Source organism: Rhizobium sp. Root708 (assembly GCF_001429725.1).
Lineage (GTDB): Bacteria > Pseudomonadota > Alphaproteobacteria > Rhizobiales > Rhizobiaceae > Rhizobium.
The window spans coordinates 56918-112508 of record NZ_LMHV01000040.1 but is presented as its reverse complement, the minus strand read 5'-3'; the positions used below and the strand labels follow the sequence as shown (position 1 = coordinate 112508).

General features: G+C 61.3%; 54 protein-coding genes and 1 other RNA gene (1 of these 55 only partly in view). 26 read left to right on the top strand and 29 right to left on the bottom strand.

Features of this window, described 5'->3' with window-relative positions; all coding sequences use genetic code 11:
* The 8 genes from ASE04_RS19755 to ASE04_RS19720 all read left to right on the top strand — a co-directional run.
* On the top strand, positions 1–338 hold the 3' portion of the coding sequence (locus ASE04_RS19755; RefSeq protein WP_056820863.1) for a response regulator. The gene continues 31 nt to the left of window position 1, outside the view; the window shows 338 of its 369 coding nt (coding positions 32–369); the start codon falls outside the window, past its left edge; its stop codon occupies positions 336–338.
* A complete protein-coding gene (locus tag ASE04_RS19750; protein WP_056820858.1) occupies positions 335–2371 on the top strand; it encodes a chemotaxis protein CheA in 2037 nt (678 codons plus the stop codon). Before ASE04_RS19755 ends, ASE04_RS19750 begins: the two co-directional genes overlap by 4 nt.
* Positions 2368–2871: a chemotaxis protein CheW gene (locus ASE04_RS19745; RefSeq protein ID WP_056820852.1), complete on the top strand. Its 504-nt coding sequence runs from the start codon at positions 2368–2370 to the stop codon at positions 2869–2871. Before ASE04_RS19750 ends, ASE04_RS19745 begins: the two co-directional genes overlap by 4 nt.
* A gap of 27 nt (positions 2872–2898) precedes the next feature.
* Complete coding sequence (locus ASE04_RS19740; RefSeq protein WP_056820848.1) at positions 2899–4596, top strand: methyl-accepting chemotaxis protein; 1698 nt, start codon at positions 2899–2901, stop codon at positions 4594–4596.
* A gap of 216 nt (positions 4597–4812) precedes the next feature.
* On the top strand, positions 4813–6627 hold the full coding sequence (locus ASE04_RS19735) for a methyl-accepting chemotaxis protein (protein WP_056820845.1): 1815 nt from the start codon (positions 4813–4815) through the stop codon (positions 6625–6627).
* Between the two features lies 1 nt (position 6628).
* Positions 6629–7105, top strand: coding sequence for a chemotaxis protein CheW (locus tag ASE04_RS19730; RefSeq protein ID WP_056820843.1), 477 nt, complete (start codon positions 6629–6631; stop codon positions 7103–7105).
* A 23-nt stretch (positions 7106–7128) separates the two neighbouring features.
* Positions 7129–7980, top strand: a complete 852-nt coding sequence (locus ASE04_RS19725) for a CheR family methyltransferase (protein WP_056820841.1) — start codon at positions 7129–7131, stop codon at positions 7978–7980.
* A gap of 12 nt (positions 7981–7992) precedes the next feature.
* Positions 7993–9087: a protein-glutamate methylesterase/protein-glutamine glutaminase gene (locus tag ASE04_RS19720; RefSeq protein ID WP_056820838.1), complete on the top strand. Its 1095-nt coding sequence runs from the start codon at positions 7993–7995 to the stop codon at positions 9085–9087.
* Positions 9088–9124: 37 nt separating this feature from the next.
* On the opposite strand, the gene ASE04_RS19715 is transcribed toward ASE04_RS19720, so the two are convergent.
* Both ASE04_RS19715 and ASE04_RS19710 read right to left on the bottom strand, forming a co-directional pair.
* The gene (locus ASE04_RS19715; protein ID WP_056820832.1) at positions 9125–9865 is read right to left on the bottom strand and encodes a 3-oxoacyl-ACP reductase family protein; all 741 of its coding nucleotides are present in this window, start codon (positions 9863–9865) and stop codon (positions 9125–9127) included.
* A 72-nt stretch (positions 9866–9937) separates the two neighbouring features.
* Positions 9938–10516, bottom strand: a complete 579-nt coding sequence (locus ASE04_RS19710; protein WP_056820826.1) for a TetR/AcrR family transcriptional regulator — start codon at positions 10514–10516, stop codon at positions 9938–9940.
* 208 nt (positions 10517–10724) lie between these two features.
* Between ASE04_RS19710 and ASE04_RS19705 the strand changes: the two genes are divergently transcribed.
* From ASE04_RS19705 to ASE04_RS19695, 3 genes are all read left to right on the top strand, one after another.
* Entirely contained in the window at positions 10725–11525 is an 801-nt protein-coding gene (locus ASE04_RS19705) for an inositol monophosphatase family protein (protein ID WP_056820821.1), read from the top strand.
* Positions 11526–11626: 101 nt separating this feature from the next.
* Entirely contained in the window at positions 11627–12733 is a 1107-nt protein-coding gene (locus ASE04_RS19700; protein WP_056820815.1) for a MotA/TolQ/ExbB proton channel family protein, read from the top strand.
* Positions 12734–12736: 3 nt separating this feature from the next.
* Positions 12737–13768, top strand: coding sequence for a peptidoglycan -binding protein (locus ASE04_RS19695; RefSeq protein ID WP_056820810.1), 1032 nt, complete (start codon positions 12737–12739; stop codon positions 13766–13768).
* An 85-nt stretch (positions 13769–13853) separates the two neighbouring features.
* Here ASE04_RS19695 and ASE04_RS19690 read toward each other — a convergent pair whose 3' ends face one another.
* From ASE04_RS19690 to ASE04_RS19680, 3 genes are all read right to left on the bottom strand, one after another.
* A complete protein-coding gene (locus tag ASE04_RS19690) occupies positions 13854–14042 on the bottom strand; it encodes a YegP family protein (protein ID WP_056820804.1) in 189 nt (62 codons plus the stop codon).
* A 126-nt stretch (positions 14043–14168) separates the two neighbouring features.
* Positions 14169–14612, bottom strand: a complete 444-nt coding sequence (locus tag ASE04_RS19685) for a hypothetical protein (RefSeq protein ID WP_056820799.1) — start codon at positions 14610–14612, stop codon at positions 14169–14171.
* A gap of 144 nt (positions 14613–14756) precedes the next feature.
* A complete protein-coding gene (locus ASE04_RS19680; protein WP_056820795.1) occupies positions 14757–16559 on the bottom strand; it encodes an ABC transporter transmembrane domain-containing protein in 1803 nt (600 codons plus the stop codon).
* Positions 16560–16749: 190 nt separating this feature from the next.
* On the opposite strand from ASE04_RS19680, the gene rpmE reads away from it, so the two are divergent.
* Positions 16750–16971, top strand: a complete 222-nt coding sequence (gene rpmE, locus ASE04_RS19675; RefSeq protein ID WP_056820788.1) for a 50S ribosomal protein L31 — start codon at positions 16750–16752, stop codon at positions 16969–16971.
* 173 nt (positions 16972–17144) lie between these two features.
* Complete coding sequence (locus ASE04_RS19670) at positions 17145–17615, top strand: nucleoside deaminase (RefSeq protein WP_056820782.1); 471 nt, start codon at positions 17145–17147, stop codon at positions 17613–17615.
* An 86-nt stretch (positions 17616–17701) separates the two neighbouring features.
* Here the strand turns inward: ASE04_RS19670 and rcdA are convergent, their stop codons facing one another.
* From rcdA to ASE04_RS19655, 3 genes are all read right to left on the bottom strand, one after another.
* Positions 17702–18217 (bottom strand): protease adaptor protein RcdA, encoded by a 516-nt coding sequence (rcdA, locus tag ASE04_RS19665; RefSeq protein WP_056820776.1) that lies wholly within the window; start codon positions 18215–18217, stop codon positions 17702–17704.
* A gap of 377 nt (positions 18218–18594) precedes the next feature.
* Complete coding sequence (locus ASE04_RS19660) at positions 18595–18786, bottom strand: DUF1192 domain-containing protein (RefSeq protein WP_056820771.1); 192 nt, start codon at positions 18784–18786, stop codon at positions 18595–18597.
* Between the two features lie 21 nt (positions 18787–18807).
* Positions 18808–20088, bottom strand: coding sequence for an MFS transporter (locus ASE04_RS19655; protein WP_056820769.1), 1281 nt, complete (start codon positions 20086–20088; stop codon positions 18808–18810).
* A gap of 173 nt (positions 20089–20261) precedes the next feature.
* Between ASE04_RS19655 and ASE04_RS31250 the strand changes: the two genes are divergently transcribed.
* On the top strand, positions 20262–20426 hold the full coding sequence (locus ASE04_RS31250; protein WP_200960747.1) for a hypothetical protein: 165 nt from the start codon (positions 20262–20264) through the stop codon (positions 20424–20426).
* On the opposite strand, the gene ASE04_RS19650 is transcribed toward ASE04_RS31250, so the two are convergent.
* The 7 genes from ASE04_RS19650 to tkt form a co-directional block, all read right to left on the bottom strand.
* A complete protein-coding gene (locus tag ASE04_RS19650) occupies positions 20423–21340 on the bottom strand; it encodes a PhzF family phenazine biosynthesis protein (protein WP_056820762.1) in 918 nt (305 codons plus the stop codon). The genes ASE04_RS31250 and ASE04_RS19650 overlap by 4 nt on opposite strands.
* 237 nt (positions 21341–21577) lie before the next feature.
* On the bottom strand, positions 21578–22474 hold the full coding sequence (locus tag ASE04_RS19645; RefSeq protein WP_056820757.1) for a fructose bisphosphate aldolase: 897 nt from the start codon (positions 22472–22474) through the stop codon (positions 21578–21580).
* Between the two features lie 345 nt (positions 22475–22819).
* Positions 22820–24022 carry a phosphoglycerate kinase gene (locus ASE04_RS19640; RefSeq protein WP_056820752.1) on the bottom strand — a complete coding sequence of 401 codons (1203 nt, stop codon included), beginning with the start codon at positions 24020–24022 and terminating at the stop codon, positions 22820–22822.
* 70 nt (positions 24023–24092) lie between these two features.
* Positions 24093–25943, bottom strand: coding sequence for a potassium/proton antiporter (locus ASE04_RS19635; protein ID WP_056820747.1), 1851 nt, complete (start codon positions 25941–25943; stop codon positions 24093–24095).
* Positions 25944–26249: 306 nt separating this feature from the next.
* The gene (locus ASE04_RS19630; RefSeq protein WP_056821456.1) at positions 26250–26561 is read right to left on the bottom strand and encodes a hypothetical protein; all 312 of its coding nucleotides are present in this window, start codon (positions 26559–26561) and stop codon (positions 26250–26252) included.
* 137 nt (positions 26562–26698) lie between these two features.
* A complete protein-coding gene (gene gap / locus ASE04_RS19625) occupies positions 26699–27709 on the bottom strand; it encodes a type I glyceraldehyde-3-phosphate dehydrogenase (RefSeq protein WP_056820740.1) in 1011 nt (336 codons plus the stop codon).
* Between the two features lie 120 nt (positions 27710–27829).
* Positions 27830–29809 carry a transketolase gene (gene tkt / locus ASE04_RS19620; RefSeq protein WP_056820736.1) on the bottom strand — a complete coding sequence of 660 codons (1980 nt, stop codon included), beginning with the start codon at positions 29807–29809 and terminating at the stop codon, positions 27830–27832.
* 335 nt (positions 29810–30144) lie between these two features.
* On the opposite strand from tkt, the gene ASE04_RS19610 reads away from it, so the two are divergent.
* From ASE04_RS19610 to ASE04_RS19580, 9 genes are all read left to right on the top strand, one after another.
* Positions 30145–30420: a DUF4164 domain-containing protein gene (locus tag ASE04_RS19610; protein ID WP_056820733.1), complete on the top strand. Its 276-nt coding sequence runs from the start codon at positions 30145–30147 to the stop codon at positions 30418–30420.
* Between the two features lie 13 nt (positions 30421–30433).
* Positions 30434–30811, top strand: coding sequence for a cell division protein ZapA (locus ASE04_RS19605; protein WP_056820730.1), 378 nt, complete (start codon positions 30434–30436; stop codon positions 30809–30811).
* Between the two features lie 66 nt (positions 30812–30877).
* Positions 30878–31036, top strand: a non-coding RNA gene (gene ssrS / locus ASE04_RS30255) — 6S RNA.
* Positions 31037–31449: 413 nt separating this feature from the next.
* A complete protein-coding gene (locus tag ASE04_RS30250) occupies positions 31450–31596 on the top strand; it encodes a DUF1127 domain-containing protein (RefSeq protein WP_082597409.1) in 147 nt (48 codons plus the stop codon).
* Positions 31597–31715: 119 nt separating this feature from the next.
* Complete coding sequence (locus ASE04_RS19600) at positions 31716–32303, top strand: IMPACT family protein (RefSeq protein WP_056821453.1); 588 nt, start codon at positions 31716–31718, stop codon at positions 32301–32303.
* A gap of 115 nt (positions 32304–32418) precedes the next feature.
* Positions 32419–33438 (top strand): phosphogluconate dehydrogenase (NAD(+)-dependent, decarboxylating), encoded by a 1020-nt coding sequence (gene gnd, locus ASE04_RS19595; RefSeq protein ID WP_056820729.1) that lies wholly within the window; start codon positions 32419–32421, stop codon positions 33436–33438.
* A gap of 104 nt (positions 33439–33542) precedes the next feature.
* Positions 33543–35651 carry a mechanosensitive ion channel family protein gene (locus ASE04_RS19590; RefSeq protein ID WP_056820727.1) on the top strand — a complete coding sequence of 703 codons (2109 nt, stop codon included), beginning with the start codon at positions 33543–33545 and terminating at the stop codon, positions 35649–35651.
* A gap of 197 nt (positions 35652–35848) precedes the next feature.
* Positions 35849–38473 (top strand): bifunctional lysylphosphatidylglycerol flippase/synthetase MprF, encoded by a 2625-nt coding sequence (mprF, locus tag ASE04_RS19585; RefSeq protein WP_056820724.1) that lies wholly within the window; start codon positions 35849–35851, stop codon positions 38471–38473.
* On the top strand, positions 38470–39855 hold the full coding sequence (locus tag ASE04_RS19580) for an AcvB/VirJ family lysyl-phosphatidylglycerol hydrolase (protein WP_056820718.1): 1386 nt from the start codon (positions 38470–38472) through the stop codon (positions 39853–39855). Before mprF ends, ASE04_RS19580 begins: the two co-directional genes overlap by 4 nt.
* Here ASE04_RS19580 and ASE04_RS19575 read toward each other — a convergent pair.
* The 4 genes from ASE04_RS19575 to ruvC form a co-directional block, all read right to left on the bottom strand.
* A complete protein-coding gene (locus ASE04_RS19575; RefSeq protein ID WP_056820712.1) occupies positions 39852–40415 on the bottom strand; it encodes a DinB family protein in 564 nt (187 codons plus the stop codon). The genes ASE04_RS19580 and ASE04_RS19575 overlap by 4 nt on opposite strands.
* A 38-nt stretch (positions 40416–40453) precedes the next feature.
* Positions 40454–41494, bottom strand: coding sequence for a Holliday junction branch migration DNA helicase RuvB (gene ruvB, locus ASE04_RS19570; RefSeq protein ID WP_056820710.1), 1041 nt, complete (start codon positions 41492–41494; stop codon positions 40454–40456).
* 79 nt (positions 41495–41573) lie between these two features.
* Positions 41574–42191 (bottom strand): Holliday junction branch migration protein RuvA, encoded by a 618-nt coding sequence (gene ruvA / locus ASE04_RS19565; RefSeq protein WP_056820707.1) that lies wholly within the window; start codon positions 42189–42191, stop codon positions 41574–41576.
* A 57-nt stretch (positions 42192–42248) separates the two neighbouring features.
* On the bottom strand, positions 42249–42761 hold the full coding sequence (gene ruvC, locus ASE04_RS19560) for a crossover junction endodeoxyribonuclease RuvC (protein WP_056820701.1): 513 nt from the start codon (positions 42759–42761) through the stop codon (positions 42249–42251).
* A gap of 240 nt (positions 42762–43001) precedes the next feature.
* On the opposite strand from ruvC, the gene ASE04_RS19555 reads away from it, so the two are divergent.
* Positions 43002–45317 (top strand): methyl-accepting chemotaxis protein, encoded by a 2316-nt coding sequence (locus ASE04_RS19555; protein ID WP_056820699.1) that lies wholly within the window; start codon positions 43002–43004, stop codon positions 45315–45317.
* A gap of 121 nt (positions 45318–45438) precedes the next feature.
* Positions 45439–46440, top strand: coding sequence for an LLM class flavin-dependent oxidoreductase (locus ASE04_RS19550; protein ID WP_056820697.1), 1002 nt, complete (start codon positions 45439–45441; stop codon positions 46438–46440).
* Positions 46441–46500: 60 nt separating this feature from the next.
* Here the strand turns inward: ASE04_RS19550 and ASE04_RS19545 are convergent, their stop codons facing one another.
* From ASE04_RS19545 to ASE04_RS19535, 3 genes are all read right to left on the bottom strand, one after another.
* Entirely contained in the window at positions 46501–47097 is a 597-nt protein-coding gene (locus tag ASE04_RS19545; RefSeq protein ID WP_056820695.1) for an SH3 domain-containing protein, read from the bottom strand.
* On the bottom strand, positions 47088–47585 hold the full coding sequence (locus ASE04_RS19540) for an invasion associated locus B family protein (protein WP_056820693.1): 498 nt from the start codon (positions 47583–47585) through the stop codon (positions 47088–47090). The genes ASE04_RS19545 and ASE04_RS19540 overlap by 10 nt, the downstream gene beginning before the upstream one ends.
* Before the next feature lie 230 nt (positions 47586–47815).
* Entirely contained in the window at positions 47816–48562 is a 747-nt protein-coding gene (locus tag ASE04_RS19535; RefSeq protein WP_056820691.1) for a YebC/PmpR family DNA-binding transcriptional regulator, read from the bottom strand.
* Between the two features lie 174 nt (positions 48563–48736).
* Here ASE04_RS19535 and ASE04_RS19530 point away from each other — a divergent pair, with 174 nt between their 5' ends.
* Positions 48737–49240 (top strand): pyridoxamine 5'-phosphate oxidase family protein, encoded by a 504-nt coding sequence (locus ASE04_RS19530; RefSeq protein ID WP_056820689.1) that lies wholly within the window; start codon positions 48737–48739, stop codon positions 49238–49240.
* A gap of 30 nt (positions 49241–49270) precedes the next feature.
* Here the strand turns inward: ASE04_RS19530 and ASE04_RS19525 are convergent, their stop codons facing one another.
* From ASE04_RS19525 to ASE04_RS19495, 7 genes are all read right to left on the bottom strand, one after another.
* The gene (locus ASE04_RS19525) at positions 49271–50107 is read right to left on the bottom strand and encodes an MBL fold metallo-hydrolase (protein ID WP_056820687.1); all 837 of its coding nucleotides are present in this window, start codon (positions 50105–50107) and stop codon (positions 49271–49273) included.
* 117 nt (positions 50108–50224) lie between these two features.
* Complete coding sequence (locus ASE04_RS19520; RefSeq protein ID WP_056820685.1) at positions 50225–51049, bottom strand: TIGR00282 family metallophosphoesterase; 825 nt, start codon at positions 51047–51049, stop codon at positions 50225–50227.
* 2 nt (positions 51050–51051) lie between these two features.
* A complete protein-coding gene (locus ASE04_RS19515) occupies positions 51052–51639 on the bottom strand; it encodes a 5-formyltetrahydrofolate cyclo-ligase (RefSeq protein ID WP_056821451.1) in 588 nt (195 codons plus the stop codon).
* Positions 51640–51737: 98 nt separating this feature from the next.
* Complete coding sequence (locus ASE04_RS19510; RefSeq protein WP_056820683.1) at positions 51738–52475, bottom strand: hypothetical protein; 738 nt, start codon at positions 52473–52475, stop codon at positions 51738–51740.
* A 66-nt stretch (positions 52476–52541) separates the two neighbouring features.
* Positions 52542–53435 carry an NAD-dependent epimerase/dehydratase family protein gene (locus tag ASE04_RS19505; RefSeq protein ID WP_056820681.1) on the bottom strand — a complete coding sequence of 298 codons (894 nt, stop codon included), beginning with the start codon at positions 53433–53435 and terminating at the stop codon, positions 52542–52544.
* Positions 53432–54262: a glycosyltransferase gene (locus ASE04_RS19500; RefSeq protein WP_056820679.1), complete on the bottom strand. Its 831-nt coding sequence runs from the start codon at positions 54260–54262 to the stop codon at positions 53432–53434. Before ASE04_RS19500 ends, ASE04_RS19505 begins: the two co-directional genes overlap by 4 nt.
* On the bottom strand, positions 54259–55479 hold the full coding sequence (locus tag ASE04_RS19495) for an NAD-dependent epimerase/dehydratase family protein (RefSeq protein ID WP_056820676.1): 1221 nt from the start codon (positions 55477–55479) through the stop codon (positions 54259–54261). Before ASE04_RS19495 ends, ASE04_RS19500 begins: the two co-directional genes overlap by 4 nt.
* Between the last annotated feature and the right edge of the window lie 112 nt (positions 55480–55591).

Here is a 55591-nt window from a genome sequence, read left to right as displayed (position 1 = left end):
CGGCAAGCATCCGTCTGACCACAAAGGTCACGTTGAGCAACGCCGGCTATACGGTAACGGAGGCGGTCAACGGCGCCGAAGGTCTCGCGACGGCGAAGTCCGCGCATTTCGACCTGATCGTTACCGACCTCAACATGCCTGTCATGGACGGTCTGACGATGATCGAGGAGCTGCGCAAGCTTCCGACCCATACGGGCGTGCCGATCATCTTCCTGACGACGGAGTCGGATGCCGACCTCAAGGCGCGCGCGAAGGCTGCCGGCGCAACCGGCTGGCTGACGAAGCCCTTCGATCCCGAAAATCTGGTCAAGATCGTCAAGAAGGTTCTCGGCAGATGAGTTCTCTCGACCCGGTAGCCGTGTTTCGCACCGAGGCTGCGGAATGCCTCGAAACGATCGAGGCAGGTCTCCTCGACCTGACGCATCAGCTCGACGACAAGGACCTGGTCGACGCGGTTTTTCGCGGCCTCCATACGCTGAAGGGCTCGGGCTCGATGTTCGGGTTTGATGCGCTCGCCGCATTTACCCATCATTGCGAAACTGCATTTGATCGCGTCCGCAAGGGCGAAGTGCCGGCAACGGCGGAACTGGTCGCGGCCGTACTTGCCGCGCAGGACCATATGCGTGCGCTGGTCGACCAGCCGGACGCGGATCACGGCGATACCGGGCACAAGCTCCTGGCTCAGCTGCAGGCGGCCGTCGGCGAGAACGCGCAAGCACCGGCAGTTGCGGCACCGGCCGCAGCCGCCGCATCGGCAAAGAAGACGACGACGTGGCGGATCCGCTTCAGCCTGCCGTCGAACGCGATGGCGAACGGAACCAACCCATTGGGTCTGCTCGACGAACTGCGCGATCTCGGCGAATGCAGCATCCGCGCGAATACGGCGGCCATTCCTCCGCTCGACGAGCTTGTCCCGACTGAGCTCTATGTCTCCTGGGACGTTCTGCTGACCAGCGAACAGGATCGTTCGGCGATCGATGATGTCTTCATCTTCGTGATGGACGACATGGAACTCGACGTCCAGCAGATCGCGGCACCGTCGGCGCAGGCCGTCGAACCGGCTGCGGCGGTTGTTGCCGCTCCCGCTGCGGCTCTGCCCGTTGCGCCACCGGTTTCGAATCCCGCGTTCAAGCCGGTCGAAGCCGTTCCGGCCAAGAAGGAAGCCGCCGCGGTTGCCGATCATCGCCAGGCGAAGGCGACCGAGAACGTCCGCGTTCCGGCTGAACGCCTCGACGAGCTGATGGACCGCGTCGGGGAACTCGTCATTGCGCAGTCACGCCTGAGCCAGCTGGCGAGCGCCAGCACCGATATTGCCCTTCGCTCTGTTTCGGAAGAAATCGAACGTCTCTCGGGCGAATTGCGCGACACGATGATGGTGCTCCGCATGGTGCCGGTCGCGACACTGTTCTCGCGCTTCCGCCGCCTCGTGCACGATCTCGCCCGCGAGACAGGCAAGGTGATCGAACTGGTGACCGAGGGCGAAAGCACCGAGGTCGACAAGACTGTCATCGAACGGCTCGCCGATCCGCTGGTGCATCTGGTGCGCAACTCCATCGACCATGGGCTTGAGACGCCCGAGGATCGCTTGGCTGCAGGCAAGCTCGAAGCCGGGACCGTGACGCTTTCGGCCCGGCAGGCCGGCGGCGAGGTCATCATCTCGATCAAGGACGACGGCCGCGGCATCAACCGCGAGCGGGTGCGCGCCAAGGCAGAATCCTCCGGCCTCATTTCGCCCGGTCAGCCGCTGTCCGACAGCGAACTGCTGCAGCTGATCTTCGCGCCGGGGTTCTCGACAGCCGCCGCCATCACCAACCTGTCCGGCCGCGGTGTCGGCATGGACGTGGTCAAGAAGACGGTCGAGGCCCTTCGCGGCTCGATCGACATCGAGAGCCTGCCGGGACAGGGGTCCGAGGTCTCGCTGCGCATCCCGCTGACGCTGGCCATCATCGACGGTCTGCTGGTGCGGGTCGGTTCCGGTCGCTACGTGATCCCGCTTTCGGCGGTCGAAGAGTGCCTTGAACTGTCGCTTGAAGAGGATCTGCGTTCGCGCGGTCGCAGCTTCATTTCGCTGCGAGACAGCCTCGTTCCCTTCTTGCGCCTGCGTGATCTCTTCCGCACCGGCACCAAGCCTGATGTGCACCAGAAAGTGGTGGTCATCTCCACCGGTACGGAGCGCGTCGGCCTCGTGGTCGACCAGATCATCGGCGACCACCAGACGGTCATCAAGTCGATGTCCAAGCTGCACAACGACGTCGCGACTTTCTCCGGCGCCACCATTCTTGGTGATGGCAGCGTTGCCCTCATTCTCGACGTCGGCCACCTCGTGGCCGCCGGTCAGCAACAGGAAGCACAGATGCGGGTGGCAGGATGAGCGCGGCAGTCGAAAAGATCGATCATCATTGGAATTATGCCGATGAAGTGGAGGTCCTGACCTTCGACATGAACGGCGAGACCTTCGCGCTCGAGGCCGTCATGGTTCAGGAAATCCTGGACCTGCTGCCGGAGACGGCGGTGCCGGGTGCACAGCCCTTCGTCGCCAGCGTCATCAACTTTCGCGGCAAGGTCATTCCACTTGCTGACCTGCGACTGGCCTTCGGCATGGAAGGCACGGAAGCGACCATCGACAGCCGGATCATCGTCATCGAGATCGATATCGAAGGCGAGACAACGCTCGTCGGACTTCGCACCGACAAGGTCAACGAGGTGACGACGCTTGCGAGGACCGCAAGCGAGCCGCCACCAAGCGTCGGGATGCGCTGGCGTCCCGATTACATCAACTGCCTGGTCAAGCGGGGAGGCGAATTCATCATTCTCCCGAACCTGCAGGCAATCTTTTCAGCACGGCACGATGCTTCGGGATCCGCCGCCTGAAGCGTCATCGAGTAAAGGGGTTTTATTATGCGATTGACGATCAAGACAAAGCTGGTGAGCGCGTTCACCTTTATTATTCTCATGCTTGTGGGCACTGCTGCCTACGGCATTTTTAGCCTGGGCAAGATCAACGATACCCTGGGCGAGCTGCTGGCCGGGCCGGCGGCACGGCTGGAATTGACGCAGGCCATAAACATTGCCGAGCTGGAAATCATTCGCCAGCAGAAGAACCTCGTCGCTGCTCGCGACGACAAGGAAACCAAAGGTGCGATGGAAAGCGGGGATACCGCCCGCAGCGAGCTGACCACTGCACTGACCTCGGTCATCGCGCTGGTGGAATCGGAAGAGCGTGCCCGTTGGCTCGAGATCGAGGGGATCTCCAAGAAATTCATCGCAGCCGATGATGAGATCAGGCAGCTGCTCCAGGCTGGCAACCACGATGGCGCAACGGCCGTTTCCGTTGGCGATGCCCGCCAGCTCGCGCATCAGCTGGACGGTGCTCTGGACGGCATGCTGGCCATTGAAAAGCAGAAGATGAAGGAAGCCGACGACAGTGCCGACCAGCAGTATGCATCGACGCGTCTGACGCTTATCATTGCCGCTGCAGTGGCCACGCTGATCGCCGCCATCACCGCCTTCTGGATCGCAAACACCATCAGCAAGGGTCTCGTTCGTGCCAACACGGCTGTTCGTGAAGTTGCCGAAGGCGACCTGACGAAGACGGCCGAGGTTACCAATCACGACGAAATCGGTGAACTCCTCGGCAACGTCAACCTGATGATCGAGCGCCTGCGCGGGGTCGTCGCCGATGCGCTTTCGGCCTCGGAAAACGTCTCGGCCGGAAGCCAGGAGCTCTCCGCAAGCTCCGAGCAGGTCTCCCAGGGCGCGACCGAACAGGCAGCTTCCGCCGAAGAGGCTTCCGCCTCGATGGAGCAGATGGCTGCCAACATCAAGCAGAACGCCGACAACGCGGCCCAGACCGAGAAGATCGCCCGCCAGTCCGCCAAGGACGCGGAGGAGAGCGGAGCGGCCGTTTCGCGTGCCGTCGATGCGATGCGCACGATTGCCGAGAAGATCAGCATCGTTCAGGAAATCGCGCGCCAGACCGACCTTCTCGCCCTCAACGCCGCTGTGGAAGCAGCGCGTGCCGGCGAGCACGGCAAGGGGTTTGCAGTGGTTGCCTCCGAGGTTCGCAAGCTGGCTGAACGCAGCCAGTCGGCAGCCGCCGAGATCAGCGCGATGTCTGGCGATACCGTCAAGGCAGCAAGCAATGCCGGCGATATGCTCGGCCGCCTGGTGCCCGATATCCGCAAGACGGCGGAACTGGTTTCCGAAATCAGCGCCGCTTGCCGCGAGCAGGATATCGGTGCCTCGCAGATCAACGAAGCGATCCAGCAGCTCGACAAGGTGACACAGCAGAACGCCGGCGCTTCGGAAGAGATGTCCGCGACGTCGGAAGAGCTGGCGGCCCAGGCCGAAGAGCTGCAGGCGTCGATCGCCTTCTTCAAGGTCGACACCGCCGGTGCAAAGGTCAGTGCCCGCAAGCCTGCGAAGTCCACGGCGAAGCCGGCTGCAACGGTCGTCCGCCGGGCACCGGTTGCCTCGGCCAGCAACAACGGCCGCGGCAGCGTCGCTGCTCAGCAGGCCCGCGCCAAGGGTTTTGCACTCGACATGTCGATGGGTGGCCCCGATGCGGGCGACGACGACTTCCGCGAGAGCGCCTAATAACGAACAGGGTCGTGGCCAGGCGACTGGCCGCGACCCATGGATGCCAACGTATGTCAACGTTGGAAGCGTGGCTGGCACCGCCACCCGCTCACGCAAGAGTAGATGTAAGGCTCTTTTTTCCTCCCGATTCCACGTTCGGCCGGTGCTTCGCATTCGGACGTTCATCCTACCAGGCAATTCTGCCGAAGCATTCCCAGTTTCTGGAGTCTACTCATGCGCCTAACAATCAAGCTAAAGCTTGCGTTGGTTTTTGCCGCCGTCATCCTGCTCAGTGGAACGATGGCGGGCCTCGCAATCTACAATCTCTCCTCGCTGAACTCGGCGATCACCCGGATGGTCGAGGAGCCAGTCAACGACCTCAAGACCGTCGTCGCCCTGAGCGACGTCTTCAATGGCACGGTGCGGGCCGAAAAGAACGCCATCCTGAACAGCGAGCCGAGCGAAATTGCCGATTTCGTCAAGTCGCTGCTTGGCCGTCAGGCCGATATCGAGGGGCTGACCGCAAAGCTCGCTGCCTCGACCGATCTGGATGTTCGCAATCAGGCAGCGCAGTTCAAGGTCCTCTACGACGAGTACGCGCCGATCCAGAAGCAGATCGCCGATCTGGCGACCCAGAATACGACGGAATCGAACGCCCGTGCGACGTCGCTGACGATGCACGAGGGACGCGACGTGATGAACAAGGCGTTGAAGGTCATGGAAGACATGACTGAGACGATCTCCGGCAACGTCCAGGAGACCGACCAGGCGACGGACCTTCAGTACGCCAACTCGCGCTTCATCCTCGTTTCCATGACCATCGTGCTGATCGCCTTCTCGCTCGGCTGCGCGACCTGGATTTCGCTCAACATTTCCCGTGGCCTGAAGCGCGCCGTCAATCTTGCTGATGCCGTTGCCATCGGTGACCTCGATCAGAATATCGACCACAAGAGCAACGACGAAATCCGCGATCTCGTCAACTCGATGTCCACGATGACCGGCAATCTGCGCGTCACCGCCGGTATTGCCAATCAGATCGCCAACGGTGACCTGACGGTTTCGCCGAAGCCGCTTTCCGACAAGGATACGCTTGGCATCGCGCTGGAGCAGATGGTCGAGCGACTTCGTGGCGTCGTTGCCGATGCACTTTCCGCCGCCGAGAACGTCTCTGCCGGCAGCCAGGAACTCTCCGCAAGCTCGGAGCAGGTCTCCCAGGGCGCGACCGAACAGGCCGCTTCGGCTGAAGAAGCTTCCGCCGCGATGGAGGAAATGGCTTCCAACATCAAGCAGAACGCCGACAACGCGGCTCAGACCGAGAAGATCGCCCGCCAGTCCGCCAAGGACGCAGAGGCAAGCGGCGAAGCGGTTTCCCGCGCCGTCGACGCCATGCGCACGATTGCCGAGAAGATTAGCATCGTTCAGGAAATCGCTCGTCAGACCGATCTTCTCGCCCTCAACGCCGCCGTCGAAGCAGCGCGTGCCGGTGAGCACGGCAAGGGCTTCGCGGTCGTTGCCTCGGAAGTTCGCAAGCTGGCTGAACGCAGCCAGTCGGCAGCCGCCGAGATCAGCGCGATGTCAGGCGATACCGTCAAGGCAGCAAGCGATGCCGGCGACATGCTCGGCCGCCTGGTTCCCGATATCCGCAAGACCGCCGAACTGGTTTCCGAAATCAGTGCTGCTTGCCGCGAGCAGGATATCGGTGCCTCGCAGATCAACGAAGCAATCCAGCAGCTCGACAAGGTGACCCAGCAGAATGCCGGCGCCTCGGAAGAGATGTCCGCGACGTCGGAAGAACTGGCAAGCCAGGCCGAAGAGCTGCAGACCTCGATCGCCTTCTTCAAGGTGGACATGGCAGGCAGCCGTACAAGCCGTGGTCCTGCTGCGCGCGTCAGCGTTCGCAGTGCTGCCCCCGCCGCGCGCAAGCCGGCCAGCAAGGCACCCGCTGCCAACACGGTTTCGGTCCAGCAGGCCCGGGCAAAGGGCTTCGCACTTGATCTGGCCATGGGCGGTCCTGACGACAGCGACGCCGATTTCAAGGAAAGCGCATAAGATGGCAACGGCACCCCTGGAAGCGCAGTTCGTCACCTTCAGCCTCGGCGATGAGACCTTCGCCGTACCGGTAGAGGTGGTTCGGGAAATTCTCGACTATGCGGAAGCATTCAAGATTCCGAATGGTCCTGACTACCTCCTTGGCCTCCGCGACGTGCGCGGCCAGGGCGTGCCGACCATCGACCTTCGGCTGAAACTCGGCATGTCGAAGACGGTACCCACGTCCCACACGCGTGTTCTCGTCCTCGACGTACCGATGGAAAGCAGGGTTCTTACGCTCGGCCTCGTTGCCGACCGTGTCTTCGAGGTCACGCCGTTTCGGCGTGACCAGATCGAGGCGGCGCCCGATATCGGCGTGCGCTGGCGCTCCGACTACATCGCTGGCGTCGTTCGCCGGGAAGGCGGATTCGTCGTCATCGTCGATCTTGCACGGTTGCTGTCGCGTGAAGACGCGTCGCTCCTGCAATCGGCAGCGTGATCGGTCGTTCGGAGCATCAATCCATGAGTATGGCTGCAGCAGAAACCCAGATCGGGGATCGGATCAGCAAGCGGAATTTCGATAAGCTTGCCCGATTCATCTACGACTACAGCGGCATCAAGATGCCGCCGACCAAACTGACGATGCTCGAAGGCCGCCTGCGGCGTCGCCTTCGGGCGACCAACCACGCGACCTTCGACGACTATTGCGACTTCCTGTTTCACGACGACGGGCTTGAGCACGAGACGGTCTATCTGATCGATGCCGTGACCACGAACAAGACGGACTTCTTTCGGGAGGCCCGCCACTTCGACTACATGCAGCAGACGGCATTGCCGACGCTGGCCGGGAACGGCGTCCGCATCATCAGGACGTGGAGCTCCGCATGCTCCACGGGTGCCGAGCCTTATACGATGGCGATGGTGCTCGAGGAGTTCGCCGGCGCGCGCAACGACGTCGACTACACGATCCTGGCGACCGACCTCAGCACCGATGTGCTGAACGCCGCGCGCCTCGGCATCTACAACGAAGACATGATCCAGCCGGTGCCGCGCGACATGCAGCGCAAATACGTCATGGTTCCCAAGAGCCCGACGCGCCGCGAGGTCCGGATTTCGCCGTTCCTGCGCAGCAAGGTCGGCTTTGCACGGATGAACCTGATGGACGAGAGCTATCCGGTCGGCGAGGCGATGCACATCATTTTCTGCCGCAATGTGCTGATCTACTTCGACAAGCCGACGCAAGCGGGCGTGCTCAAGCGATTGTGCGATCGTCTCACAGTCGGCGGCTACATGTTCATTGGTCACTCCGAATCCATCGCTGGAATCGACCTGCCGCTTAAGCAGGTTTCCAACACCGTGTTCCAGCGCACTTAAGTAAGGCTGCCCATGGGCAAGAAGATACGCGTTCTGATCATCGATGACTCCGCCAGCGTTCGCCAGACGCTCGTCCGCGTGCTGCAGGAGGATCCCGAAATCGAAGTCATGGGGGTTGCAACCGACCCCTTCATGGCGGCCAAGAAGATCCAGGAGGAAATTCCAGACGTCATCACGCTCGACGTCGAGATGCCGAGGATGGATGGCATAACCTTTCTGCGCAAGCTGATGTCGCAGCGGCCCATCCCCGTCGTCATGTGTTCGTCGCTGACGGAGGTCGGGTCCGAGACGCTGCTGCAGGCCTTGGAGGCAGGCGCCGTCGACGTCATCCTGAAGTCGAAGATCGGCGCTGCGGACAATCTCGCCGACGATGCCGTCCGCATCCGGGAAGTGGTCAAGAGCGCTTCCCACGCGCGTCTCGGCAACATGCGGCGCGCTACAAGCAGCCTGCGACCCGGCAAGGAAGCACCGCCGCAGAAGCTGACAGCGGACGCAATGCTGCCGCCGCCGACGGGACGCGCAATGGCGAAGACCACGGAAATGGTCGTCTGCGTCGGCGCCTCGACGGGTGGTACCGAAGCGCTACGCGAATTCCTCGAAGCACTGCCGGCCAACGCGCCGGGCATGGTGATCGTTCAGCACATGCCGGAGAAATTCACCGCTGCCTTCGCGAAGAGACTGAACAGTCTTTGCGAGGTCGAAGTGAAGGAAGCCGTCGATGGCGATCCCGTGCTGCGAGGCCATGTTCTGATCGCGCCTGGCGACAAGCACATGCTGCTGGAAAGGCAGGGCGCGCGGTATCACGTCTCGGTCAAGCAGGGGCCGCTGGTTTCACGCCATCGTCCGTCCGTCGATGTCCTTTTCCGCTCGGCGGCGCGTAGCGCCGGCTCGAACGCGATGGGGATCATCATGACCGGCATGGGTGACGACGGCGCCAAGGGGATGCTGGAAATGCACCAGGCCGGTGCCTATACCGTCGCGCAGGACGAGGCGACGTCCGTTGTCTTCGGGATGCCGAAAGAGGCGATCGCCAAGGGAGGAGTGGACAGGATTCTGCCGCTCGACCAGATCGCTCGGGAAGTGCTCATTACCCAGCAGAAATTCTGAAACGACGCCGGCGGCTCGATGCCGCCGGCGTTCCTTCTCAGGCGAGATAGCCGCCGTCGATCGTCAGGCTGGCGCCCGTGATGAAGGACGCTTCCGGACTTGCGATATAGGCCGCGAGGCTGGCGATCTCGCGGTCCTCGCCCAGGCGGCCCAGCGCTATCAGTCCCTTCAGCATCTCATTGGCATGCGGATCGGTATTCATGTCCGTTTCGGTAGGACCGGGCTGGATGGTATTGACGGTGATGCTGCGCGGGCCGAGATCGCGTGCGAGGCCACGCGTCATTGCGGCAACCGCGCCCTTGGTCATGCTGTAGACGGACGAGGTCGGAAAGCCGCTGCGGTCGGCGACGACGCTGCCGATGGTGATGATCCGGCCGCCGTCATGCATGTGTTTCGCCGCAGCCTGTGTGCCCGCGAAGACTGCTCTTACGTTGATCGCGAACATCCGATCGAAGTCCTCGAGCGGAAAATCCTCCAGCGTGTTCAACAGCAGGATGCCGGCATTGTTGACCAGGATGTCGAGCGTGCCGAAGTGATCGACGGCTTTGTCGATGGCTTTCCGCAGGGCGGTCGCATCGGCACTGTCGGCCTTGAGGGCCAGCGCCCTTCCGCCTCCTGCCTCGATCTCCGCGACGATCGCATCCGCTTTCTCGCTGGAGTTGGCATAGGTGAAGGCGACCGCGGCGCCATCCGCAGCCAGTCTGCGGACGATTGCCGCCCCGATGCCGCGCGAGCCGCCCGTGACGATCGCGACCTTATCCTGAAGTGGTTTTGTCATGTCTCATTTCTCCTTTATTGGACTGTTTGGTCTAGAATTAGGCATGCGAAATCGCGGCCGTCCGGTGTCTCGTTAGCGAAGGCTGCGAATGGCGAGGCTGGCGATGGTGCGCAGGGTTTCCGGGCTTGCGCCGTTGCGGGCGCTGACCTTCATGCCTGATAGCGTCGCGCCGAGGAATTGGGTGGCGGCTTGCGGATCGATCTCGGGCGCGAGTTGGCCCGCCTTGCGGGCTTCGTCGAGTAGCGCGCCGATCGCCTTGCCGAGTGTCGTCGCTGCGGTGTCGGTGAGGTTCGACACATCAGCGTCTGTGCGACCGAACTCGCAGATGGCGCTGACGCCGAGGCAGCCCCTCGATGCCTCCGAAGCCGGCCGGGAGGCGAAGGCGATCAGCGCGGCCTCCAGGGCTTCGATCGGCTTCAGGCCGTGCTTTGTGTCGGCGATGATCCGCAGAACGCTATCGGTATTGTAGCGCTTCAGCGCCTGCAGGTAGAGGCTACGCTTGTCGCCAAAGGTGTCGTACATGCTCTGCCGGCTGATCTTCATCGCCGTCAGCAGCGCATCGGTCGAGCTTCCCTCGTAGCCATGCTGCGAGAAGACGCCGATCGCGGCATCGAGAGCCTTGTCTTTGTCGAATTCCTTGTGCCTTGCCATGACTGCAAGATAGTTATTCCGGATTGATCTGTCCAGAATAATCGCGACATTTCTTGCCGTGAAACGATGCGCCGTCTGTCTCCTCTTGAAATTTTCCCGGTTTTGTGGTCTTGAGGCCGCCAATCTTATCGAGCGCTGCCTCTTCCGGCGATCAGGGACCCGCCCCTGACAGCGCGTATCGTATTATCGCTTAAGGAAAAGTGCTCAAATGGCTCGTTCAGCTCTTCTCAATGTCATGGTTCAGGCTGCCATCAAGGCAGGCAAGTCGTTGGGGCGTGATTTCGGCGAAGTGCAGAACCTGCAGGTTTCGGTGAAGGGACCGGGCGACTTCGTTTCGAACGCGGACCGCAAGGCTGAGAAGATCGTCAAGGACGAGCTGATGAAGGCACGTCCGACCTATGGCTTCCTCGGCGAGGAGAGCGAAGAGATCAAGGGCACCGACGGCGCGCATCGCTGGATCGTCGATCCGCTCGACGGCACGACGAACTTCCTGCACGGCATTCCGATGTTTGCCGTTTCGATTGCGCTCGAGCGCAACAATGAGATCGTTGCCGGCGTCGTTTTCAATCCGGCGACCGATGAACTTTACACCGCCGAGCGCGGCGGTGGCGCGTTCCTCAACGATCGCCGCCTGCGCGTCGGCGCGCGCCGCGTCCTTTCGGATTCGGTGATCGGCTGCGGCGTGCCGCATCTCGGCCGTGGCAATCACGGCAAGTTCCTGGTCGAGCTTCGACATGTCATGGGCGAAGTAGCGGGTATCCGTCGTGTCGGCTCCGCCTCGCTCGATCTCGCTTACGTCGCGGCCGGTCGTTTCGATGGTTTCTGGGAGACCGGATTGTCCGCCTGGGACATCGCTGCCGGTATTCTGCTCATTCGCGAAGCCGGTGGCTACGTCTCCGATTGGGATGGCGGTTCGTCCATTCTGGAGACCGGTTCGGTGGTCGCAGGCAACGAATATATCCAGAAGGCACTCATCGAAGTCGTCAAGCGGCCGGTGCCCACGCGCTAAATCGTTGTTGTAAAGACACGGTTTTCCTGCTCCACGTACTTCAATTCGGCACAATGTTGCTCTAGTCTCCGGCGGCGATGAAGCCGGAGGCTGTGGAATCTATGGAAAATGTGAATGTGGCGGACTTCGGTTCGACCGATAAAACCACAGGTAACTACAGCTACAGACTCTCCAGTCCCATGCAGTTCCTATGGACGATGGTACTGTTTCTGGTCATCGTCGGGTTCATAGTCGCGATCCTGTTCCGCCAGGCCCAGACCGCCTTCATGCACAATCCCGGCCTGAACGGGCTCATTCTCGGCGTTCTCGGTGTCGGGATCATCCTCGTTTTTGCTCAGGTACTCGCCCTGCGCCCCGAAGTGCGCTGGTTCAATTCGTTTCGGGCTGCCGGCAGCGTCGAGAAGGTCGGGCGCGATCCGAAGCTGCTGGCGCCGATGCGCGTGCTGCTCGGCAATCGCAAGTCGTCGGCGCTCTCGACGGCCGCTTTTCGCTCGATTCTCGACTCCATCGCCAACCGACTTGATGAATCGCGCGACGTTTCGCGCTATCTCATCGGCCTTCTCGTCTTTCTCGGCCTGCTCGGTACGTTCTGGGGCCTGATCGGCACCATCGGGTCGATCAGCAACGTCATCCAGTCGCTCGACGCCGGCACAAACGGCTCGTCGGATGTGCTGAGCGCACTGAAGGAAGGTTTGTCCACGCCGCTGTCGGGCATGGGGCAGGCGTTCTCCTCGTCGCTTCTCGGTCTCTCCGGTTCGCTTATTCTCGGCTTCCTCGATCTGCAGGCCGGCCGCGCCCAGAACCGTTTCTATGTGGAGCTGGAAAACTGGCTTTCTTCCGTGACGGATGTGGGCTCCGACGTTGCGGTGCCGACGATCGATGCGAAGGGCAGCGTCTCGCCTGACGATGTCAGGGCGCTTTCGGAATATCTCCGCAAGGTCTCCGAAGAAGGCGGCGCCGGCAGCCAGCGCTCGGTTGCAGCGATGGCAAGCCTCGCCGAGGGTATCCAGGGGCTCGTCAAGAACATGCGCAACGAGCAGCAGATGCTGCGGGACTGGATCGAGGCGCAGCAGGACGAGACCAAGGCGATGCGGCGTACGCTCGATCGTCTTGCCGAGCGCATCGGCTCGCAGGAGAGGTTGAGCACCAGTGGTGGTAGCGAGCGCGGACCGCGCATGCCACAGACGGAAACGAGCGAGGGCAAATAAGTCATGCCGCTTGCCCGCAACCGCCGCCGCGAGCGCGCCGTCGACTATTGGCCCGGGTTTGTCGATGCGCTGTCGACCTTGCTCATCGCCATCATGTTCCTGCTGACGGTATTCGTCGTCGGCCAGTTCATCCTGAGCCGCGAAATCACCGGGCGTGACGAGGTACTCAATCGGCTGAACAGCCAGATCAACGAACTCACGCAGTTGCTGGCGCTCGAAAAGGGTAGCAAGCAGGACCTCGAGGACAACATCGCAAATCTGCAGGCTTCCCTGGCAAGTGCCGAAGGCGAGCGCTCACGGCTGCAGGCATTGTTGTCCGCAGGTGCCGGCGGCCAGGATGCGGCGCAACAGCGGGTCGGTACGCTCACCAAGGAGCTCGACGAACAGAAGCAGATGAGCGACCGGGCGATGAGCCAGGTCGAACTCCTGAACCAGCAAATCGCTGCCTTGCGCAGCCAGATCGCGGCCGTCGAAGTCGCGTTGCAGGCCTCGGAGCAGAAGGACCAGTCGTCACAGACGAAGATCGCGGATCTCGGGCGACGGCTGAACGTTGCACTTGCGCAGCGTGTGCAGGAGCTGAACCGCTACCGCTCGGACTTCTTCGGCCGGCTGCGCGAAATCCTCTCCGATCGCGAGAACATTCGGATCGTCGGCGACCGCTTCGTCTTCCAGTCGGAGGTACTTTTCCCCTCGGGTGGTGCCGATCTCAATCCGGACGGGCAGACGGAGATGGCAAAGCTGGCGACAGCGCTGCTCGATGTGGCGAAAGAGATCCCGCCTGAGATCAATTGGGTATTGCGCGTTGACGGGCACACCGACAACGTTCCGCTCGCCGGCACCGGACGCTATGCCGATAACTGGCAGCTATCGTCGGCGCGCGCCATCTCGGTCGTCAAGTTCCTGATCAGCCAGGGCGTGCCTGCGGATCGTCTGGTTGCTGCGGGTTTTGGGGAATTTCAGCCGATAGCTCCTGGCGAGACGCCGGAGGCGCGGGCGACCAATCGCCGTATCGAGCTCAAGCTGACGGAAAAGTAGCGCATCGGTCGATGCATCACCTGGGCGGGACTTCCGCCGGGCAGAGAAGAGAAGGGCGGCGCCTGTGGCACCGCCCTGATTTCCATCAGGACTCAGCCTTCGTAGTGTCGGCGGTATCTGCGCCCGGAGCGTTCTTCTTGATCGACTCGATTGCGCTCAAGGCGGACGCCTTGGCCTTGTAGCCTTCTGAGCTGAACATGGTCTCGCCGTTCGACGCCTTGAAGCGGAAGCGGAACTCGCCTGCCTTATCCTTATAAACTTCGAATTTATACATGGATTTTCTCCCGGAATCAGGATGTTGCGCAAATGTGCAAGCGCAGCCTAAAACAAAAAATGCAACTATTCCATCGGGATATTTGCGCTCGATACGCGCGGACCTTCAGGCATCCGCGCGTCCCACTCACGGTTTGAAAATCGAAAAGACGGACGAGAACTTGTTGATGAGGTAGGGCGCGAAGAGCACGATGCCCGAATAGAAGAAGTTCGAGCCCTGCGACATGTCGGGAATGACGCCCATACTGGTAAAGCGATAAAGGCAGGCAAGCCCGAAACCGACATAGAGCATCAGGATCGCAACCGTTCCGATCATCGCGATGAAACGGCTGGAGCTCGCCTTCATCACCGTTACGGTCAGGGGCGGGGTGCCTGCCATCAGTGCATTGCCCGATGCATCGACCGGATTGCCTTGATCGTCCGTTTTGGTGAGCACGACATCTTCCGAGAGCGCGTCGGTCAGCGACCAGGTATCAGCCTCTCGCAGCGACCGGTAGAAAAGCAGCATGGAGACGACGACTGCGATGGCGACGAGCGCCACAAGAATTTCGGCAAAGCTGATCGAGGCCATCCGGCAACTCCCTCTTTAAGAGCCTGGGTTTGATCAAGGATGAAGTGTAACTATTGCGTGCATTATGTCAATATACACGCAATAGTTACAGCCTATTGCAACCAGACGAGGGTGCCGGGCAGGGAGACGCGCGAGGAAACCGCCTTATTTTGCAGCCGCCAGTAACGCCTCGGCGCCGGCGTCGAACTGCAGCCTGGCGAGCTTGGCGTAGATGCCGCCGTGGCGGATGAGGCTTTCATGCGTGCCTTCCTCGACGACGCGGCCCTGATCGAGCACAAGGATGCGATCGGCCTTGAGCACGGTTGCCAGCCGGTGCGCGATGATGAGGGTGGTGCGGCCGCTCATCAGGCGATCGAGGGCCTTCTGCACCAGCGTCTCGCTCTCGGCATCAAGCGCCGATGTCGCCTCGTCGAGAAGCAGGATCGGTGCATTCTTCAGGATCGCGCGAGCGATCGCAATGCGCTGGCGTTGGCCGCCTGACAGCATGATGCCGCGTTCGCCGACGACCGTGTCGTAGCCCTGCGCCAGACGGTGCACGAACTCATCGGCCTGCGCCGCGATCGCAGCTGCACGAACCTCCTCGCGCGTGGCGTCCGGGCGTCCGAAGGCGATGTTGTCGTGGATCGAAGCTGCGAAGATCGTCACGTCCTGGGGGACGATGGCGAGACGCTTGCGCAGCGCTTCCGGATCGACAAGGCGGGCATCGACGCCATCGACCTTCACGGCGCCCTGCACGGGGTCGTAGAAGCGCAGGAGCAGCGAGAAGACCGTGGTCTTGCCGGCGCCCGAGGGGCCGACGATTGCAACTGTCTCGCCAGGCCGTACCTCGAAATCGAGACCATGCAAAGCCGATCGTTCGGGACGCGAGGGATAGGCGAAGTGAACGTCGTCGAACTCGACCTTTCCAAGGGCCGGAACCGGCAGTTCGAGAGGGGAGGCGGGGGCACGGACCGTCGGCACCTCATCCAGCAATTCGCTCAGGCGCTCGGTTGCTCCTGCCGCCTGGGAAAGTTCGCCCCAGACTTCGGAAAGGGCGCCGAGCGACCCGGCGGCGATGACCGAGTAGAGCAGGAACTGCCCGAGTGTGCCTGCCGAGAGGGTTCCGGCCAAGACATTATGGGCGCCGACCCAAAGAACGGCCACGACGCTGCCGAAGATCAGTGTGATGGCGATGCCGGTCAGGAGTGCGCGGGAACGGATCGCGGCGCGCGCGGCACCATAAGCGATCTCCACCGCGCTGCCATAGCGCTGAGCGGCGAGATCTTCGCCTCCGAAAGCCTGCAGGGTGCGCGTGGCGGCGATGGTCTCGCTGGCAAAGGCCGAGGCTTCGGCGAGCGTATCCTGCGCGGCGCGCGAACGCTTGCGAACGGAACGGCCGAAGGCGACCAGCGGGAAGACGATCAGCGGAATTGCGCCGAGTGCCAGGCTCGCCAGTTTCGGCGATGTGACGATCATCATCCCCATCGCGCCGAGACACAGGATGAGGTTGCGCAGAGCGACGGAAGCCGTGGCACCGACGGCGGACTTGATCTGCGTGGTATCAGCCGTCAGACGCGAGAGGATTTCGCCCGATTGGTTGACGTCGAAGAAGGAGGGGGACAGCCGCGTCACATGCGCGAAGACATCATGCCGGAGATCGGACACGATGCGTTCGCCAAGCGTGATGACGAAGAAGTAGCGCATGGCGCTGGCGACAGCGAGAACGACCGCCATTGCCATCAGCATGACGAAGTAGCTGTTGATGAAAGTGCCGTCGGACTGTGTGAAGCCGTGGTCGATCATGCGGCGAACGGCAAGCGGCAGCGCAAGCGACGTGATGGCGGCAAGAGCGAGTGAAAGCAGCGCCCCGGTTACCATGCCGCGATAGCGCATGATGTAGGGCGTCAATCTGCCCAGAGGCTTGAGAGCGCGGGACTTTCTCTGGCCGGTCTGCACTGCGTCTGTCAATTGATCTCCGATCACCGTCAACGCCGTGCAATACGGCCGATGGCTCTTGTTATCCCGATGGCCTTCATGTATAGGCACCGCATCCTAATGGGAAGCCGTAGCCATAAGCGACTGCGGCTTCATTTATTCAATCGGTCCTCTTGTCGCAACGTGATGCGTCAAATTGGACGTTGCTTGCAGGAAGATTGTTATGAAGGCAGATATCCATCCCGAATACCACACGATCAAGGTGGTCATGACCGATGGCACCGAATACGAGACCCGCTCGACCTGGGGCTCTGAAGGCGCTGTCATGAACCTCGAAATCGACTCCAAGTCCCACCCGGCCTGGACCGGCGGCAACCAGCAGCTCATGGACCGCGGCGGCCGCGTTTCCAAGTTCAACAAGCGTTTCGGCGGCCTCGGCCTCTAATCGCTGCTGCTTGGCAGAGTTTAAAAAACCCCGCTTCGGCGGGGTTTTTTGTTGCCGTCCTCTCGGTGGGGCGCCGCGAGCCTGTTTCTCTTGTTGAATCCAAGTGGCGGCCTCTTGGAAATCCGTCCGATCCAAGACAAGATCATCCCGTTCTAGCTTTGAAGGGGACTGGGATGGAAAACCACCAGCCGTTTCTACGAGAAGCGATCGCGCTGTCGAAATCCGCGATGGAACGCGGAGACGAGCCGTTTGGCTCGGTGCTGGTCCGGGACGGGAAGGTCATTCTGCGCGCCGAAAACAGCGTGTTCACCGGCCGCGACATGACGAACCACGCCGAGCTGAACCTGATCAAGCTGGCCGCGCAGCACTACGATGCCGCTTTCCTGACGGATTGCACTCTCTATACCAGCACGGAGCCATGCGCGATGTGTTCCGGCGCGATCTACTGGTCGGGGATCGGGCGGATGGTGTTTGCATGCTCGGAAGCGCGACTGGGCGAGATCGCCGGGATCGGCCTGAATGTCCCGAGCCGGGCAATACTGCAAACCGGCGCGCGCGTCGTCGCTGTGGCTGGCCCGAACATCGAAGACGAAGCTGCCGCGGTCCATCAGGAATTCTGGCCAAAGCATCTCGGCAAGGCGTAGCGACCCGGTTGAATGCTGGTGATACGCAAAAGAAAAACCGGCCGCGCAGGGCGCAGCCGGTTTCATCAATACGATAGCGAGGCGGCTTAGTTGTTGCCGAATGCCGTCTGCAGCAGGCTGAGCTGAGCCTGAACGCTGTTCTGGTTGTCAGGCACGATCGCTGCTTCCGCCGGACGATAGATTTCGCGATCGAGCAGCGCCACGCGGTTCTGCAGGCGCATCGAGCGTTCGATCAGGTCGCGGAAGGATTCCGGCAGGTCGCCCCAGCCCGGAGCATTGCGGTCGACATTGAAGCCGTCGAGGCGAACCTTGTTCTTCTCGGCCAGTACCTGGTCACGCGACATTTCGCCATTGTTGACGGCGCGCTGCAGAAGAAGCCACGAGGCCATCTGCATCAGGCGGGTGGTGAGGCGCATCGACTCGGCTGCATAAAGAACCGAAGCCATACGCGGCAAAACCTTCGATGCTGTGCGACCCTGGCCATCGAGATAGGCGGCGGTTTCTTCAACCAGCGACATGCCTTCCGAATACAGTGTCTTGAACTGCGAGGATGCGGCAGCGCGGCCTGCAAAACTGATCGTGTTCAATCCAAGCTCTGACATTTAAATAGTCCCTGTTGCACGCATCTACTTATGGTCAGGTAACGTCGACCAAAGCGAAAAAGTTTCCTTGGCCGGTCTTTATGCTTTTAAGATGGTAGCTTTAGCCCAATTGCGCAAGGCGTTTCTTAAGAAAGGGTTAACTTCCACAGTTTCATGGAAACCGTCCCCAGCGCAGTAAAAAAGAAGAGCCGCAAAGGCGGCTCTCAAGGTAAAACAGGGAGAAAAATCAGACCAATTCACCGCTTGGAAAACTGTCTGAAATCCAGAGCAAGTCTGGATGGCTACAGTAATACCTTATAAAGCTTAACGTCCCATTAAGTCTGTGCCGAAGTAACACTTGCAGCGGCGCTATAATTGGTCCGTGAAGTAGCCTGGCATCAGGATCGGAAGAGATTTTCTGCGGCTTGTCTTCCAGACGCCTTGCGCGCCGCCTCCGCCTCGATGCGGTCGATCTCGGCTTTCAGCAGCTCGATACGCGCTTTGAGCTCATCGACAGAGAGAAGAGACAGATCCACGCCGATCTCGTGAGTCGGCTTTTTCAGCGGTCGATCGTCATCCGTAAAGCTCATACGCAATCCTCCGTGCTTGCCTCAGTTCGACTTTACAGCAGGTTCGCCCGTTTCGGGAGCCTTGTTGGGCCCACGATCGGCAAGCGACATGCCTTCCGGCGTCAAGGTCTGCGAGGTAGCGGTGGGGATGGTCGTGTAGGCATCGCGGTTGGCGGCTGGAATCGCCGGGCGCATCCGACTGCGGAGAATGGCGTAGCTGGTGATCAGCACATGCGCGATCGCGGTGACCAGGAACAATGCGTGCGGATTGATCATCGACATGACAGGGCCGCTGATCGTCGGGCCGATAATCGTGCCGATGCCATAGAGCAGCAGCAGACCACCCGACACCTTCACGAAGTCCTCCGACGAGGCGTAGTCGTTCGCGTGCGCGACGGCGATCGGGTAGAGCGTGTTCGCGACCGCGCCATAAAGGACGACGAGCCCGATGATGAAGGTCGGCGAGGAAGGGTGGAGCACGGCGAGAAGCAGGCCGGCGAAGGCGGCAACGGCGGACATTGCGGCCAGCACATAGCGACGATCGATGCGATCGGAAAGACGGCCGGCCGGCAACTGCATCAGCGCGCCGGCGAAAATGGTGGCGCTCATCATGACAGCGATGCCGGTGTCGGAGAGGCCGGCGCCGGCGCCGAAGACGGCGCCCAGCGTACCGTAGGCACCGTTGGCGATGCCGACCAGGAGAATGCCGAAGCAGGAAACAGGCGAATTGCGATAGAGCGCCGGCAGATCCAGCTTGACGGCCTTCAGCGGTTGCGGCGAGGCAGCGTTCGAAAGCGTCGTCGGCAGCATGGCAATGCAATAGAAGATGCCGCAGATCATGAAGAGGACCGGCGTGCGCACATCTTCCAGCGGTATCATCATCTGGCCGGCCATGACGCCGAATAGCGTGATTGCAATGTAGAGCGAGAAGATGGCGCCACGGCTTTCGTTGGTGGCGCGTTCGTTCAGCCAGCTCTCGATGATCATCGATGTGCCGGCGGTCGCAAAGCCGGTGACGGCGCGCAGCAGGACCCACCATACCGGGTGGATGATGATGCCGCTGACGAGCGCGATGATCGCTATGATGGAAATGAAGCCCGAAAAGGCGCGCACATGGCCGACACGGCGCACCAGTTTCGGGGCGACGAGGCAGCCGATCACGAAGCCCGCCGCCCAGGATGTGCCGAGCAGGCCGAGCGTCGTGGTCGCATAGCCTTCGAGGTTGCCGCGTACGGGAAGTAGGATGCCCTGCAGGCCGTTACCCATGAAGAGAAAGAGCGTGCCGAAGAGAAGTGCGGCGACGGACAGCAGATTTCTTTGCATATACCCGGACTCTATGAGTTGACTGTCAAAAGACATATGGCGGCATCGCGTTGCCGCCCAGTCTTGAGATTGTTGATTGTGCCCCCAAATGCCTTTACGGCATGAATAAATGCAGTCGTGACGCGAAAAAATGTCCGTCCTGTGACATTAAGAAAAGATGGAAAAATAAAGACATGACGAAGCTGATCGCTCTGCTGCTCATCCTGGCGATGGCGATTCAGCTGATCAAGCCGCTGGGTGTTCCGGGGCTGCGGCGACGGATGGATTTCTGGAGGATCGCGTTGATCGCTTTCGCGATCTGGGCGATCGCACTGATCGGGCGAGACCTGTTTGTCTAGTAAGCGATCTCGCCGCGCATGACTGGTGCGCAGCTGCCCGAGATCGTCACGTCTGTCACAACGCCGTCCACCTTGAGGGCGTCGATGCCGATGATGCTGCGACGTCCCATTTCAACGCCTTGCTCGACGGTCAGCGAAACCCTCAGGTTCGGTTCCGGCTCCAGGGAAGCGAGGTAGGCACCGAGGGCCGCCGAAGCGCTGCCGGTCGCCGGATCCTCGGGGACGTTGTCGAGCGGCGCAAACATGCGCGCGCGGATCGCCCATGGGGCTTCATCCGATCGGACATAGACGAACAGAGAGAAGTCGTGGTTGCCCTCGACGGTCGGGCTCGCTGCATCCTGGAAATAGGCAAGGTTTGGACGGGCGCGGCCAAGGGCGTCGAGGTCCGCAAGTTCGGCAAAGACGAAGCTCAGGCCGACCGATGCCACCACCGGCTGGTGATTGGCGAGGCGGATATCCTCAGGCCTGATCGCGATGCAGCGGGCGACAGTTTCCTTCGCTATCACGTTGCCGATCGCAAGCGGCTTCGGCGCGCGAATGGAGGCGGAAAGCACTTTGTCGCCGTCACGCTTCAGATCGACCTCGACGAGGCCGGCCTTCTCTTCGAAGCGCAGATGATCGCCGACCCGTCGCCCGAACACTTCTCCCTGCCGGCCAAGCACATAGGCCGTTCCGACATTGGGGTGTCCGGCGAAGGGGACTTCCATGGTCGGCGTGAAGATGCGGACGCAGGCTGTGTTTGCCGGGTCTTGCGGCGGCAGCACGAAGGTAACCTCGGAGTAACCGAATTCGGCGGCGATGTTCTGCATGTCCGTGTCGCTCAGCCCACGGGCATCCGTCATCACGGCCAGCGGATTGCCTTCGAAGCGGGTGGTTGTGAAGACATCGACGGTCGTGAAGGCAACGGTTCTCATGGCGGCTCCGGCAGGATGATACGGACGCCATACTGGCCCGTGGTGGGGCCCGCCGATAGGCGCCAATTTGTGCCGGTGACAATCTTCGGATGTTTTCCGAGCTGTCGGCAGCAGGGATCGCGCGATGTTCGCGCAGTCAGATCCTCGGCACGAGGCCGAGGACGATGTCAGGGTGAAGGTCTGGCTCGTCAGACGCCGTTTCGAAACGGTCCTGGCTCTGCCGTGGCCTTGAGCGCATCAGGCCTTGTTGACGCTGGCGGCGTAGATCTCATCGATCGTTTCGGCCAGGCTGGCTTCGAACTCTGCATCGCTCATGGTGACGCGCAGGTTTTCCGTCAGCGCGCGCGAGAAGCTGGCGATCATGCCATGGTTGCGGCCGAGCTTTTCGCAGGCATCGGCGCGGCTGTAACCACCGGAAAGCGCCACGACCCGCACGACCGATTTGTGGGCGATCAGAGGCGCGTAGAAATCGACGACCGTCGGGATCGTCAGTTTCAGCACCACGGTTTCACCCGCCGGAAGCAGGTCGAGCTGCTTTGCGATCTCGTCGCGAAGAATGGCCTCGGCCTCAGCCTTCGTCGGGCTCTTGATGGAGACTTCAGGCTCGACGATCGGAACCAGGCCGTTGCCGATAATCTGGCGTGCCACCTCGAACTGCTGCTTTACGACGGCTGCAATGCCGGTTCTGTCCGCATTTGATATCACCGAGCGCATCTTGGTGCCGAAAATTCCCTTGTCGCGGCCGCGCGCCAAGAGAGCGTCCAGATCGGGCATCGGCTTCATCGTCTGGACGCCGTTTTCTTCGGGAAGGAGGCCCTTGTCGACCTTGAGAAGCGGTACGACGCCGCGCTTTTCCCAGAGATAGGAGGGAACCGGCTGACCATCGACGTCGCCGTCCATCGTCCGTTCGAACAGAATGGCGGCGATGATCTTTTCGCCGGTGAAGGCGGGCGCGCTCATGATGCGGACGCGCATGGCGTGCATCAGGCGGAACATTTCCTCGTCACCCTGATATTCGGTGTCGGGAATGCCATAGAGGCGCAACGCTCCGGGTGTCGAACCACCGCTCTGATCCAGCGCTGCAATGAATCCTGGCGCCGAACTGATCTTGTTCAACATCTTCGCGTCCACCATAGTTCATTCCTTCCCTCAGACCGGCGCATCGCGCGCACGGATTTTTTTTCTGTTTCAGAACCGATCGGCAAATGCTCAATCGATCAATCAGCGGATCGATGTGCTGCAGGAAGCTTACTCATATCATGCTCTTCACATCGCGAGAAAACTGCGTTTTGATAAATATAGGTCGCCGATAACAGAAGTTTATGGGTGGGAAAACGGCAGCAAAATTGTTTGAAACGGTTGAATTTTTTTTAATCGTTTGAATGTTTGGGCTTTTGTAGCGCCCACGAGCAAAAGACCGCGGCGCTTTCGCGCCGCGGTCTATCTCCATGTAAAATTTGTTAAATTCGGTTGCCCGAACTATTTGGTCTTGTTGAGAACCGCGACACCCGGAAGGACTTTGCCTTCCATCCATTCCAGGAACGCGCCGCCAGCAGTCGATACATAGCTGAAGTCGTCGGCCACGCCGGCGTGGTTCAATGCCGAGACGGTATCGCCGCCGCCGGCGACGGAGGTGAGCTTGCCGGCCTTGGTGCGCTCTGCTGCGTATTTTGCCGCTGCGACGGTCGCCTTGTCGAAGGGTGCGATTTCGAATGCGCCGAGCGGGCCGTTCCAGACGAGCGTGTTGGCGCGTTCGATCCAGGCCTTGATCGCTTCGACCGACTTCGGGCCGACGTCGAGGATCATGGCATCGGCGGGGATCGCGTCGATCGGCACGATCTCGTTTTCGGCGTTCGCCTTGAACTCGCGCGCGATAACGCCGTCTTCCGGAAGAATGATGGCGCAGCCGGCGGTGGCGGCTTCGATCATGATCTGCCTGGCGGTGTCCGCAAGATCGTGCTCGCAGAGCGACTTGCCGACATCGGTGCCGCGTGCGGCGATGAAGGTGTTGGCCATGCCGCCGCCGATGACAAGCGCATCGACCTTCTTGACGAGGTTCATCAGCAGGTCGATCTTGCTCGACACCTTGGCGCCGCCGACGATGGCAACGACCGGGCGGGCAGGGTTGCCGAGGCCGCTTTCCAGCGCTTCCAGCTCAGCCTGCATGGTGCGGCCCGCATAGGCCGGCAGATGATGGGCGAGGCCTTCCGTCGACGCATGGGCACGGTGCGCGGCGGAGAAGGCGTCGTTGACGTAGAGATCGCCGTTGGCGGCCAGCGCCTTGACGAAATCGGGCTCGTTGTTTTCCTCGCCCTTGTGGAAGCGCGTGTTTTCAAGAAGCAGGATATCGCCGTTCTTCATCGATGCGACGGCTGCAGCTGCTGCATCGCCAACGGCGTTGCTTGCGGTTGCCACCGGATGGTCGAGAACCGCTTCGACGGATGGAGCGATCAGCGACAGCGACAGATCGGGCGAGGGGCCATCCTTCGGGCGGCCGAAGTGCGCGAGCAGGATCACCTTTGCGCCCTTCTTGGAGAGCTCGATGATCGTCGGGGCAACACGCTCGATACGCGTCGTGTCGGTCACTTTGCCGTCTTTGACCGGAACGTTGAGGTCGACGCGAACGAGAACGCGCTTGCCGGCAATGTCGTTGAGGTCGTCGAGGGTCTTGAAGGAAGGCATGGAAAAGTCCGTTCGTTATTGCCCAAAAGATGCGGGGACCATAGCAAGGATGATCGCAGACGCAAGGCGCTCAGTGCGGGTTTTCATCGCCCTTGCCATGCGCCGCAGCGGCTGCCGCTTCGCGGTTCCTGCGTCCCCTCAAACGCTCGCGAAGACGGTCCATCAGATCGCGCAGATTGAGGAAGATCGGCAGCGTCGTGGCGGGCTCGACGGCCTCCAGCGACATGCCGACGGACGTCACATGATCCTGATCGTCGAGATCCCTAACGATCAGGATGATCGAGCCAAGACGGACGCGATCGGCATAGTCGGCCTTGCCGCCCAGACGATGCTTCATCAGTTCCGCGATCGTCAGTCCCTTCTCGGATTCATTCAGCAGGCCCGGGCCATACGCGGCATCGAGATCGGCGGCCGGTCGTGCCGGCGACAGCGCGAAGGCGCCGAAGAAATCCGCATCGTCTTCATCGACCGGAACGCGGCTGGCAAACAGCTTGTCGAGCAGTCTGGAATAGGAGGGGACGACGAAGAGATAGACGAGATCGTTTTCCCGAAGCCTGCCAGCGTACTGGTAACGCATCGACTTGCCATCGCGGATGACGAGGGACGGGGTTGCCCAGCGCGGGATGCGCTCGCCTCGCAGCACCGGGCTGTCCTTGACGACACGATAGGACAGAAGCTCGTGGTTGGCGGCACCGGGGAGATCGACTTCCACCTTGTCGACGGCGCCGATGCGTGGCGGGATGATCAGGCCGAGCTTCTTGGCAACCGGCTTGATAGTCCAGCCCTGCACGAGAAGCGACACGAGGACGATGATGAAGGCCGTGTTGAAGTAGATCTGGCCGTTTGGCAGGCCGCCGAGAATGGGCATGATGGCAAGCAGGATGGAGACGGCGCCGCGAAGACCGACCCAGGCCACAAAGCCGATTTCCTGCTGGGTATAGTCGAAGGGCAGCAGCGACAGCCAGATGGCAAGCGGACGGGCGATGAAGATCAGGAAGAACGCCAACAGCACCGCAGGGATGGCGATCGCCGGAAACTGCGATGGCGTCGCAAGCAATCCGAGAACCAGGAACATGATGATCTGAGCGAGCCAGGTCATGCCGTCCTGGAAGCGCTTGATCGAGGCGTAGCCCTGGAGCTTTCTGTTGCCGGCGTAGATGCCCGCGACATAGACGGCAAGGAAGCCGCTGCCTCCCACCGCGCCGGTGGCCGAGAAGACCAGCAACGCCAAGGCAAGCACGAAGATCGGCGTGAGGCCGCGGTCCGTTTCCAGCTTGCTGACGATCAGCACGATCATCATGCCGCCGAGAAGACCGAGGATGACGCCGAGGCCCATCTGCTGGACGAACATGGCGAGCATGCCGACGTTGATGCCGTGGTAGCGCTCGCCGCTGGCAAGGATTTCGACGAGCGCGATGGTCAGAAAGATGGCCATCGGATCGTTGGTGCCGGATTCCACCTCGAGCGTCGAGCGCACCTTGTCGCGAATATTGATGCCGCCGATGCGCAGCAGGAAGAAGACGGCGGCGGCATCCGTGGAGGCAACGATCGAACCGAGCAGCAGACCTTCCAGCCAGGTAAACTTCAGAAGCCACATGGCGGCGAGGCCGATCAGCGCCGCGGTCATCAGGACGCCGACCGAGGCGAGCGTCAGTGACGGGATGGCGGCCAGCTTGAAGGCCTGCACCGGCGTACCGAAACCGGAATCGAAAAGAATGACGGCCAGCGCGATCGAACCGAGGATATAGGCAAGGTAGTTGTTGGTGAACTCGATGCCGAGTCCATCCGTGCCCGCCAGCAAGCCGATCCCAAGAAACAAGAGAAGCAGAGGGGCGCCGAACCGGAAGGCAAGCAGGCTCGAGAACGCGGCCAGAAGCACGAGCGTCGTCGATACCAGTACGACGATGTAGAACGCTTCCATGCCTATCCCCTTACCCGCAATTCAATGCAGACCGCCCCGGTCCCGCAACCCGTTTCAGTTGCCCTTTCGTGGTCATCCAGACCTTCACAAGCAAACGGCAAAACGCATCGGAAGGGTAGGCCCTTGACCACCCCCGCGCTGTTTCGCTGCTTCATGCTGCTGTCGTGGCGGGCCGACTGGCTGCGCCGTGTGAATGCTACGAACGAGCATGAGAACGAGTGTATGAGCAAATCGGGCGATAGCAGGGCAGAAGCCGTGCTATCGCGCTTTTCTTGGCGATCCCGCGCGGGGTGCCCCGGGAGCTGGTCAGCCCTGGTCTTCCTCGTCATCGGCAGCGTCGGAGATCGGGATCAAAAAGACGACGAATTCGTCGTCGACCGTCCGTTCCGGATCGTCATCGAACTCATAGGCATGTTCGACTTCCCCCGCTTCATCGGCCGTTGCCTTGCGCAGATTGATCGCCGCGAGGCCGTCCCACACCGGCTTGCCCTGCGACTGCAGGATCGTCAGATCCTCGCGGAAGTCCTCGGCTTCGAAAAAGTGCTTGGCATCATCGGCATTTTCGGAGCGAAAGCTCGCGACCGCCTGGCCACCTATTTCAATCGTAAAGTAGTCCATCGTGCTTTCCATTCTTCCAGAGGCGGCTTCTCGTCGACAGTAAGGCGGTTGCCGTACAGGCGCCAGTGAATTGCGTGCGACAAACGAAAAAGCGGCCCGGTTTCCCGAGCCGCTTTCCGAAGTCCTGTCGCGAGACCTTAGATGGTCTTGGCGAAAGCGACGGCCGTGTCGGACATGCGGCTCGAGAAGCCCCACTCGTTGTCGTACCAGCTCAACACGCGTACGAACTTGCCTTCAAGGACCTTGGTCTGGTCGGTGGCGAAGATCGACGAATGGCTGTCATGGTTGAAGTCGCGGGAGACCAGTGGCTCGTCCGTGAATCCGAGAATGCCCTTGAGCTTGCCGTTGGCGGCAGCCTTGATGGCTTCGTTGATCTCGGCGACCGTGGTGTCGCGCTTGGCAACGAACTTGAAGTCGACGACCGAGACGTTCGGGGTCGGAACGCGGATCGACGTGCCGTCGAGCTTGCCCTTCAGGTGCGGCAGAACCAGGCCGACAGCCTTGGCAGCGCCGGTCGACGTCGGGATCATGGACAGGGCTGCGGCGCGGGCGCGGTACAGGTCCTTGTGCATGGTGTCGAGCGTCGGCTGGTCACCCGTGTAGGAGTGGATCGTGGTCATGAAGCCGTGGTCGATGCCGATGAGGTCATCGAGAACCTTGACGACGGGCACGAGGCAGTTCGTCGTGCACGACGCGTTGGAGATGACCAAGTGCTCCTTGGTCAACTGGTCATGATTGACGCCGAAAACGACGGTCAGGTCGGCACCGTCGGCAGGGGCCGAAACGATGACGCGCTTGGCGCCGGCTGTCAGGTGCAGGGCGGCCTTGTCACGCGAGGTGAAGATGCCGGTGCATTCCATCGCGATGTCGACGCCGAATTCCTTGTGCGGGAGCGTGGCCGGATCCTTGATCGCGGTGACCTTGATCGGCTTGCCGCCGCCAACGGTGATCGTGTCGCCTTCGACCTTCACTTCGGCCGGGAACTTGCCGTGGATGGAGTCGTAGCGCAGCAGGTGGGCGTTGGTCTCGACCGGGCCGAGGTCGTTGATCGCGACGACTTCGATGTCGGTGCGACCAGATTCAACGATGGCGCGGAGAACGTTGCGGCCGATGCGGCCGAAGCCGTTGATGGCAACCTTTACAGTCATGTGCATTCACTCCCTAGAGATGGGGCTTGCGGATTGAAATGGAGAGCGCCGGAGCGCTCCCGCTATAGCATTTGGAAACTGCGCATAATCCTATCTTCAAATCGGATCCGATTTGAAGGCTTATGCGCCGAGCTTTGCTTCTACGGCAGCAACCACGCCGTCGGTGGTGATGCCGAAGTGCTTGAAGACGTCCTTGGCCGGACCGGAAGCGCCGAAGCTCTTCATGCCGACAAACGTGCCTTCCGGACCGATGAACGCATCCCAGCCTTCGCGGACGGCAGCCTCGACGGCGACCTTGATCGGCGAGTTGCCGAGCACTTCCTTGCGGTAGGCGTCCGGCTGCTCGAAGAAGAGCTCGGTGCACGGAACGGAAACGACACGGACGGTAACGCCCTTGGCTTCCAGGGTCGCACGAGCGGCAACGGCAAGTTCGACTTCAGAACCCGAAGCGAAGATCGTGACCTTGGCATCGGCATTGCCAGCCAGCGTGTAGGCGCCGAGTTCGCAGAGGTTCTTCTCGTTGTACTCGGTGCGAACCGTCGTCAGGTTCTGGCGGGTCAGCGCGAGGCCGGACGGGCGGTTCCTGGTCTTGGCGGCGATCTGCCAGCATTCGGCCGTTTCAACGGCGTCCGCCGGGCGGAAGACGAGCAGGTTCGGAACGGCGCGCAGGCTGGCAACCTGTTCGACCGGCTGGTGGGTCGGGCCGTCTTCACCGACGCCGATGGAGTCGTGCGTCAGAACGTGGATGACGCGGATGCCCATGAGAGCGGCGAGGCGGATCGGAGGACGGCAATAATCCGAGAAGATCAGGAAGCCGCCGCCGTAGGGGATAAGACCGCCGTGCAACGCGATACCGTTCATGGCAGACGCCATGCCGTGCTCGCGGATACCCCAGTGCATGTAGCGGCCGGAGAAATCCGTCGGCGTGATCGAGACCATCTGGCTCGTCTTGGTGTTGTTCGAAGGCGTCAGGTCAGCGGAACCGCCGATGGTTTCCGGCAGGAAGCCGTTGATGACTTCGAGCGCATCTTCCGAAGCCTTGCGGGTTGCGACCGTCGGCTTGGTTTCCGCGAGCTTCTTCTTGTAGGCGCTGATGGCGGCATCAAAGCCTTCCGGCAGGTCGCCGGCAAAGCGGCGGGTGAATTCCGCCTTGTGCTCGGACTTGGCGAGGCCGCCTTCCCAGGCATTGACCAACTCGACCGAACGGCTGCCAGCTGCACGCCATGCATCCAGAACGTCGGACGGAACGACGAAGGGCTCGTAGTCCCAGTTCAGTGCCTTGCGGGTTGCCGCGATTTCGTCGGCGCCGAGCGGATTGCCGTGGACCTTGTGCGAGCCCTGCTTGTTCGGTGCGCCAAAGCCGATGATCGTCTTGCAGGCGATGAAGGTCGGGCGGTCGGACTTGTGGGCGGCTTCGATGGCAGCGGCGATGGCAGCCTGGTCGTGGCCGTCGACCTCGATCGTGTTCCAGTGAACGGCCTTGAAGCGCGCAACCTGGTCGGTCGAGTCCGAAAGCGAAACGGCGCCGTCGATGGTGATCGAGTTGTTGTCCCAGAAGAGAACCAGCTTGTTGAGCTTCAGGTGGCCGGCAAGGGCGATCGCTTCATGGCTGATGCCTTCCATCAAGCAGCCGTCGCCGTTGATGACGTAGGTGTAGTGGTCCTGAAGGTCCGAGCCGAACTCCTCGCGCAGCTTGCGCTCGGCGATCGCCATGCCGACGGCATTGGCAATGCCCTGACCGAGCGGGCCGGTCGTGGTTTCGATTCCGGTCGCGTGGCCGTATTCCGGATGGCCGGCGGTCTTCGAGCCGAGCTGGCGGAACTGCTTGAGGTCCTCGACCGTCATGTCCGGGTAGCCGGTCAGATAAAGGAGCGAATAGAGCAGCATCGAGCCGTGGCCGGCCGAAAGAACGAAGCGGTCGCGGTTCGGCCAATGCGGCTTCTTCGGATCGAACTTCAGATATTTCGTAAAGAGAACCGTTGCCACGTCGGCCATGCCCATCGGCATGCCCGGATGGCCGGAATTGGCCTTTTCGACTGCATCCATGGAGAGAAAACGGATCGCATTTGCCATCCGGTCATTTTGTTCAGGAGAGGTCATGGCTGTTCCACGGGTTCCGGTGTCGGGGGATGGCCTCAAGCCTTGTGGAGACCATCAATGAGAGCGGGGTGACACATAGCAGTTGGATCGCCCAAGTCAATAAATTGCAGGCCAGTTTGGGCGAGGGTGCGACGATTTTTAACATTTGACCACTTATTTTTACAAAAGTGTAAAATTGGCGTAGGCTGAACGCCGGCTGCGTCATCCACAGAATGGCTGCATGGATGGGTGCCACTTTCATTGACGTGCCGTTGGCTAGCTGCATATCCTCTTCAAAACATTGGGTCGGCGCCGCAGACCGATTCGCCAGTCTTGAGCGGGGAACCGATAAAGACATGACGCCTACAGGCACTATCATCGAGGCAGCCCTCAAGGAGCTGCGGCAGGCTGTTTCCGGCCTCGAAAACGCTGTCGACGTGCGTTTTGAGCGCCAGCGCGAGAGCGGCGAGATCGAAAGCGAAGTCCGTCGCGTGCATGCCGATCGTTCGAAGCTCGCACAGGAGCTCGATCAGGCGGAGTTTCGGGCGAACCGCCTGGAAGAGGTCAACCGCGAGGTTTCGCGGCGGCTGGTGACGGCGATGGAAACGATCCGCGCGGTCCTCGACCGCTAGCAGGGAAATGGGAATGGCGCAGGTAACGGTAACGATCGACGGCAAGGCTTATCGAATGGCCTGCGAGGAAGGTCAAGAAGATCACCTGACGGATCTCGCGACCCGCTTCGACCGTTACGTCGGGCACCTCAAGAGCCAGTTCGGCGAGATCGGAGACCTCCGGATCACCGTCATGGCCGGCATCATGGTCATGGACGAAATTTCCGAACTGACGCGACGTGTCACTCATCTTGAGTCCGAACTCGAGGCGCTGCGCGGCAATCGCGATACGGTGCTTGCCGCGACTGTCCGAACCGAGGAGAGCGTTGCGGCCGCGATCGTCGAGATGACCGGCCATATCCGCGGGATCACCGACAAGCTGAACGGTCGGGCTTCGGCCGAACTGAACTAGATAATAATTCGAGGGTGCCGCTCCGGAGCCTCTGGCGTACCCCAACGATCAGCCTTATATAGAGACTGCGATCTGCGCCTCGCGACAGGAACCACAATCCCTGGGGCCATACTCGATCCAAAGGGAGCTGTCCCTGACCAGGCCCGTGGGCTTGGACATATGGCGCCCACCTACGTTTGTAGGCACCCAGGATCGTAAACCTCCATCGGTTGCCGCGGATCGCACTTTTCCCTTTTTCAGCCTTTGCAATGGATGGGTCCGGCGGACCTCATCCGCGTGCAATCCAGCTATGCGCTCTCCGCAATTCGCGGCTTGTTTTGCGACGGTGCTGGCGGCTCCCTTGTCGTCGGGCATCTTTTCGCCAATTGACCGGCGATTCAGGCGTTTGGTTAAGCCTTGTTTAACAACTGGCCTCAGCGCCCAATGGTTGGGCTCTGTTGACGGCAGCCTGACGTGGTCCGCGCCGTTCTGCTTAGAAATTGATCATATAGAAATGAGCTATGCGTTTTGCGCATTGATGGGTTGTCATCTTGGCGCTGTTACGAGCAACGGCGTGCGCTTATATTCACCTCAACAGATGAACAACGGCGCCACGGACTGGCAGCCGAAACCGACAAGCCCTAGGAAAGGGGATTATCATGAACGTAGCACGCTCTTTCAATAACTGGCGCAAGTTCCGTCAGACCATTTCTGAACTCGGCCGTATGTCGAACCGCGAACTCCACGACCTCGGCATCGACCGTACGGACATCCATCGCGTCGCACGCGAAGCTGTCGGCCGCTAATCGGTCGCAGCGGATCTTACGATCTTCTCGAAAACGCCCGCTGCTCACCAGCGGGCGTTTTCGTTTGTGGTCACGGTTTTTCTTGCGCGGCACTCCATCGCGGCGATATGCCAATCGGCATGTTTGCATTGGAACGTGTCGAAAACTTCGAGCAGATCGTCAAGAAGAGCCGTTTCCGTGCGATCGCGGCTCCAGTGGCCTCGGAGCAGGCGGCCAAGGATTTCCTGGCGAGCCATAGCGAAACCGGCGCGAACCACAATTGCTGGGCCTGGCGCATCGGTCAGTCCTATCGTTTCAGCGACGACGGCGAGCCGAGCGGAACGGCCGGCAAGCCCATTCTTCAGGCCATTGACGGCCAATCCCTGGACAAGGTGGCGGTCGTCGTGACGCGCTGGTTCGGGGGCGTGCTGCTCGGGACCGGCGGGCTGATCCGTGCCTATGGCGGAACGGCCGCCGCCTGTCTGCGCGCGGCGTCGATCATCGAACTGATCCCGACGCTCGATGCAGAAATCACAGTCCAGTTCTCCGATCTTGCCTTGGTGAAGGCGAAGCTGGCTGCTTTCCCTTCGGTGCGCATCGTTCAGGAGACCTTTGTGGATTCAGGTGCAGCGCTTGTCCTGACAGTGCCGCAGGCCAGCGCCGCCGATATCGCGGTGATCCTCGCGGATGCCACGAGCGGCCGCGTCGTGCTTGCCCCGGAAAGCTGAGTGATCACGGGTGCGGCGATGAAATCGCTCGAATGTGACGGAGACTTCGCTTGCTTGCTGCACTGCGAGTGCTAATTTCGGCAATCATATCGATTTAATTCGCAGGAGATTTGAGATGCAGCTTGGCATGGTGGGTTTGGGCCGGATGGGCAACTATATGGTCCAGCGTTTGATGCGCGATGGCCATGAGTGCGTCGTTTATGACGCCAAGCCCGAAAATGTGGCCGATCTCGTTGGCAGGGGCGCGCTTGGCAGCGCTTCGCTGGAAGAATTTGTTTCCAAGCTGTCGCGTCCGCGCGCCGTGTGGCTGATGCTGCCGGCTGCGATCACCGACAAGGTGATTGCCCAGTTGGTGCCGCTGCTGCACGACGACGATATCATCATCGATGGCGGCAACTCCTATTATCACGACGATATCAGACGCGGCGGGGAGCTGATCACCAAGGGCATTCACTACGTCGATGTCGGCACCAGCGGCGGCGTCTTCGGCCTCGAGCGTGGCTATTGCCTGATGATTGGCGGCGAAAAGGGCATCGTCCAGTCGCTGTCGCCGATCTTTGCTTCGCTTGCACCCGGTGCGGGCGACGTTCCACCGTCGTCGAACAGGAGTGAGCAGCCGGAGAGCACCGCCGAAAAGGGATATCTGCATTGCGGTCCTCACGGCGCCGGGCACTTCGTCAAGATGGTCCACAACGGGATCGAATACGGTCTGATGGCCGCTTATGCCGAAGGGTTCAATATTCTGAAGCATGCGAATATCGGGTCCGGCTCGCAGGAGGCCGATGCCGAAACCGCGCCGCTGGCACACCCCGAGCACTATCGTTACGACTTCAATCTGCAGGATGTCGCCGAGGTATGGCGCCGCGGTAGCGTGATCACGTCCTGGCTGCTCGATCTGACGTCCGACGCGCTGCATGTAGACCCCGCGCTTGCCAAATACGCAGGCCGCGTATCGGACTCCGGCGAAGGCCGGTGGACGATCATGGCGGCGATCGACGAGAGCGTGCCGACCCCGGTTCTCAGCGCGGCTCTCTACGGTCGCTTTTCTTCCCGCGACAACGACGAATTCGCCAACAAGGTTCTTTCGGCGATGCGTGCCGGCTTCGGCGGCCACGTCGAGAAGCCAAAAGCATAAACCATTCGTTCTAAACGCTTATCTAGCCCGCTCAGCATTCGCTGAGCGGGCTTTTCTTTCGCGCGCTCCGATATAAGGTGAAGGCTCAGGTCGGAGGGTGACGAATGGCCGATAAGTTCAATGCGCGCGTTTTGCTGCGGTTTTTCATGTTGATCGCTACGCTCGGCCTAACGGCAAGCGCGTCGGCGCAGACGGCCGCGCCCGCTGCGGATCAGGCACCACCCGCCGAAGTCCGCCAGATGATGCAGCTGATGCAGACGCCGCAGGTCAAGCAGTGGATGGCGACGCAGATGCAGACCGCGCCTTCCGCCGAGGCTCCGGCCTCCAGCGACCAGATGTCCGTGTTATCGACGTTCTTCGGTCATGCCCGCCATCACCTCGACATGGTGTCGGGCGCCGCGATGAGCCTGCCGAACGAGGTGGAGAACGCGTCTGTCCTCGTCGAGCGCGACATCGAGCCCACGGGATGGTCGTGGGTCAGCATCGAGGTGCTGGTGCTGCTGCTCGCTGGCCCGGTGGTCGAACTGCTTTTTCGGATGATCGTTCCGAAGCCACGGATCCGCCGGCCGGACGGTGAAGTCACGACGGTCGCGCACCATGCCGCAGCCAACCTGATCTATCGCATCGTGCCTGCGCTTGTCTTCGTGACGGCAACCTTCATTGCGCTCGCAGTCATCAACTGGCCGCCGCTGACCCAATCCATGGCAATTGCCGTCGCCATCGCGTTGATCGTTGCGCGGCTTACCATATCGCTGGGCCGCTTGCTGGTAGCGCTCGTCACTTTGCCGAAGCCGGACGGGGAGCGCCAGGTCTCGCGGGCGACCGCACTCTTCTGGTTCCGGCGCTGCGCGGTGTTCGTCATCTATTTCGCCTTCGGCTGGGTGGTCATCCAGATGTTGGCGCGGCTCGGTTTTTCCGCCGGCTCGCGATATCTCGCTGCCTATGCGCTGGGGATTGGCCTGTTCCTGATTGCCACCGAGGCGGTGTGGTCGCGACCGGTTGAAAATGGACACAAGAGCACGACGGCGTCGTGGTCCATGACGGTCTACTTCCTGCTTCTCTGGGTACTGTGGGTGGCAGGCTTCAATCTGCTGCTCTGGGTCGGGATCTACTTGCTGCTCCTGCCGCGCGCGCTGTCGGTCGCGACACTTGCCGTACGCTCGCTGCACCAGGCGGAAGCAGGCTTCCTGGCGAAGCGGCGGATTGCGACGGTGCTGCTAGACAGAGGCGTGCGCGCGTTGATCATCGCAGGCGCGGCGATGTGGCTCGGACGAATTCTCGGGTTTGCCGCCGATAGGATGGCTGCCGGTGAAACGATTGTCGATCGTATCGTTCGCGGTTCGATCGGCGGTATCGTCATCCTGCTTGCGGCGGACCTGCTCTGGCACTTGGCGCGAGCCTATATCAACGGTCGGCTCGATGATGCGCCGCTCGAGGGCGCTGTCAACGACGAGGACCGGGCAAAGCGTGCCCGGCTGCAAACCCTGCTTCCTATCTTTCGCAACATTCTCGCCGTCGTGATCGCTGTCATTGCTGTCTTGATGGTGCTTTCAGGCCTTGGGATCGAAATCGGACCGCTGATCGCGGGTGCCGGCGTCGTCGGCGTGGCTGTCGGCTTCGGGGCGCAGACGATCGTCAAGGACGTGATCAGCGGCATGTTCTATCTGTGGGACGATGCTTTCCGTATCGGGGAATATATCGAAAGCGGCAGCCACAAGGGCGTCGTGGAAGCCTTCAGCCTTCGTTCCGTCCGGCTGCGGCACCACCGGGGGCCATTGACGACGGTGCCGTTCGGCGAACTCGGAGCAGTGCGCAATCTCAACCGCGACTGGACGATCGATAAGGTCACCCTGAACGTCACCTACGATACCGACCTCGTGAAGGCCAAGAAGGTCATCAAGCAGATCGGCCAGCAACTGCTTGATAATCCGGACTATAGCCCGCACATCATCGAAACGCTGAAGATGAAAGGCGTGGAGCAGTTCGGCGAATTCGCGATCCAGATAAGGCTGTCGATGATGACGAAACCTGGCGAGCAGTTCGTCATCCGCCGCAATGCCCTGGCAATGATCCGAAATGCCTTCAAGGAGAATGGCATCGAGTTCGCCGTGCCGACGGTGCAAGTTTCCGGAGACGGGCGCGACTCCGATGCGCGGGCCGCGGCCGCGCGGTTTGCGTCGCAGCGTTCGGACCCCGGTCAGGCGAGCGCATAGTGTCGCAGGTCCACCGCTAGTTTGGCGCAAGCCCGCGGACCTTACGAAAATGCAATGTAGCGAGAGCCCCCATGGCGCCAAAAATGCCCCAATTGCAGATGATGCAGACGTCGACAAGCGGCGCTGGGGTAGCGCGGCAGGTGGTCTAGGACCGCCGGCCGGTTATGTTACGTGTTCGAAACATGATTCCCGCTAAGATGGAAGATTGCGACGCTACGAGACCGGGGCATAACCAGGTGGAAGATATTCAAGAGACGGAAGAGTCCGCGCTGCGCGGGTTCTTCAGACAATACCGCACGCATCTGACTGCGATTGCGACCCTCGCCGTGTTCTGCATGGTGGGCTTCGCCATCATGCAGTTGACGAACGAGGTGCGCTATGACGACGTCGTTCAGGCGCTGGCGGACACCAAGCTGAGTTCAATCCTGTTGGCGCTGTTCTTCACGGCGCTCAGCTTTCTCGCCCTCGTGTTCTACGATGCGAACGCGATCGATTATATCGGCAAGAAGCTTCCTTTCCCGCAGGTGGCCCTGACCGCGTTCAGCGCCTATGCCGTCGGCAACACGGCGGGTTTCGGCGCTTTGAGCGGCGGCGCCATTCGCTATCGCGCCTATTCGCGGCTTGGCCTGTCGCCAGAAGAGATCGGCCGTGTCATCGCCTTCGTGACGATCGCCTTCGGCCTTGGCCTCGCGGGTGTCGGTGCTATCGCGCTTCTTGCCATCGCGGACGAGATCGCACCGCTTATCAATGTCAGCAGCCTGCTGCTTCGCCTGATCGGCGGCGCCGTCGTCGCGGTACTGGCCGGGATGATGGTTCTTGGAAGCGGCGGACGCGCGCTGAGGATCGGGCGGCTGTCGATCCGTCTGCCGGACTCGGCGACATGGTCGCGCCAGTTTCTCGTCGCGGCCTTCGACATTGCCGCGTCGGCAACCGTTCTCTACGTGCTGCTTCCGCAAACGGCGATCAGCTGGCCGGTGTTCCTCGCCGTCTACGCAATCGCTGTCGGTCTTGGCGTGCTGAGCCACGTGCCTGCCGGTCTCGGCGTTTTCGAGACCGTCATCATTGCCTCGCTCGGCAGTGCGGTGAATATCGACGCGGTTCTCGGCTCGCTTGTTCTCTATCGCCTGATCTATCACGTCGTTCCGCTGCTGCTGGCGGTTCTCGCCGTTTCCGCGACCGAACTTCGCCGTTTCGCCGATCATCCGGTGGCATCGGGCGTTCGGCGCATCGGCATACGGCTGATGCCGCAGCTTCTGTCGACCTTCACGCTGCTCCTCGGCGTCATGCTGATCTTTTCGAGCGTCACGCCGACGCCGGATTCCAATCTCGCCTTCCTGTCGGATTATGTGCCGCTGCCGATCGTCGAGGGCGCGCACTTTCTCTCGAGTCTGCTCGGGCTGGCGCTCGTCGTCGCGGCGCGTGGCCTCGGACAGCGCCTGGATGGAGCGTGGTGGGTCTGCATTTTGTCCGCCGCCGCAGCGCTTGCGCTGTCGCTGCTGAAAGCCATTGCGCTCGTGGAAGCCTGTTTCCTCGGCTTCCTGATCTTCGGTCTCTTTGTCAGCCGCCGCCTGTTCCGCCGCCATGCCTCGTTGCTGAACCAGACGCTGACGGCGTCGTGGCTGATGGCGATCGCCGTCGTCTGCGTCGGCGCGATCGTCATCCTGCTCTTCGTCTATCGCGACGTGGAATACAGCAGCGAGCTGTGGTGGCAGTTCGAGTTTGCCGGCGAAGCGCCGCGCGGGCTGCGCGCCGTGCTCGGCATAACGATCATCTCGTCGGCCATCGCGATTTTCAGCCTGCTTCGCCCGGCAACGACGAAGCCCGAGCCGGCTTCGGACGATGCGTTGTTGCGGGCGGTCGGGATCGTCGGCAAACAGCGTTATGCCGACGCCAATCTGGTGCGCATGGGCGACAAGAGCATCATGTTCTCGGAAAAGGGTGATGCGTTCATCATGTACGGCCGTCAGGGTCGGTCATGGATCGCGCTGTTCGACCCGATTGGCGAACGCAGTGCCTTGCCCGAACTCGTGTGGCGTTTCGTCGAGTCGGCGCGAGCCGCCGGCTGCCGTGCCGTCTTCTACCAGATCTCGCCGGCGCTGCTTTCTCATTGCGCCGACGCGGGGCTGCGCGCATTCAAGCTCGGTGAGCTCGCGGTCTCCGACCTCCGCACCTTCGAGATGAAGGGCGGAAAATGGGCCAACCTGCGCCAGACGGCCAGCCGCGCTCAGCGCGACGGGCTGGAGTTCGAGGTCATTGCGCCGGAGAACATCGGTTCGGTCATGGATGATCTGGCTGCCGTTTCCAACGCCTGGCTGCAGGATCACAATGCCAAGGAGAAGGGCTTTTCGCTCGGTGCCTTCGAGACTGACTATATCGCGTCGCAGCCGGTCGGCATTCTCAAGCTCCAGGGCCAGATCGTCGCTTTCGCCAATATCCTGGTAACCGACGCCAAGGATGAGGGAACGATCGACCTGATGCGGTTTTCGCCGGATGCGCCGAAAGGGTCGATGGACTTTCTTTTCGTCCAGATCATGGAGTACCTCCGCAACGAAGGCTTCGCGCATTTCAACCTGGGCATGGCGCCCCTTTCGGGCATGTCCAAGCGCGAGACGGCGCCGGTCTGGGACAGGATCGGCAGCACGGTGTTCGAACACGGAGAGCGCTTCTACAACTTCAAAGGCCTCAGGGCCTTCAAATCCAAGTTTCACCCTCAATGGCATCCGCGCTACCTCGCGGTTTCCGGTGGAGGCAATCCGATGATCGCATTGATGGACGCTACGCTCCTGATCGGCGGCGGATTGAAAGGGGTCGTAAGAAAATGATGAAAAGATATCTTCTGGCTGCCGCGTGCGCATTGCTGATGACGGCGCCTGGCGCAAGCGCTGCAAGCGAAAGCACGCAAGACTTTGAGACCGGCATTATTCCATCCCCTCACATCTTCCTGCCTGGCGGCGGCGATGTGAAGGGTGCGGTGATGCTGATCTCCGACGCCGCTGGCTGGGGCGACAAGGAAAAGGCGGAGGCCGACCGTCTGGTGGGCGAGGGGGCCGTGGTCATCGGCGTCGATTTTCCCTCCTACATGGAGGCTCTGAGAAACTACGATGTCAGCGAGAACGATGGCTGCATCTACATGGTCTCCGACATCGAGTCGCTCAGCCAGCAGGTTCAGCGCGCCGCCGGCAACAGCGCCTATCACCTGCCGATCATCGCGGGTATCGGCGAAGGCGGGGCGCTTACTCTCGCAATCGCTGCGCAGACCCCGGATGCCACCATCGGCCAGACGCTTGCCATCGATCCCGTCGCCGGCATTCCCCTGACGCACGAGCTTTGCACGCCGGCGAAGAAGCAGACGGTCGGCGATCGGATGATCTACGGCCTCAGCGATATCTCATTGCCGGATCCCATCATCGCGGCCTTTACCTCGGCGGCCAGCAAGGATGGGCGCGCGCATGTCGAAGAGCTGAAGAAGGCGCATCCGGATATCGACATCCGGGATTCCGAAGATGATGCGCAGACCACGCTCAGCGACACGCTGGACGATCTGATCGCCGCTTCGGGCAGTGCCGGCAACCCGCTCGGGCTGCCGCTGACCATACTGGACGCGAAGCCTGTCTTCGACACGATGGCGGTGATCTATTCCGGCGATGGCGGCTGGCGCGATATCGACAAGGAAGTCGGTGCCGCTCTGCAGAAGCAGGGCATTCCAGTCGTCGGTGTCGATTCCCTTCACTATTTCTGGTCGGAGCGTAAGCCGCAGGAAACGGCTGACGACCTCGGCAAGATCATCGAGCTTTACCGCAAACAGTGGAAGGTGAAGCACGTGCTGCTGGTCGGCTATTCGTTCGGCGCCGACGTCGTGCCTGCGGCCTATACGCGGCTGAAGCCGGCGGCCAAGGGCGCGATCGCGCAGATGTCGCTGTTGTCCCTGTCTCACGCGGTCGACTACCAGATCTCCGTGATGGGCTGGCTCGGCCAGAAGACGGAAGGCGCGGGTGGCGACCCGGTGGAAGACCTGAAGAATGTCGACCCCAAGATCGTCCAGTGCATTTACGGCAAGGAAGACGATGATGAGGTTGCCTGCCCTGATTTGAAGAGCAGCGGCGCCGATGTCATCGCCTTGGCGGGGGATCATCATTTTGATGAGAACTACGAGCTACTCAGCAAGACGATCGTCGACGGACTGAAATCTCGCCTGCAGGACTAACGCATCAAGATGTCTTCGGTCCAGCCGAGGGCGGCGACTTCGCCGCCCCGGAAGCGGGCGTCGTCAGCAACGATGAATTCGTCGAGTTGAGGCGGTTCGACGCTGGTGCCTGACAGCATGGCGTGAGCCTGACCGCGGTGGTGCGTCTGGTGCTGAAACAGATGGGAGAGCACGTCTTCCATCAATTCACGCTGAATCCGCTCGCTGCGATGCAGCTCGACCGTCGAGGCGAGATCGATCGGCGTCAAGCGCTCACAGAGCGTGACGAGCCGATGATCGACCATTTTCTGCGCCTGCGAAAGTCTTTCGATATCTCCGAAGGGTTCCTCTACCTTCCAGGCGGCAGGTCCCAGTGTCCCGCCTTCGAGGCCATCGACGTAAAACCAGTCGACGGTGAGCATGTGGTTCAACGTCGATTTGATCGAGGGAAAGAAGCTCATGCGGGAGGCTTCGAACTCGCCTGGCTGTAGCCGTTGGCAGGCGGCGTGGAGCCTGTGGTTTGCGAGCGCGTTGTTATAGGCAAGCTTGCGGAAGCTGCGGCAGGGGTCGAAACTCGGCAACGGATTTCCCCTCCTTCGGGAAGCCAGATGCTTCCGGCTCAATCCTCTTCCTGAAATAGTCGAAACTGCGCAGCTTCAAGGTCCTTCGGCGGTTGCATGCCGAGGTGCTTCCACGCCGTCGCCGTCAGGATACGGCCGCGCGGCGTGCGCTGGATGAAGCCCTGCTGGATCATGTAGGGCTCGATGATGTCCTCGATCGCGTCGCGTGGTTCGGAAAGGCCGGCGGCGATCGTTTCGATGCCGACAGGGCCACCACCGAAATTAACGGCAATCATGTTCAGATAGCGGTTGTCGAGCTGGTCCAGCCCCATGTTGTCGACCAGGAGGCGGGTTAGCGCCTCGTCGGCAATCTCGCGCGTGACGGCTTCCGCCTTTGCAACCTCGGCAAAATCGCGGACCCGGCGCAACAGGCGACCGGCGATACGCGGCGTGCCGCGTGCGCGCCGCGCGATCTCGCGGGCGCCTTCCTCGGTCATCGGCAGGTTCATCAGTCGGGCGCCGCGGCGCACGATCAGCTCCAGTTCCGGAACCGTGTAGAAGCTGAGGCGCACGGGAATACCGAAGCGATCGCGCAGAGGGGTCGTGAGCAGGCCAAGTCGCGTGGTGGCCGCAACCAGCGTGAACTTCGAGAGATCGATCTTCACGGAGCGTGCCGCCGGACCTTCCCCGATGATCAGGTCGAGCTGGAAATCTTCCATGGCGGGGTAGAGGATCTCCTCGACCGCCGGATTGAGGCGATGGATTTCGTCGATGAAGAGGACGTCGCGCTCCTCGAGGTTTGTCAGCAGCGCGGCGAGATCGCCTGCCTTGGCGATGACGGGTCCCGATGTCGAACGGAAATTGACCCCAAGCTCCTTGGCCATGATCTGCGCTAGCGTCGTCTTGCCGAGGCCGGGCGGGCCGACGAAAAGGACGTGATCGAGCGCCTCGCCACGGTTCTTTGCGGCCTCGATGAAAATCTTGAGATTGGCGCGTGCTTCGGCCTGGCCGGTAAACTCGTCCAGCGATTGAGGACGCAGGGTCGCGTCAAAGTCTTCCCCTCGCTTTTCCGAGGATATCAAGCGCGCGGGGTCACTCATGCTGGCACGTTCCGATCATTCTGCATTACCGACCAATACACCAAGCGGTCCGACTTGGCACCATTGCGAGGCGACCACGTCAACGCGCCAGTTCCTTCAGCCCGAGGCGAATGAGCTTGGCGCTGTCTGCGCCTTCGCCGGCGGTCTTCATGGCGGCCGCGACGGCGTTTGCCGCCTGGTCGCGCGAGTAGCCGAGGTTCGTCAGCGCCGAAACAGCGTCGGCGACCGGGGCTGCGGCGACGCCTTCGCCGAGTTCCTGCTTCAGAGCAATGTTACCAGTCGCCTCTCCCGCAAAGGCTGGCGCCTTGTTCTTCAGTTCCGTCACGATACGGACGGCGACCTTGGGACCAACCCCTTGCGCGCGTGATACGGCGGTGCGGTCCTGCAGGGCGATGGCGTTCGCAAGCTCGCTCGGATTGAGCGTCGAAAGAATGGCAAGCGCGACCTTGGCGCCGACACCCTGGACGCTCTGCAACAGATTGAACCATTCGCGTTCGAGCGCGCTCATGAAGCCGAAGAGCTTCAGTTGGTCTTCGCGCACATAGGTTTCGATGAAAAGGACGCAGGCCTCGCCGACCGAACCGAGCCGCGACAACGTTCGGCTGGAGCAGTGGGCGACATAGCAGACGCCGTGGACATCGATGAGCACATAGTCGTCGCCGAGTTCTTCAATGGTGCCTTTGAGCTTGCCGATCATGAACGGGCTCCGTCAGTGTGATCTAAAAGCGTGGGATGAGACGAGGGGTAGCACGGATCATCCAGCCAACGCGGCCTGCCGCATGCGGTTGCTGCCGCGGTTGTGGGCATGGCAGATGGCGATCGCGAGGGCGTCGGCGGCATCGTTGCCCTTGAATTCAGCCTTGGGCATCAGGATCTTCAGCATCATGTGGATCTGCTGTTTCTCGCCATGGCCAACACCGATGACGGCCTTCTTGACGGCGTTCGGCGCATATTCGGAGACCTGCAGACCGGCGCGGGCTGGGACCAGCATCGCAATGCCGCGCGCCTGACCGAGCTTCAGCGTTGCGACCGCGTCCTTGTTGACGAAGGTTTGTTCGACGGCGGCTTCATGCGGCTGGTGCACATGGACGACCTCGGCGAGCCCGTCATGCAGCTGGCAAAGGCGTGAGGCGAGATCCATATCGCCATCCGAAGTCACCGTTCCCGAGGCGACAAAACGCAGGGAATTGCCGAGCGTTTCTATGATCCCCCAGCCAGTGCGCCGTAGTCCGGGGTCGATGCCAATGATGCGAATCGTATTTTGCATGCGTCACCTTATTGCAACGGCAAAATAACTGCCATCAATATGTGAACAAAACAAAAACATCCATTGTTTTTCAAACTTGCCGTTTACGTCAATTTAAGCTCCGTGCGTAAGTTTTGACCGATAAAATGTCAGAGGAGCCGGCTTTTCCGGAAGATAAGGCTCCCAAGTTCGGCTTACAGGTCTGCCTGCGAGGACATTGCGCCCGACAGGCATGCGCCGTTCCAGAAGGGTTCGTTGTTCATGGCTCAGAGATTTCAATCCCTGTCCTTCAAGGTTATTGCCACATTCATTCTGCTGACGGCTCTGTCGATCGCCGTCATCAATGGTCTCGCCTACTTCGCCAGCAGCCGGATTTCCGGCGAGCAGGCCCTGAAGGCAAAGGAAAGCGTTCTCATCTTTCGCGGCGACATGCTGCGCGAGCAGCTGGGGCAGCTTGAGAACCAGGCCAATTCTATCGCGCGCATCGAAGCGCTGCAGATGTCGATCACCAGCCTCAAGAGCGGCTGGAAGACGATCGAGAAGAGCTCGGGCGATCCGCGCGTCGAACTCAAGAAGGTGTTCATCACCAACAATCCGAACCCTGCCGATCAGCGCGAGAAGCTGCTGAAACCGGATGGTCCGAGCGGGTTCTATTATTCCAACCACGAGAAGACGCAGGGTGAAGTCGCCAGAGACCTGGAGAACACTCCGTTCGGCGATCTGCTGATTGCCGACCTCGAGGGCAATGTTCTCTATTCCTACAAGAAGAACGACGACTTCGCAGAGAACCTGACCTCCGAACGCTGGAAGCCGAGCGGCGCCGGAATTGCCTTTGCCAAGGCGATGGCGAACACGGCGAAGGCTACGGATGACTTTGCGCCGGCAGGCTTTTCGGGTCTTCATATCGATGCCGCCCGCGGCGCCTCGGAGATCTTCTTCGCAGTGCCGATCATCAAGCTCGGCGCGGCGAAGGGCGTCATGCTTTTCAAGGTGCATGAGGACGTCTTCACCAGCATCCTGACAAAGGGGATTGTCGCGGGTAGCTCGGCGCAGGCAGCGATCGTCTCGCAAGACGGCAGCGCCGTGACCGTCAACGCCGACGGCAAGCTTGCCGTTCTCGACACCACGCCATTCAGCTTCGTCAGGGATGCGCTGGCCAGTTCCGCCATGACCGTCGACGATTTCGATCGGGCCGACGGTGCCGCGCGTGCCTATGTGCGTTCGGTCGACTACCACGATTCCCGGTTCCTCGTGGTCGAAAGCATGAGGCTTAGCGAGATCAATGCGGGCTCGATCGAGATCGCGACCTTGCTCAGCATGATCGCCGTCGGGGTTCTCCTGGTGATGGCGGTGGCGACCGGCATCATTACCAAGATGCTGTTCTCCCCGCTGGTACGACTGGCGGGCATCACCAGCGCGGTTGCCGATGGCAAGCTCGATGTCGAGATCGAAAGCCAGAACCGCGGCGATGAGATCGGCACGATGGCAAAGGCGCTGGCGCGCTTCAGGCAATCGCTGGTCGAAAGCCGCGAACTGGAGGCCGCGAGCACGGAAACGCGCACACGTGCAGAGCGCGACCGGCAGCAGCATATGGCCGAGCGCGAAGCCGAGGCAAAGACGCTGCAGGATGTGGTCGAGGCAATCGACGAAGGCCTTCACCATCTCGCCAACGGCGATCTCGCCTATCAGATCGACCGCCGCTTCCCGAGCGAGCTCGAAGGCCTGCGGGTCAACTTCAACCAGGCGCTCGCGGCCCTCAGCCAGACCATGACGGCAATCGGCGGCAACTCCATGGCAGTTCGCTCCGGCTCCGAGGAGATGCGCACCAGCGCCGACGAACTCGCCGGGCGCACCGAGCGGCAGGCGGCGTCGATCACCGAGACAGCCAATGCCATCGACGCGATCACCCAGTCCGTTCGCGTCCAGATCGAACGCGCCGAACAGGCGGAGCGCATCGCGCGCGACGCCAAACGCGAAACGAGCGGCTCCAGCCAGATCATGCGTGACACGATCGCCGCGATGGAGGCCATCCAGGGGTCGTCGCGCCAGATCAACTCGATCATTTCGGTCATCGACTCGATCGCTTTCCAGACCAACCTGCTGGCCCTCAATGCCGGCGTGGAAGCGGCGCGCGCAGGCGATGCCGGCAAGGGCTTCGCCGTCGTCGCAATGGAAGTCAGAGAGCTTGCGCAACGCTCGTCGAGCGCCGCGAAAGAGATCTCCAGCTTGCTGCAGAAATCGACGCGGGAAGTCGAGGCCGGCGTCTCGCTGGTGGAGCGAGCCGGCGAGGCTTTGACTGGCATCGGCAGCCATGTCGAGTCCATCAACGGCCAGATCAGCGAGATCATGGATTCGACGCGCGAGGAGGCGGATACGCTTCGCCAGATCAACGCGGCGGTGGCCGAACTCGACAGCATGACGCAGCAGAACGCCGCCATGGTCGAGGAAACGACGGCCGCCATCCATCGCCTGGCAACGGAAGCGGTCGAAATGGATCGGCAGCTTGCCAATTTCACGCTGGCGAGCGGTACCCACCAGCACAGCGCCGAAGTGCATGTGCTGCGCCGGCACGGCTAGGCCCTTCGAAAACACTCATGAGCAAGGGCCGGCAACGGCCCTTTTTCATGTCTCGGGTTTGGAAAGGCGACGGCTGCCACCTACATAGACCTGTCTTTCAAACTACAGGTGGGCTTTTGCCATGGTTCCGTTTTCGATCCTCGATCTCTCTCCCGTTCCGGAAGGTGGTACGGTTCGCCAGTCTCTCGAGAGCTCGGCGCGCATGGCCCAGAAAGCGGAGGAGTTCGGATACAAGCGCTTCTGGCTGGCCGAGCATCACGGAATGCCGGGGATCGCCAGCGCCGCGACGGCTGTCGTCATCGGGCATGTCGGGGCCGCGACCAAGCGCATTCGCATCGGCTCGGGCGGCATCATGCTGCCGAACCACTCGCCGCTTGTCATCGCGGAGCAGTTCGGCACCCTCGAAGCATTGTTTCCGGGACGTGTCGACCTCGGCCTCGGCAGGGCTCCGGGCACGGACATGCGGACGGCGCAGGCGCTCCGTCGCAATCTTGATGCCGGCGCGCAGAGCTTCCCGAATGACGTCGTGGAACTGCAGCAGCTGCTCGGCGCGCCGATCGAAAACCAGGCTATTCTTGCCGTGCCGGGCATGAACACGAACGTCCCGATCTGGCTTCTCGGCTCCAGCCTTTACAGCGCTCAACTCGCCGCGATGCTGGGGTTGCCTTATGCTTTCGCATCGCATTTCGCGCCGGATTCGCTACTCGACGCCCTCGATATCTACCGTGACCGTTTCAAGCCTTCAGCGGTGCTGGACAAGCCTTATGCGATGGTCGGGGTCATGGGATCCGTCGCCGATACAGACGAGGAGGCGCAGTATCATTTCACCTCGGCGCAGCAGCAGTTCGTCAACCTCCGGCGCAATGTGCGCGGACAGTTCCCGCGGCCGGTCGAGGACATGGAAAGCTTCTGGTCGCCGATGGAGAAGATGACCGTCGAGCATACGCTTCGCTATGCCGTCGTCGGCTCACAGAAAACCGCGGAGGCGAAGCTGTCGGAATTCATCCGCGACACGCAGGCGGACGAGGTGATCATCTCCATGCCGATCCACGATATCGAGGCCCGGCTGAAGTCCGTCGAACTGTTCGCAGGTCTCGGCAATTTTCTGCGCGCGGCGGCGTAGCGCCGATCCCGTCGACGTCATGTCGTGGTCTCGCGATCACGGCGCGATGCCTGTCGGCGCCTAGCGGATATTCTCGTTCGGATAGACGCCCCAGAGGGCCGATTGCCTGATGAAGCCGTTGATGTCATGCCCTGTGACTTCGACGTTGCACCAGGTCCCGTCACAGCCGTGGACGGAGAGCCTCACGCGGGCCTCCAGTTTCGCGACGACCCTGGCATCGGATTTCGGCGTTTCGCGGAGAGAAACCGTCGACGCATGCCATGGCCCGACGACTGCCGTGCGCTTGCTGGATAGAAGCGCCCTGTGCATCCAGCCGGAAACGCCGTCGCAGTCCCGGACCTGCCGCCAGTTGCCGTACTCCGCCAGGATTTCCATCGGCAGGCCGGGGACGGTGTAGACCCACTGGGTGCCGTAGTCGAGCGACGGCCCGATCCGCAGCCGCGCCTCTCTCGATCTGACCGAAACGAAGCGGGGGACGGGAAGCCCGGTTTCGCGACCCTTGGCGCCTTCCACGTCGAGCGGCTGCGGCATGGGCGCGGCAGTCAGCGGACGATGCGCGAACGCGAGGCAGAGGGTGGCGGCAACGAGCAGGCCAATGGTCGCGCGGAGGCGGCGCCGGATGCCGCGGAAGGGCATGCCGTGCATGCTCACTTGCATTTCGACATCTGCTTCAGCGCCGCCGACACGCCGCTCAGCGAATAGGTGTAGCTCGTATGTGTCCCGCGCTTGGAGACGACGCCGACCGTCATGTCGCTGCCGGAGCGCATGGCTTCGATGACGTCGGATTCCTTTGTCTCCTCGAGCACCCAGGCCGACTTGCCCTTGGTGAACATCGCAAAGGCTCGATCGCCGATCTCTATCCGGCCTCGCGACCCCGGCTTCAGGTCGTATCCCACGATCGCCTGCGGTTCGTAGGCCGTCAGCTTGCCGGGAGCCTTGCCGATGACGAAGAAGTTGCGTCCGTGATCGACGCCGGGCGGCTGGGCCGTCTTCGGGACCGTCAGCAGATAGCAGACCGTCCTGCCTTCGCGGTTGTAGGAATAGACACCCCAATCATCGAATTGTTTGATCATTGTCGGTTGCGCATGTGCCGTAACGGCACTGGCAAGCGTCAGGCAGAATGAGAGGAGGGCTGTTCTTGTCATGGCATTTCCCCGCCGAGAGTGTGAGAGACGCTGGTCTTGAGACAGACCGGCTGGAGCGAATGCGCGGCATTCAAGGCGGGCAGGGTTACCGGGATGTTAACGCGACGGTCCCGATCACGGACGTGTTATCGGGCGGCAGTGCTATGTGAAGTTATGCTTCATGTCGGCTGTGGATAACAAAAAAGCCGGCCGCATTGCTGCGGCCGGCTCAGAAACGAAATCAGAAGGGATCAGGCCGAAAGCTTGGCCAGGACTTCTTCGTCGACTTCGAAGTTCGAGTAGACGTTCTGGACGTCATCGTCGTCTTCGAGGCTGTCGATCAGCTTCAGCAGCGACTGTGCCCGTTCTTCGTCGACCGGGACGTTGTTCTGCGCGCGCCAGACGGCCTTGACGGTTTCAGCTTCACCGAGCGAGGCTTCGAGAGCCTTGGCTACTTCACCGAGGGCCTCGAAGCCGGTGGTGATGTAGTGGCCTTCCTCGTCGGTTTCGACGTCGTCGGCCCCGGCTTCGATGGCGGCTTCCATCACCTTGTCAGCGTCGCCCGCTGCGAGCTTGTAGGTGATTTCGCCGACGTGGTCGAAGGAGAAGGAAACGGAGCCGGTTTCACCGAGCGCACCGCCGGCCTTCGTGAAGATCGAGCGGACGTTCGATGCGGTGCGGTTGCGGTTGTCGGTCAGGGCCTCGACGATGATTGCCGTGCCGCCCGGGCCGTAGCCCTCGTAGCGCACTTCATCGTAGTTCTCGCCGTCGGCACCGGCTGCCTTCTTGATGGCGCGATCGATGTTGTCCTTCGGCATGGACTGAGCCTTGGCGTTCTGGATCGCCAGACGCAGGCGGGCGTTCATCGAAGGGTCGGGCAGACCGGCCTTGGCCGCGACCGTGATTTCACGCGCGAGCTTGGAGAACATTTTCGACCGCACGGAATCCTGACGGCCCTTGCGATGCATGATGTTTTTAAACTGTGAATGGCCAGCCATGGCACCCCTGTTCACGTCATACTGTTAGGAATGGGCCGCCTTATAAGAGCGAAACGGGCCGTATTCAAGGGAAAACGGCTTCATTTGGCCTCTTGCTCATCCATCCGGAATTGCGGAACAAAGCCCGGAAGCTGACGTTTCAAAGCACGGACCCTCGAAACGGAAGGAAGTGCTATGGCTAGCTTTAACGAGGCACGCGAACAACCAGCACGTCAGCTTTGGGAGCAGGTGAACGACATCCACGCGGGAATGCTTGGTGTCGATGGGGTGGACATGCACATGCAGCCGATGGCACCGCATGCCGATCCGAAGACCAACACCATCTGGTTCTATACGAAGTCCGATGCGGATATCGTTCGTTCCGTCAGGCCGGGCACGCGGGCGCATTTCTGCGTCGTCGGCAAGGACCATGATTATCACGCTTGCCTTGCCGGCAAGATCGAGGTCCGGCCCGATCCCGCGAAAATCGATGAATACTGGAATTCGATCGTCGCGGCCTGGTACGAAGACGGCAAGAAGGATCCGAAGCTGACGATGCTCGCGATGCACGTCGACGATGCCGAGATCTGGGTTTCGACCGGCAGCAAGCTCAAGTTCGGCTGGGAGATCGCCAAAGCCAATCTCGACGACGACAAGATGCCTGATGTCGGTATCCGCCAGCATTTGCAATTTGCCTGAAAACAGAGGGACCCGGCATGGCCGGGTCTTTCACTGCATGCCTTTCGCAACATAGATCAGCGGCTTCTTCGGCAATGTCCGCAAGGACACGGTGATGGTATCCGTCGCGGCGTAGCTGACGTCGAAATCGGGACCGAACATCGACAGGAAGCTTCGCAGCGGCCGCGGTTGATGCATCGGCAGGATCAGCGATGCGCGGAGCCTCTTGATGACGCGGCTCATGCTGTCGGCGCCCATCGTCAGGCCGCCGTCAACCGGCACCATGACGACATCCAGCCTTCCGATTTCGGCGTAATGGGAAGGCGTCAGCTCATAGTGCAAATGGCCAAGATGGCCGATACAAAGGCCGGCGACCTCGAAAATGAAGATCGAGTTGCCATCGGTCTGCGGCGCGCCGAAGCCGCCGCGGATATCGGTCGTGACGTTGCGAATATAAGTGTCGCCGACGACCATATCGATTTTCGCCTTATCTCCGGGAACATCGCTCCATCCATGCAGGACATGCTGGATATGGGGATCCGGCGTCACCGTGTAATGCGAGGAATGAGCGCGGTTCATCGTGACGACCATCGGCAGGCGCGGCGGCGTGTACCATCCGCTGTAATCCGTAGCGATCGTCACCCCGCCGGGTGTCTCAATGAGAAAGGTGGAGTGTCCGATGTAGGTCAGCGCGACCGTTTCTTCGGTCGCGGTCGCTCCGATGACGGATGCGGTGCGGGAAAAGCTCGCGTAAGTCGCGTGAGGGATCGACCGAGCAACAGCCTGGCACAGGCTGACGGCCTTTCGCTCCTGCTGAGCGGCAGCCGCTTCCGCGGCGATGAGGAGCGTCAGGCAGGCAATTGCGAAGACAAGAAAACGCGGCTTCATGCCACTTCCTCCAGCGCTTTCGGGTGCGCCCGGAGGATGCGGCAAGGCGTCGCAGCGGTCCAGTTGAAATGCCGGGACCACTGCTCACTTTTGCGTCATGGCAAGCGCGTGCCTATGCTAGCGCCAGAACTCCGGGATCGTCTCTGCGAGACGCGGACCGAGCCTGAGCGGAGCGATCTTCTCGGCGAGGCCAGTTGCATCCGAAATCTCGACGCCGACGCCGCAGATGGTGGCGGGGCCGGTCGCTGCTTCCATACGACCTTTCGGCATCTTGGAGATGAACCGGTTCAGCGGCTCTTCCTTGTCCATGCCGAGCGAGGAATCGTAGTCACCGCACATGCCGGCATCCGACAGGTAGGCGGTGCCGCCGTTGAGGATCTGATGATCGGCCGTCGGCACATGGGTATGCGTGCCGACGACGAAGCTGGCGCGACCGTCGACGAAATGGCCGAAGCACTGCTTCTCGCTGGTGGCTTCGGCGTGGAAGTCGAAGATGATCGCGTCCGCCTGCTCCTTGAGCGGGCAGGCATCGAGGATCGCTTCGGCCGATTTGAAGGGGTCGTCGAGTTCGGGGTGCATGAAGACGCGACCCATGATATTCGCGACCAGCACGCGTGCGCCGTTGCGCGCATAGAAAAGCCCGGAACCGCGACCCGGCGTGCCCTGCGGGTAATTGGCCGGCCGCAGGAACTGGTCGTGACGCCCGGCAAAGGCGACGGCTTCCTTCTGGTCCCAGACGTGGTTGCCAGTCGTGACGACGTCGGCGCCGGCGTTGATCGTCTCGAGGAAAATGTCCTCGGTAATGCCGAAGCCGCCGGCGGCATTCTCGCCGTTGACGACGACGAAATCGAGCTTCAGGTCGGAAATCAGGCCGGGGAGGCGGTTCCAGACGGCGGTGCGTCCGGTCTTACCGACCATGTCACCCAGAAAAAGCAGTCGCATTGCTATCCAATCCAAGAGGCAAAAAAGCGCAGCCCGCTTTCTGTCAGGATGGCGTCCAAGCTGACGTCGTGGGACTCATCGGGCACATGTGCCACTTCCTGGCAGTCGAATGCAATGCCGATCAGCTTGGGATGCAGGCCTTTTTGCTTCAAACGCTCGATGGCGCGGTCGTAGTAGCCAGCGCCATAGCCGATGCGATGGCCGCGATCATCGAAGGCGGAGAGCGGCACCAGCATGATATCAGGATCGAGTACAGCGGCATCATCAGGCGGCCCCGAGGTGCCGAAGCCCGTGCTAACCAGCGGAACGCCGCGCACGAGTTCGCGAAAGACGATCGTCTGCTTGTCGAGGATGGCGGGCGCGCAAAGCTTGGCGCCTCGCGCTTGGAAGCGCGCCAGCAGCGGACGGATGTCGGCCTCCGAGCGGATCGGCAGGAAACCGGAGACGACGGTGCCGGGCTCGAATGCCACTGCCTCGCCGGCGTGCTCGGCCATGGCGAGGCTCATCTCGATGCGGGTTTCTTCGGGGATTGCGTCGCGCAGCGCAAGCCGGCCGCTCCGCATTTCAGCTTTCAGTTCTTTTGGGGTCATGCGATCCACCGCGCTGTTTTTCCAGCTGACGATAGCGGTCTCGCCGATCATTTCAACGCAACAATGCGACGTTCGCCGGCTTGTCCCGACCCGCTGCGTCAGATCGTGATGCTGGTAGGGATTGCCGAAGCGCCGATGTGAGCGTCAAGCGGATAGGTGTCGGTGCTCGATCCCGGCTGGCCGTTGCGGGAGCGCAGCTCGCGCATCGCCTTGTCCATCAGCTGGCGGACTTCCTGCAGGACGGATTTGAACTCTTCCATCGTCTGGCGATCTTCGGCCGATATGCCTGATGAGGCCTGCTTTCCGTCCTCGACCACGCTCTGGTAGGCGTTGCGCGCGGCAGTCGCGTTGTCGGGCTCTTCGGTTTGCGCCGTGTCGGCGTCGGAGCTTGTCGACGATGCTTCTGTTGCCGGTGCTGCCGATTGTTCTGCCGCAGCGCCAGCAGCGCTTGCGCCGTTATCGGCAACTGCCGCGGCGCTGTTGGCCGCCGATGCCATGCCCGTTGCGCTGGCGGCAACGGCCGAGGCAAACTCCGCGGCTGCGGCGCTGATCTTGTGGGCGAGTTCGGCAGCGAGCCGGGCAACCACTTCAGGTGGGAGGCCGCCGCTTTTCAGCATTTCCAGCTGCTGCTTGGCTTCCTCCAGCTTGCGGGCAGCGCGGGCCTTCGTCGCTTCCGCCGATGTCGTCATGCTATCGCGCAGCGTCTGCAACGCTTTCGCGGAGGTCTGCAATATCTTCAGGCGGGCGCTGCTCGCGCTGTCCGTAGATGTGCTGAGATTGTCTGCCGCGTAGGCGTTGCGCAGGATATTGAGCGCTGAAGTGGAGCCGACTTGCATACTATTCCCCGGATTGCACCATCCGTGGCAGTCTGCAACTTCAGGCTTGCGCGGGCCTGTGCGGCGCTACACGCCGCCGTTGTCCGTGGCCAGTGCATGGATGGTTTGCTCGAACAGCGGCATGCCGCCGGGCACCCAGCCCAGCGCGCGGATTTTCGCCGTATCCATCGGCGTCAGCTGCGATTTGTCTGCCGGGAGCGGCAGCCTGTTGAGGCAATCGCGTTCCCAACGAATATGCTCCAGTATGTCCCAGGTATCGAGAGTAATGTCGGAGACGTTGAACGTCTCGCCCGAGATGCGGGTCGTCTCGGCCTCCAGCATCACGCGCACGGCCTTGCCGACATCCTTGCCGTGGACTTCGGTTCCAACCCGCGATGGAAGCGCGCGGCCATTGACGTAGTCCCCGATCAGTCTGTCCCATTTGTTGGGACGAAGATCGCCGTAGACTCCTGTCAGCCTGAGGCTTGCTGTTGCGAAACCAGGGGCGGCAAGATGCGCAAGGCTGCGCTCGGCATCCAGCTTGACCTGACCGTAGAGGGTTTCCGGCCTGTCGGGCATGCCTTCCTTCAGCACGGTGCCGGGCGCATGCTCGCCATAAGCGGCGCGGCTGGAGATGAAGATGCAGCGGCGTGTGCCGGCGCGCTTGGCCGCTTCGAAAAGCCGAACGCTTCCATCAAGGTTGAAGCGCTTGAACGCCTCGGGATCGTCGCCTTCGCCACCACGGTATTTGCCGGGCAGGTGATGGAGGGCTGCGTGCACGAAGAAATAGGCGTCGTCGAAGGCTTCGATGTGGTCATGCGCCGGATCGAGGGACAGAGGGGCAAATTCGACCGGTCTGGAAAAGAACCGGGGCAGGGGAGCATGGCGCCCGCCGATGATCACGGTATAGCCGGCGGCGAGCAGCTCTTCGACGATATAACGTCCGACGAGACCCGTTCCCCCCGATACCAATACCTTCATGCTGCCTCTTCAGGGTTTGCCATGGTCGATAGGTCCGGCACATCATCGCCGGCATAAAAAGCATGCCACAGCTCGATCAGCGGCCGCAGTTTATCGGCCTTGGGATGATTCGTCTCCCACGGCTTCTCGTACTGGTAGTGCAGGACGGAAATGCTTTGCCAGTCCCAAAGCCGGGGCATGGTGAACCATACGTATTGCAGCATGTTGAAGTAGACCGGCAGGCCGTGCCAATCCGGGAAAAAGTCCTGCAGGAATGTTTGATCTGTGCGCTTCCAGAACAGGCTTGGCTGATCCAGATGTTCAAGCATCCTTTGAAACGTCTCCATCGACGGTTCCGCGACGAAGACGCCCGAGTTCAGGCGATGGAAATCGGCCAGCGATTCGTAGACGTTGGGGGCAGCGGAGAACTCCGGATAGCGGAAAAGCCTGTCGATGTTGCGCAGCACGATCGCGTCGGCATCAATGAAAACGCATCGCTCGTACTCGGTCAGCTGCCAGAGCCGCAGCTTGCAGAAATTGTCGAGCGGCGAGTGGAAATCCGGCTTGCGTCCCTTCGTGAAGGGGGCGGCAGTGTGGAGAATGGAGCGCGCGTGCCGCTCGTTGAATTCGGCTGACAACGGCAGGTGATCGACGGCCACAAGCCGGCAGCCGAGCTGCGCCAGCGGCGTAAGCGCTGCGTGGTCCACGCCATCAGTATGAAGGACAACGAGGTCGGCGGCGGTCTGCGTCCGACGGAGCGATGCGGCGAGCGCCTTGGCGCCCATGGCGTAGTCGTTGTTGGTGACGAGCGTGACGTAGGCGTACCGCGGCGACGGGAGGTCACTCATGAAACGGACTTCAGCCTCTTGCCTTCCGGATCATGGTTGATCGTCGCGGCAATGTCTTTCGTCCAGGCGGAAACGGCGGGAACGCGGGATCGGTCGACCCGATAGGCAAATTTCTTCGCGACATCGACGATCTCGCTGAGCAGACCGCCCTGCAGGGTGATCGGATCAAGACCCAGATTGCGGAACTTGTCGTTCTTGACGATCAACTCGTTTTCGGGGGCTTCCTTGCGCGGGTTCGGCAGCCAGGCGATCTCGGCGCCGCTCATTCGGGCGATCATCTCCGCCAGATCGCGGATCCGATGTGTTTCCGTCATCTGGTTGAAGATCTCGACGCGGGCACCACGCGCTGGCGGGTTGTTCAGCGCGAGCTCGATGCAGCGCACGGAATCCTGAATGTGGATGAAAGCTCGGGTCTGGCCTCCGGTGCCGTGAACGGTAAGCGGATACCCGATCGCCGCCTGGATCAGGAAGCGGTTCAGCACGGTGCCGTAGTCCCCGTCGTAATCGAAGCGATTGACGAGTTGCGGATGGCGGCGTGTCTGTGTGGTGTGGGTGCCCCAGACGATCCCCTGATGCAGGTCGGTGATCCTGAGGCAGTCGTTCTTGGCGTAGAAGTGAAACAGCAACTGATCCAGGCACTTCGTCATGTGATAGATCGAGCCCGGATTGGAGGGATAGAGGATCTCCTGGCTGACAGTCTCGCCGTTTGCGATCTCGACCCCGACCGGAAGATAGCCTTCGGGGATAGCGGCTCCGACCGTGGAATAGCCATAGACGCCCATAGTGCCGAGATGGATCAGATGCGCGTCAAGCTGAAGCTCGACAAGCGCGTTCAGCAAATTATGCGTGGCGTTGACGTTGTTGTTGACCGTGTAGTTCTTATGGCGATCACTCTTCATCGAGTAGGGCGCGGCGCGCTGCTCGGCGAAATGAATGATGGCGTCCGGACGGTTGTCGACGAGCCACTTCTTCAAGAGCTCGTAATCCTTGGCGAGATCGATCAGGTTGAAGTGGATGCGCCGGCCGGTTTCGGCATGCCAGATGCGGGTGCGCTCCTGGATCGAGTCCATCGGCGTCAGCGACTGGACCCCGAGTTCCGTATCGATCCATCGCCGGGAAAGATTGTCGAGGATGTGAAGGTCATGGCCCGCGTCCGAGAGATGCAATGATGTTGGCCAGCCGATGAATCCGTCCCCGCCCATCACTGCAATCTTCATCGCGTCGTCTCCCGTATGTGTGCCCTTGTCGAGATTTACTTAGGAAGCGTGACAATTGTTCAATGCTTGCAAGCTGGAAACTCTTGGGTCAAAGAAGGCCCGAAAATCTGGA

What these genes read in the sequence shown, in the direction of transcription:
- ASE04_RS19750 (WP_056820858.1), top strand. Translation starts at nt 335, where the DNA reads ATGAGTTCTCTCGACCCGGTAGCCGTGTTTCGCACCGAGGCTGCGGAA.
- ASE04_RS19745 (WP_056820852.1), top strand. Translation starts at nt 2,368, where the DNA reads ATGAGCGCGGCAGTCGAAAAGATCGATCATCATTGGAATTATGCCGAT.
- ASE04_RS19740 (WP_056820848.1), top strand. Translation starts at nt 2,899, where the DNA reads ATGCGATTGACGATCAAGACAAAGCTGGTGAGCGCGTTCACCTTTATT.
- ASE04_RS19735 (WP_056820845.1), top strand. Translation starts at nt 4,813, where the DNA reads ATGCGCCTAACAATCAAGCTAAAGCTTGCGTTGGTTTTTGCCGCCGTC.
- ASE04_RS19730 (WP_056820843.1), top strand. Translation starts at nt 6,629, where the DNA reads ATGGCAACGGCACCCCTGGAAGCGCAGTTCGTCACCTTCAGCCTCGGC.
- ASE04_RS19725 (WP_056820841.1), top strand. Translation starts at nt 7,129, where the DNA reads ATGAGTATGGCTGCAGCAGAAACCCAGATCGGGGATCGGATCAGCAAG.
- ASE04_RS19720 (WP_056820838.1), top strand. Translation starts at nt 7,993, where the DNA reads ATGGGCAAGAAGATACGCGTTCTGATCATCGATGACTCCGCCAGCGTT.
- ASE04_RS19715 (WP_056820832.1), bottom strand. Translation starts at nt 9,865, where the DNA reads ATGACAAAACCACTTCAGGATAAGGTCGCGATCGTCACGGGCGGCTCG.
- ASE04_RS19710 (WP_056820826.1), bottom strand. Translation starts at nt 10,516, where the DNA reads ATGGCAAGGCACAAGGAATTCGACAAAGACAAGGCTCTCGATGCCGCG.
- ASE04_RS19705 (WP_056820821.1), top strand. Translation starts at nt 10,725, where the DNA reads ATGGCTCGTTCAGCTCTTCTCAATGTCATGGTTCAGGCTGCCATCAAG.
- ASE04_RS19700 (WP_056820815.1), top strand. Translation starts at nt 11,627, where the DNA reads ATGGAAAATGTGAATGTGGCGGACTTCGGTTCGACCGATAAAACCACA.
- ASE04_RS19695 (WP_056820810.1), top strand. Translation starts at nt 12,737, where the DNA reads ATGCCGCTTGCCCGCAACCGCCGCCGCGAGCGCGCCGTCGACTATTGG.
- ASE04_RS19690 (WP_056820804.1), bottom strand. Translation starts at nt 14,042, where the DNA reads ATGTATAAATTCGAAGTTTATAAGGATAAGGCAGGCGAGTTCCGCTTC.
- ASE04_RS19685 (WP_056820799.1), bottom strand. Translation starts at nt 14,612, where the DNA reads ATGGCCTCGATCAGCTTTGCCGAAATTCTTGTGGCGCTCGTCGCCATC.
- rpmE (WP_056820788.1), top strand. Translation starts at nt 16,750, where the DNA reads ATGAAGGCAGATATCCATCCCGAATACCACACGATCAAGGTGGTCATG.
- ASE04_RS19670 (WP_056820782.1), top strand. Translation starts at nt 17,145, where the DNA reads ATGGAAAACCACCAGCCGTTTCTACGAGAAGCGATCGCGCTGTCGAAA.
- rcdA (WP_056820776.1), bottom strand. Translation starts at nt 18,217, where the DNA reads ATGTCAGAGCTTGGATTGAACACGATCAGTTTTGCAGGCCGCGCTGCC.
- ASE04_RS19660 (WP_056820771.1), bottom strand. Translation starts at nt 18,786, where the DNA reads ATGAGCTTTACGGATGACGATCGACCGCTGAAAAAGCCGACTCACGAG.
- ASE04_RS19655 (WP_056820769.1), bottom strand. Translation starts at nt 20,088, where the DNA reads ATGCAAAGAAATCTGCTGTCCGTCGCCGCACTTCTCTTCGGCACGCTC.
- ASE04_RS31250 (WP_200960747.1), top strand. Translation starts at nt 20,262, where the DNA reads ATGACGAAGCTGATCGCTCTGCTGCTCATCCTGGCGATGGCGATTCAG.
- ASE04_RS19650 (WP_056820762.1), bottom strand. Translation starts at nt 21,340, where the DNA reads ATGAGAACCGTTGCCTTCACGACCGTCGATGTCTTCACAACCACCCGC.
- ASE04_RS19645 (WP_056820757.1), bottom strand. Translation starts at nt 22,474, where the DNA reads ATGGTGGACGCGAAGATGTTGAACAAGATCAGTTCGGCGCCAGGATTC.
- ASE04_RS19640 (WP_056820752.1), bottom strand. Translation starts at nt 24,022, where the DNA reads ATGCCTTCCTTCAAGACCCTCGACGACCTCAACGACATTGCCGGCAAG.
- ASE04_RS19635 (WP_056820747.1), bottom strand. Translation starts at nt 25,943, where the DNA reads ATGGAAGCGTTCTACATCGTCGTACTGGTATCGACGACGCTCGTGCTT.
- ASE04_RS19630 (WP_056821456.1), bottom strand. Translation starts at nt 26,561, where the DNA reads ATGGACTACTTTACGATTGAAATAGGTGGCCAGGCGGTCGCGAGCTTT.
- gap (WP_056820740.1), bottom strand. Translation starts at nt 27,709, where the DNA reads ATGACTGTAAAGGTTGCCATCAACGGCTTCGGCCGCATCGGCCGCAAC.
- tkt (WP_056820736.1), bottom strand. Translation starts at nt 29,809, where the DNA reads ATGACCTCTCCTGAACAAAATGACCGGATGGCAAATGCGATCCGTTTT.
- ASE04_RS19610 (WP_056820733.1), top strand. Translation starts at nt 30,145, where the DNA reads ATGACGCCTACAGGCACTATCATCGAGGCAGCCCTCAAGGAGCTGCGG.
- ASE04_RS19605 (WP_056820730.1), top strand. Translation starts at nt 30,434, where the DNA reads ATGGCGCAGGTAACGGTAACGATCGACGGCAAGGCTTATCGAATGGCC.
- ASE04_RS30250 (WP_082597409.1), top strand. Translation starts at nt 31,450, where the DNA reads ATGAACGTAGCACGCTCTTTCAATAACTGGCGCAAGTTCCGTCAGACC.
- ASE04_RS19600 (WP_056821453.1), top strand. Translation starts at nt 31,716, where the DNA reads ATGTTTGCATTGGAACGTGTCGAAAACTTCGAGCAGATCGTCAAGAAG.
- gnd (WP_056820729.1), top strand. Translation starts at nt 32,419, where the DNA reads ATGCAGCTTGGCATGGTGGGTTTGGGCCGGATGGGCAACTATATGGTC.
- ASE04_RS19590 (WP_056820727.1), top strand. Translation starts at nt 33,543, where the DNA reads ATGGCCGATAAGTTCAATGCGCGCGTTTTGCTGCGGTTTTTCATGTTG.
- mprF (WP_056820724.1), top strand. Translation starts at nt 35,849, where the DNA reads ATGGAAGATTGCGACGCTACGAGACCGGGGCATAACCAGGTGGAAGAT.
- ASE04_RS19580 (WP_056820718.1), top strand. Translation starts at nt 38,470, where the DNA reads ATGATGAAAAGATATCTTCTGGCTGCCGCGTGCGCATTGCTGATGACG.
- ruvB (WP_056820710.1), bottom strand. Translation starts at nt 41,494, where the DNA reads ATGAGTGACCCCGCGCGCTTGATATCCTCGGAAAAGCGAGGGGAAGAC.
- ruvA (WP_056820707.1), bottom strand. Translation starts at nt 42,191, where the DNA reads ATGATCGGCAAGCTCAAAGGCACCATTGAAGAACTCGGCGACGACTAT.
- ruvC (WP_056820701.1), bottom strand. Translation starts at nt 42,761, where the DNA reads ATGCAAAATACGATTCGCATCATTGGCATCGACCCCGGACTACGGCGC.
- ASE04_RS19555 (WP_056820699.1), top strand. Translation starts at nt 43,002, where the DNA reads ATGGCTCAGAGATTTCAATCCCTGTCCTTCAAGGTTATTGCCACATTC.
- ASE04_RS19550 (WP_056820697.1), top strand. Translation starts at nt 45,439, where the DNA reads ATGGTTCCGTTTTCGATCCTCGATCTCTCTCCCGTTCCGGAAGGTGGT.
- ASE04_RS19545 (WP_056820695.1), bottom strand. Translation starts at nt 47,097, where the DNA reads ATGCAAGTGAGCATGCACGGCATGCCCTTCCGCGGCATCCGGCGCCGC.
- ASE04_RS19540 (WP_056820693.1), bottom strand. Translation starts at nt 47,585, where the DNA reads ATGACAAGAACAGCCCTCCTCTCATTCTGCCTGACGCTTGCCAGTGCC.
- ASE04_RS19535 (WP_056820691.1), bottom strand. Translation starts at nt 48,562, where the DNA reads ATGGCTGGCCATTCACAGTTTAAAAACATCATGCATCGCAAGGGCCGT.
- ASE04_RS19530 (WP_056820689.1), top strand. Translation starts at nt 48,737, where the DNA reads ATGGCTAGCTTTAACGAGGCACGCGAACAACCAGCACGTCAGCTTTGG.
- ASE04_RS19525 (WP_056820687.1), bottom strand. Translation starts at nt 50,107, where the DNA reads ATGAAGCCGCGTTTTCTTGTCTTCGCAATTGCCTGCCTGACGCTCCTC.
- ASE04_RS19520 (WP_056820685.1), bottom strand. Translation starts at nt 51,049, where the DNA reads ATGCGACTGCTTTTTCTGGGTGACATGGTCGGTAAGACCGGACGCACC.
- ASE04_RS19515 (WP_056821451.1), bottom strand. Translation starts at nt 51,639, where the DNA reads ATGACCCCAAAAGAACTGAAAGCTGAAATGCGGAGCGGCCGGCTTGCG.
- ASE04_RS19510 (WP_056820683.1), bottom strand. Translation starts at nt 52,475, where the DNA reads ATGCAAGTCGGCTCCACTTCAGCGCTCAATATCCTGCGCAACGCCTAC.
- ASE04_RS19505 (WP_056820681.1), bottom strand. Translation starts at nt 53,435, where the DNA reads ATGAAGGTATTGGTATCGGGGGGAACGGGTCTCGTCGGACGTTATATC.
- ASE04_RS19500 (WP_056820679.1), bottom strand. Translation starts at nt 54,262, where the DNA reads ATGAGTGACCTCCCGTCGCCGCGGTACGCCTACGTCACGCTCGTCACC.
- ASE04_RS19495 (WP_056820676.1), bottom strand. Translation starts at nt 55,479, where the DNA reads ATGAAGATTGCAGTGATGGGCGGGGACGGATTCATCGGCTGGCCAACA.